We start from the raw sequence: 57,671 nt of genomic DNA on the forward strand, positions 1-57,671 counted from the left end.
CGGGCTCCGTGCGTCTGTTCTCCGTACGCCACGAGTTCCCGACGGAATGGGCGAAATTCCAGCGCCAAAGCCAAAGTCAGAGTCCGGAGGGGGGCAATCCGCTTTACAATCTTTCGCTCGATTTTCGCGCGGAGCACTTTCCGTTTTGGAGCCGGGGGAAAGTAACCATGCAGCGATTCGATTTGATTGTCCGCACCCCGCATTCGTCTCCCGCCAGCTTGGAAGTCTACGAAACGGCCGATCGAACGAAGAAATCGACGCTTGTGCAGGACAAGCGAATGGGCAATTTGCTCATCGGCAAGTTCAGCGGCGGCGTGCATGAGATTGCCGTGCCGGAAAGTGCGGAAAGCAAGCTGGACCTGTTTTTTGAAAGCAAAGAGTTGGCGGATGTGTGGATCGCGGTGACATGGAGCAGCGAATAGCTGCAAAGTGAAAGGAAAAGTCCAATGGAAGGTTATTCACCTTTCGGTGGACTTTTTTTATAGCCGAGCAATCATTTTTGCAAAAGAGAGTTGCATGGTAGAATGATGTCATAAGACGCTTCTAAAGGAGTGTGCGCTAGTGCTCATGATGTCTGTTCAATCCATTTTGCAAAAAATAAATGAAATTAGGAAGAAAAAAATAACGCTTCCTCCTCAGCAGGAAACAATATCCTTTAATCCCACGCTCAACGCTGATGAAATCTCTTTATTTGAGAAAAAATTGAATATTAAAATTCCCGATGACTTCAAGTGTTTTTTGTCCGAAATAGGGAATGGAGGGTTTGGTCCCGGCCGTGGAATCGTTCCGCTTAGCGCGGAAACGATCATAGACCCGCGGATACCCGCAGGAAATCATGATACCATTCATACTGGAAAAGATTTCGCGTATGTATCGGCTTGGAACTATGAGCCGCTAAGACGCGCAATGGAGGAGGGTTCCCCAAATAAAGACGATTTGATGGAATATTACTTTTCGGTCGACCGGATAGCCGGTGCTATCCGTGTATGCGATTGGGGCGGCGGTGGCCTGGGCCTACTTGTTGTAAAAGGTAGCGAATATGGAAAAGTGTGGAGCGACTACCGGGGAGATTTTGGCGGAGTATTCCCTGAAACACTCTCAGGCGAAGATCTTGGCCATATGTCCTTTTTGCAGTGGTACGAGGCATGGCTCGACGAAATCGTTTGGGAGGTACCGCTGGAAGAGCGCCGATTCTGGTAGGTCATACATATAAACAGGAGTGTAGCGATGATTCCAAACACAGAAAAGCTTATTCAACTGTTGAGATCCGGTCAAAAGATAGATGCAGGCGTTCTTGCATCCTATTGCCGCATAACCTCTAAGTATGGAGCCCGGGAGGATGCAGCGGCTTTATTTCAAATGTTCGCAGAGCAGCCTTCCGATTACAGGTACACGCTGCTGCTTGACCCTGTTATGAGATGCGGAGACTTGGCCATGGCGGAGGAGATCGATCGTTTTTGCTTTGAGCAGGGGCGGCTTAAGGAAGGAATGCCCAGCGAGGTTCTTCATGTGATGGGGTATTTGGGGTATGAGAAATATATCGATTATATGGTGGATTGCATCGGTGTTAACGAATGGCATCTTTGTACAGATGCTTGTCTCGGGCTGCTGCACCTTCCTTGTGAATCGCATCGGGAACGGTTGGAGAGCGAGTTGGAAAAGGTATACGGGCAGCCGCTTTTCCCTGAACTTTTACCCGCTCTGAGCTTTAAATTCGCTAATGAACAAATCGTTCCCAGGCTGCTTGCGTGGGGAGAACAGGCATCAACGGATTGCAATGCGGGGCTGATCCTTGGCATCTCCATGTTTGGCAGTACGCAGAAAAAGCAAATTAAATCTATATTAATGGAGCCGTTTTGGGAAATGTACGGCAATGGAACGGGGAGCCATTGGTGGGGCTACATGTCCATGCAAATGGTCGAGCTAACGTTCAGTGAACTCATCTCGGATCTCAAAGCCCACACCCCTGATAAACGAACGATGGAACACTGGCTTCATGTTTTGCACGATCTGTTGGAATTCAAATTGGCTGATGTTCCGCACCCTGTAAGGTTTTCTCCGCTCAATCAAGAGTCTGTAATCGACCTCTACCAGGAGTTGTTTCAGTGGGGTAATGAGCATGAGGATGACACGTTGACAGGCAGAATCAGCACTTTCTTTGGATACGATCATCCGATGATGGAAAAGTATGTGCAATTAAGAACGAGAATGGAAATGGGCATAAAGCAAGAATTAGAATTGCAGGTCTGGGCAAGCGGCGGCAAAAATCATATCTGAGGTGATAAGCCATGGATTTGCATAAATTTAGTCATGCGAAAGAGTTGATGCGCGTCGCGGAGCTGATGTCCATAAAAGCGGCCTTGCTTCCGAAGGAGCAGGGCTGCGAATATATTTTCGCGGTACTCGAAAAATATAAGCCTTGGAAGACGGAAGGGCACCTTTCCATCGGTGAAAGTGCAAATAAAGTGTCCGCAGACGCGAACGAATTTTCCTTTTCCTTATTCATGAAAAGCGCCCCTGCATTCCTATTTTTCGAGCAAAACTTTATAAATAAGTGCGATGTTGTGATAGTTGATGACGCAAAAAATATTTCCCTATTGATGGAAAATAGTCATGGTATGGAGTATTTCATTTCTGACGAGAGTCTTACCTTCCTAATTTCCGTTAATTGGTATACGATAGAATATACTGGAGATATTGATTTATCAACATAAATGGTGCAAGACAAAGGAGAAAAGATGAATATTCAAGTGCTTTCCAGCCAAACGATTGAGCTTAAGCGGGATCAGGTAACTATTTTGGGCCCGAACATGGAGCTGCATGATTGCGCCGTAATTTCGGAGGCTGATACGCGAGGGATGACTTTTGCCGGAGTGAGGATGTATGGAGGAGTTTTCGATCAAAAGAAAGCCTTGAAGGACTTTCATTTTCAGGGCGTACATTTCTTGCGCGTCAAGTTCTTGGGCAATTATTCCGGCTGTGATTTTGGCGATTGGGAAGATATGGACAGATCATCCGTGTCAGAGTGCGATTTTTCATCCGCCCGCATGCACGAATGCCGAATGTTGAACTGTGACATGAGCGGGATTCTTATTCCCAAATGGCCATGCTTTTGCCTGTTGAATCCGGCGGAAGCGCGGGATTTTGTAATCTCGCAACAATGGCCGAACAAGATCGGCTTGATTTTGGATATTTATACGGATCAGGATCGGGAATGTGTCGCTGTAATTGGCGATGCCAGTGTGTTGGCTAAGAAGAGCGGTTTGCCTTTGAGCGAAATACGCGCGCTTTTGCAGAGAATTCCTGGGTTTACTATTGTTGACTAAATAGGTGGTGATTTCTGTCTTGATTTACAAAAAAAGAACCCTACTCCTCATTTAATCTTTGTATCGATAACTCGATCTCCAAAGATAAATGGTTCGCGGGGTTCTTTCTGTTTAACAGCGTCAAGAGGTGAGGGTCTCTCGATCCTGTTATGCTTTACTAGTTGCCGTAGTAAGCAGTAATGTAAAACGTATGATCTGAGCTAGCACATAATTCTGACCGTACACTTGTACAACCAGTTTGTAGCTTGTATTAGCATCTAATAATGCGTACCCTTGTACACCTTGAATGACAGAGCCGGATGCTGTGGAACCGTTTGTTTTGTAAACAGAAACTTTATAAATCTGGTCAGAAGGTCCATCTATTTTGTAATAAAAATGCTTTTTGGATCCAGTAGGCGTTGTAAATGTATAGTTTTGCGAATCACTTACGGAACCAAGTGTTCCAGTTACATTATTAGCAGGAATTGCAATAGAGGTAGTAGCTGCAAATGCGCTTACCGAAATCGAGAAAAATAATACCAACGCGCTCATAAATGCGAATACATTTTTAAATTTCATAAAATGTCCTCCTTGAGATTGGATTGGGTGAAAACATAAGAAACAACGTTTTACGCAACTGTACTGGTTGCAACCCTCACATCTATGGAAAAAAATGCAACAAACTAAATTCGGTTTTTCAGGGGGAAGGACTTCGCTTGAAGTTTGGAGAATCGGTAAAGTGTACTATGCAAACTAAACAAGAACAAAGGAGAGAAACATGGATTTTCAAGTGCTGCAATCAAAAATCGAGGCGGCCGCCAAGGAGGCGTTCGAACGGGTCAGAAACAAATATCCAGGACAGCGTTTTTGCGGTTACGCCTTGTATTCCGACTCAGACGCAATCACCGTTTGTCCGGCGGTAAACTCAACCGATCACTTGAACAAAATGATTGCCGGCGACCCTGATGATGCCGTTTACTATCGCTGGAGTCCGGGGGAATGGGATCATGAATTTGAAGGAGCCGAATGTTTTTCGGAAATATCCAATCTATTGTATAACGAAGTGAAGGGCATGAAATCGGCGGAACGCCACGAGCAATTTAAAGAGAAAGTATACGAGTGCTGTGTGGCAGCGCTTGATTCGCTGAATAAGGAAGGTTTTTTCCTTGATATGAACGAATCGGGGGTATTGGTATTTGCCGTATCGGACACCACACATGCACTGGAACCCGAATGGATTGCCCGATTGAGCAGAGCTGAACTTGCTCTGGAATTCCGGAATTGGTACACCCAAATTGGATGATGCAATCGGTAACTATTTGACGCTGAACAAGAAAAATATGTTGATCACTTCTTGCCTGTTCACTGTAACGGAGACAAATACTAATCTTCGCCGATCAGCTTTTTCTTACTGAACAAACGGGAGAATACGTAAAATGGAAATCGTGATGTTGCGTGACGTAATCGATGATGACCTGTCGATTTTTTTTGAACAGCAGATGGATAAGACCGCCAATTTCATGGCCGCCTTTACTGCTAAGGACCTGTCGGATAACGACAGTTCCTGCTGGGCATCGGTAGTTGCAAGTTTTGAATAGACTTCCAACGACTGTCGAGTTCTTCTCAACGTGTCAAAAAATCATAACGCCGCGGCCGCGGTACCGGATATGCCATTCCGTCATAAGATTTTGATCCCATGCGCCGAATTTTTTAGAATCCGATGCACAGGATGTCGTGGCATTGCCCCAAATCTCTTGCATCCGAACGCGAAAATCGCATTCACCACTTCGGATATCGGCAAATAATGATGACCGGTATCCGAATCAATGTCATCATCTTCTCCTGTGTCATATCTTTAAGGTGACACGATGAGGTAACATCGTCAACAGCACAACGACACATCTGAAACTTCTCATTGACAAAACTAAAAACTGAATATATAGTGTAGACATCTACACGAATCCAAGGGGAAACCTATGCAAAGTGTGTTCGACATGAACGGTCTGGGGAAATCCGGATTTATCACGCGCAATAGTAACCCTGCCGACGGGCGTGAGGAGTGGTGCCTTATCGAAATCTGAAGAATTGGTCACCCAAGGTATGTCAGATGACGAAAAAGCCATGTTTGTTTCTCTGTTGACCCATGCTTTTGAAAACGTTGAAAAGCAGCTGTCAAAGCTATGAATTTGCTATGTATTCGTTTATTTTTTTAAATTATTGTGTAGATGGCTACTTATTTTACAAAATATAATTTAGGAGGTTATCATGATGAATTATCAAAAAAACGGACTGGATCTATCCAGAATCGGACTCGGTTGCGGTCACATGTCAAATGCCGATGAAGCCGTTAAAGGCACCGGCATTGCCGCCATTCATACCGCAATGGAGAGTGGAATCAATCATCTTAATACGGGGGATTTCTATGGTGCAGGCCGAAGCGAGATGGTCATTGGCGAAGCGTTGAAGGGGTATAAAAGGGATCAATATTTTATCTCGCTGAAGTTTGGGGTATTGAATGCGCCTGACGGTTCCCTGTACGGACTGGATGTCTCCCCCCATCATGTTAAGAACTATCTTACCTATTCGCTCAAACGACTCCATCTTGACTATATCGATCTCTATCAGCCTGCAAGGATCGATCTGGGTATCCCTGTTGAAGAAACGATCGGTGCCATTTCCGAACTGGTTCAGGCCGGCTATGTCAAGCATATCGGGGTCAGCCAGATCGATGCAGAGACATTGAGAAGAGCGCATGCAACGCATCCGATCAGCTTGGTGGAAGTCGAATACTCGCTTTTTAACCGAAGAATAGAAAAAGATATTTTGCCAATAGCAAGGGAATTGGGGGTCGGTGTTGTCGCTTTTGGGGCGGTGGCTCATGGGCTCCTTGCCGGCAATTGGACAGAGGAGCGAATCCAAAAGAGCAAAGGCGGCTACGTCCCGTTATTTTTTGAAGAAAATATAGAAAAAAATGTTGCTCTGACCAAGAATCTGGGTGAGATCGCCGCAAATAAACAAATGACGGTATCCCAACTGGCGCTTGCATGGATATTATCCAAGGGTGAAGACATCATACCGCTCATTGGAACCGTATCACCGGCTCATATTCAAGAGGCTTTGCAGTCGCTTGATATTCGTCTGACTGAAGACGATATTAAGAAAATTGAAGAAGCGATACCCGAAAATGAGATAGCCGGCGCTTCTTTCCCTAATATGCAATTTAGAAACGGTAAGACTGTTCGTGGATAAACACTATATACAAAATGAAAGGATGTTGTTGTCATGATTATCGTTACCGGAGCCAACGGGAAATTGGGTCGGGCTGTGGTAGAGCAGTTACTTAAGCGTGTACCTGCCGAGCAGATCGGTGTCAGCGTCCGCGATCCGAATCAGGCACAAGAGCTTCAGGAACGTGGAGTTCGTGTCCGTCGGGGCGATTTCGACGATGCCGAAAGTCTGCACCACGCCTTTGAGGGGGCGTCGCAGGTTTTCATCGTTTCGTCCGGCATCCTGGGTGAGGCTGATATCCCGCATGGTATCCGGCAGCATCAAACAGCGATTGACACGGCAAAGAAAGCAAGGGCTAGTCGGGTGCTGTACACAAGTCACATGGGTTCTTCCCCGACATCACACTTCGCTCCTATGATTCACCATGCAGCTACCGAAAAACTGCTGAAAGCTTCAGGTATTGCCTTCACGTCGCTCCGCAATGGCTACTACGCCGCATCGGCGCTAATGTTGATCAGCGGAGCAATAAAAACTGGGGAATTGATCGCTCCTGAGGACGGTCCGGTTGCCTGGACAACCCACTCCGACTTGGCCGAAGCTACGGCGGCGATCATAAGCGAGCAGAAATTAGATGGCATGACTCCCAATCTTACGGCATCCGAAGCAATTGACATGGAAGGGATTGCGGCAATTGTTTCCGAGGTCTTGGGGCGGACCATCCGTCGAATCGTTGTGTCGGACGAAGAGTTTCGGGACCGCATGATGTCTCAAGGTGTGCCGGAAGCGAGTGTAAATATGCGGATGGGGATGTTTCTAGCGAGCCGTCAGGGCGATTTCGCGCAAGTCGATCCTGCTCTAGCTAATTTGATCGGTCGACCCCCAATGAGTTTTAAAGAGGTCCTGAAAAAGTCGATTTCTCATCAACAAGGCTGGATGTGAGCTGGTACCACCCCGTTTATAAAGCAAAGCAGGGTACAGGGGTTTCCCCGGTACCCTTTTTGTTTTAATGCAGATGCCGTTTATTCTGAATCCTTATCGTCATTATCTCCTGCGCCTTCACCGGCTTTGTTGCCCAATGCCGCCCCTGCGATGCCGCCTGCAACAGTGCCGACAGGTCCCAAAAGAGAACCCACGACGGCGCCAGCGACACCGCCGCTCACGGTTCCTACAGCTTCTCCGGCGTCAACGCCGGCCACATCGTTCGTGCTGCGCTCAGCATCGCGATCGTTTTTTTCAGCCATTCTGTCTCACTCCTCGTTAATGTGATGGGACATGCTTCTTTTTGCCAGCGTAGTCCCGAAACATATCTTGCCCTAACCGATTGGAAAAAATTCCGAAAAATATACAAAGCCAGCAACGATAATACGGACAACAAATCCTGTATATATATGAGATATGGAGAACTTGGAAAAGGAGGGGGCTGAGATCGTTCAATCGGTTGGGAAAAGCATTCCCAGAAAGGAAACTTGGGAGAAAGTTACAGGAACAACGAGATATGTGAACGATAATCCGAGACCGGGACTTTTACATGCCAAAATAGCGATCAGCGCCCATGCTCACGCGAAAATAAAATCGATTGATTCGTCCGAAGCCATGAAAATCCCGGGTGTAAAAGCGGTTATCACGGGAAACGATTACCCGATTTTGACCGGATCGCCACTGGCCGACCGGCCGCCGATCGCGATTGACAAAGTGAGGTATTACGGTGAACCCGTCGCCCTTGTTGTCGCGGAACAAGAATATATGGCAGAGATGGCGGCACTCAAAATCAAAGTGGATTATGAGCTTTTACCGGCCGTACTTTCTCCAACCGAAGCTTATAAGAAAGATGCTCCGCTCATACATGAGCACCTTGCCGCGTACAAGCGGCGCGAAGAGGTTTACCCGGAACCGGGAACCAACATTGCGAACCGAACCAAAATACGCAAGGGGAATATGGAAGCAGGATGGCAAAAAAGCGATCATATTATTGAAGTCCGGGTCAGTTTACCGCAATCGGATCACGCTGCATTGGAAATGCGGTGCAGTACGGCAGAGATTTTCCCCGACGGAAAAGTGATCATTCATTCCGCTTCGCAATCGCCCTATATTATCCAAAGAGCAATCAGCCAGTCGTTTCAAATTCCGCTTCACAAAGTCGTCGTCCACACGCCTCTGGTCGGAGGCAGTTTTGGGGGCAAAGCGGCGATTCAGATGGAATTTCTTGCTTTTTTGGCATCCCGTGCAGTCGGTGGAAAAGCTGTTAAATTGGTTAACTCCAGAGAGCAGGACATGATCTCTTCTCCGGTCCATATCGGATTGGATGCCATCATCAAACTTGGCTGTACCCGTGAGGGAAAATTAATGGCCGCGGAAATTTTGCATCTGTATGACGGCGGCGCTTATTCGGATCGAGGTGCGGTCATGAGCAGGGCGGGAGCTGCCGACAGCACCGGGCCTTATCGCATCGATAACGTATATTGCGATTCCTTATGCATGTACACCAATCGCCCCTATTCCACCTCGTTCCGCGGATTCGGCCATCCGGAAATGACGTTCGCCATGGAACGCGCGATGGATGTATTGGCGGGTCGTTTGGGAATGGATCCTTTGGAATTCCGGTTTTATAATGCGATAGGACCGGGGGATACATCCCCGACACAAACCTTGCTGAATAGAAGCAATGTCGGCAATTTGCCCATGTGCATTGCAAAACTGAAATCATTAATCCGCTGGGACGACCGGTCCCTGCCCGAAACCGACGGCCATCTCATCAAGGCGAAGGGGGTATGTTGTTTCTGGAAAAATTCGAGTACCCCGACGGACGCCGGTGCGGGAGCTATTGTTGTGTTTAATCCCGACGGAAGCGTTAATTTGCTGTGCGGTGCAGTAGAGATCGGGCAGGGCACGAGGACGGCGCTTACGCAATTGTTGGCCGAACGGCTGCGTATGGATGACCGGATGATCCATATTTCGACGGATGTAAATACCGAATCCGATCCTCACCATTGGAAAACGGTGGCAAGCCGCAGCACTTTTCTAGTCGGCAATGCAGCTCTGAAGGCGGCCGACGACGCGATCGCCGGGTTAAAAAACATTGCCTCGGTCGTACTGCAATGCTTGCCGACAGACCTGGATGTCGGAGGAGGTAAAGTTTACCGCAAAGATCGCCCCCAAATCGGGATCGAAATCGAAAAAATCGCGAACGGATACAAATTCCCAAACGGGAATACGATCGGCGGTCAAGTCATCGGCCGCGGGAGCTATGCGATGCGAAATTTGACCATGTTGGACCCGGAGACGGGCAAAGGAAATCCAGGCCCGGAGTGGACGGTAGGCGCCCAAGCGGTAGAAGTGGAATGGAATACAAGAGATTACACGTACAAAATCGTTAAGGCGGCGACGGTCATCGATGCCGGCAGGGTGATCAATCCGGAATTAGCCCGCGGCCAAATTACGGGCGCTATGAGTATTGGCTTAAGCCTTGCCAGCCGGGAGGCTTTTCTATTCAATGATCAAGGGGCCATCCTCAATCCGCAATTTCGAACCTACAAATTGATACGTTATGGCGAGCAGCCGGCGTACTTCGTTGAATTCGTCGAGACGCCTCATTTGGAAGCGCCTTACGGATTGCGGGGGATTGGAGAGCATGGGTTGATCGGCATGCCCGCAGCATTAGCGAATAGCCTGGCCGCCGCCGCCGGAGTAGAGCTTAATCATTTGCCTCTGACGCCCGAGACGATCTGGAGGACAATCCATGATTCCGTTTGATTTCGAATACTACAGACCTTCCTCCATGCAGAAGGCAGTTGAGCGGTTTCAGCTGCTGCACAAACAAGGGAAGAAGCCGCTATATTACGCCGGAGGGACGGAAATTATCACATGGTCTCGAACTGACTCCATTCATCCGGGAGCTGTGATCGATTTGAAATCCATTCCGGAGTGCAGCGTTATGGAAATGCATAAGGATAAGCTAGTAATCGGAGCTTGCGTCACGTTATCGGCTTTGTCCGCGGCGAATCCGTTCCCGCTGCTCAGTCAAACGGCGCAAGGAATCGCCGACCAAACAGCCCGGAATCAAATCACGCTCGGGGGAAACATTTGCGGCAACATTCATTATCGGGAGTCCGTGCTCCCGCTTCTGTTGGCAAACAGCCGCATGATCATAGCAGGAATACAAGGAATAAGAGAGGTTCCGATTCACCACGTTTTTTTAGGGAAGTTGAGATTGCAGCAAGGAGAGTTTCTTGTACAAACTTTAACAGACCGAGACTATGTGTCGCTGCCGTTCGTTCATTTCAAAAAAAGGCAGATCGGCAATGTCGGCTATCCTCTCGTAACCGCGGCTGCTCTTAAGAAAAACAGGCAGATTCGGATCGCATTCAGCGGCGTTTGCGCATTCCCGTTTCGCTCCGTCGAAATCGAGCGGTCGTTGAACGACTCCTCGATGCCGCCGGCAGCCAGAATTGAACAGGCGATCGGCGAACTTCCCGCTCCATTGCTGGATAATGCGGAAGGATCCGCTCCTTACCGGAAATTTGTGCTTCGGCAAACGATAGCCGACGCGGTACATTTATTGGAAAGAAGGTGAAGCATGTCAGCCAGCGATCCTATGATGTATCCGGTAGAATTTACAGTTAACGGCGAAAAGCGTACAGTTCGAGTAAGAGCCGCGGATATACTCTTATACACGCTTCGGGACAACCTCGGCCTCACGGGAAGTAAGTCCGGCTGCGACAACGGAGACTGCGGTACGTGTACGATTTTGGTAAACGGTACGCCTATAAAATCGTGCATGATGCTCACCGTGGAAGCCGGCGGAAAAGAAGTGATAACGATCGAGGGCTTGACGAACTCGCCGGTACTGCAAGCTTTTGTTCAAAATCAGGCATTCCAATGCGGTTATTGCACTCCCGGCTTTATCGTAAACTGCGAGGGCTTGCGGAATGCCGATCCCCATGCGAACGAAGAAACAATCAGGGTATGGCTGGAATCCAACATATGCAGGTGTACGTCCTATGAAGAAATTCATAAGGCTGTACAGGCCATTTTTACCACATAAGAATGTTTAAGTTCTTTACAGCGCTAAAGCGCGTAGAACCGCATTCTTATTGGCGAATAAACCTACCTCTGAACGCGGTCGCTCATCTTCGAAAAGACCTCGATAGAGGTTTATCTCACACTGAAACATGAATCCTCTGGGAGCTGAGGAGGGGGAAGTTTGGAAGAAATTCACCGTATTTTGGAGACCCTTCACCATACCGGTCAAAGAAGCGTGCTTGCGACGATTACCCGAGTGGAAGGGAGCGCATACCGCAAAGAAGGGACATCGATGCTGTTTCTTGAAGACAGCTCGCAGATCGGGGTATTAAGCGCCGGTTGTTTGGAGGCGAATCTTTCGGCTTGTGTGCCGGATATGTTGGAAACAGGCGTTTCCCGCAGCTTCGCCTTCGACATGCAATCAGCAGACCCGCTGTCCTGGGGGGAATCGCCGGGCTGCGGCGGTGTTGTCCATGTCACGATGGAACCGGTACAAGGTGTGTTCGCCGATCATCTACGTGTCTTGAAAAATTACCTGGATCAGCGAATCGAGGTCATACTCATGAAAAAGTTCGGCCCAGACGGTTCTGTCATTGATTATAGTTTCGTTACCGGAGATCGTCACCTATTCGGGGAGTGGCGGGGCGATATTCCGCCGGAATTGTTGGATTTGGCATCCGGGTCCGAGGCTTCGCGGAAGAGCGGAATGAAGTTCGTCTCATCCATGCAGTCGGAAGTTTTCGTTCATACGTATTATCCCAAACCCCGCCTGCTCATCTTTGGTGCGGGACCGGACGCCAGGCCGCTTGCCGCTTTTGCGGCAGCCGTCGGTTTTGCCGTCATCGTCTCCGATTGGAGGCCCGATTATTGTGAGCGGCGTTATTTTCCGAATGCTGAATACATGTTGTTGGGGTTTCCGGAGGAAACGGTAGGGATGATTCATGTTACGCCTTATGATTACGCCGTTGTAATGACTCATAATTTTAGGAGGGATCAGCAGCTGGTTCGGCTTCTTTCCGACCGTGGGCTTTGCTATCTAGGCATCCTGGGATCGAAAAATAGAACAAAACGGCTGCTCATCGATGTGCCGGTTCAGATGGAAATTCATTCTCCCGTCGGACTCGCGATCGGGGCAGAGGGGCCGGAGGAAATCGCCGTGAGCATTGTCGCAGAAATCATACGTACGTTCAGGAAAAAAAGAGCCTATGAAGTTGTTTTCCAATGAAGCGAAATCGTATCATCGGCATCTATTTGGCGGCGGGTCAAAGCACCCGAATGGGTGCGGATAAGCTTCGGCTTCCGGCAGGTCCTATGACTTTGGGAAATTACGCGCTGGCTGCGGCTTTGGGCTCCGGTTTGGATCATGTTGCGGTCATCTCCAACAGCCCTAAGGCGGAATGGGTGGATCACACCTTTTACCGGGAGCCGATCAGTCGGAAATGGTCCGTTATTTACTGCCCTGAAGCGCATTTGGGGCAAGCGCACTCCCTGCGGTGCGGCGTACAGGCTGCGGTTGCGATGGAAGCGGCAGCCGTCATGGTATTACTGGCGGATCAACCTTTAGTTGCACAAGAGATGATCGATGAACTGCTTGCATGCTTTCAAACGCATCGGGCGGCCAGCAGCACCGGTTTCGTGGCCTCAAGCTATGGCGGTTTGGCCAGGCCGCCGGTCATTTTTGCGCAGCGGATGTTTCCGGATCTCCTGCAATTGCAGAACGATCAGGGAGCCAGACAGCTTATCCGCAAGGAAAAATCGGGAATTTGCATCGATTTCGCAGCTCCGGATCTGTTCATGGATGTGGATACGGCTGACGATTACAGGATTTTGTTGGAAAAAATCATCGGCGGAAATCTTGAATGACTTGTTCAGCGTTCGTATATAACGCAAGCGGGTACTGGTAATTTGCCATATGGGCCGGCGCTTTTATTGGCAGGGCTAATTCATTGGATGCCGAGCCGGATGCCGCCGGATCTTCCAACACATGTTTCCATTGCTGTACAAGATCCGCCAACGTGTTCAAATAATCGGCCCACATTCGATGATCCGCATTCGTAAAATTGCCGCTTTCGGACCATATCACAAGAACCCGTATCATGTCTGCAAGATTGGCATAGCCGGATCGAAGACGGTTCATTTGCCGGTTTAATTGTTTCAAAATATTGCGTTTTTGTTGACCTAAAGGATTGTAGCGTAAACTTTGCTCCGCTTTATCCAGCTCGGTTGTCGCTTGATGCAGCTCCTGAAATAAAGTTTGCAAGCGAGTTTGCAAATGTTGCGCTTCATTAGCGGAACAGCCCTCTTGTACCCAAAGTGCGGTGTTAATAAAATGATTGGATAGATGGTCCGCGAAATGGAGCATCTTTTTTTTGGCTATGTTCAACGTATCGGGAGGAAATACCGCAATAAGGATCAAGATGGCAACGATCGCGCCGATAACGGTATCGCGTATCCGATCCAGGGAGTAGGCGGGCATCTTGCTCTGAAAATACAACACCAATAAAATGCTGAGAGCAACCTGAATCAGGATCGCATGATCCAATTTCAGCCAATTTACGATGAAAGCCCCGATAAGAAGCAGGAGCCCGATGCTCCAGCCGTTCAAACCGACATAAGGTGTTAACGATACGGTGAAAAGGACGCCGGCAATCGTTCCCGCGATGCGCTGCCATGCGAATTGGATCGACTTGTCAACGGTTAATTGAATGGACAATATGGCCGTCAGAGGAGCGAGATAAGGATGTTTGGATCCGGCCCACTCCGCGAGCTCCCATGACAGCCCGGCGGCTAAAGGGATTTTCCATACAACCCCTTTGTACTTGATAAAATCCATGATTTTATTCGTCATTTCGTTAAACTCCAATCTTGGGCATCGAAATACTCACCGAATGATCTGATTCATTTCCTTAGTATGTCAATCGCGATTTTCATTTATCACGAATTACGTGTCGGTCTCCCACAATACGAAGATGGGCGCCGGAAAAGGAGCCGTCCTGCTCGCCGAATCGATGCTGGCACGGGGGTACTGAGCTAAGCAATAAGGAGAACGCAACCCAGGCGAAAGCGCGGGGGCGTTCTTTTTTTACGTCTCGATTTTCTTTCCCAATGAATGTTTCATTATATTTTGTGCTACTATAGTTTATAAGATTAAACCATTAAACTGAGAGGCTGAACATGGATAGACAAGAACGCTTGAAACGGTTGACCAAAGAGTTCAGTGAATGTCAAAAAGCATTAATTGCGATTGGGGATGAAACGCGTCAATCCATTATTATTGCACTAATCGAAAGCGAAAGTGACAGCGGACGAGGCATTCGGGTCGGCGAGATTACAAAAAAGACTCATTTGTCCCGTCCGGCAGTATCCCATCACCTTAAAATGCTGAAAGATGCAAAATTAATTGGCGTTAGACGAGAAGGTACAATGAATTATTATTATTTGGATATTAGAAATAGCGATTTTTTTAAACTAAAAAAACTTTTCGACGATGTTGAATCATTTATTACCGAATTTAAGGATCGACCTTTCAAGCGCGATTAACATTCATGTATGGCATTGCGGCCAAGTTGGAAAATATAAAGTGAAATATGGAAAGGGGTTTTCTCTATGGAAAAATGGATGCCGATCCCCCAGCCGAAAAGATATGGCGCACTCGGGAATGTACCCTTGATCGATAAGGATTTGCCGGTATTATCTTTATGTAAAATCGCCGACGAGTTCGGTCCTATTTTTAAATTCGAGGGATTTACAAAATATGTGTATGTCCTCTCCGGGCCCGACTTAGTGGCCGAAGTATGTGACGAGTCGCGTTTTGACAAAGGCATCGATCACCTGCGTAAAGTACGTGAATTTTCCGGAGACGGACTGTTCACAAGTCTGTCGGAGGAACCCAATTGGAGGAAAGCGCATCAAATTCTGATGCCTTCATTCAGCCAGCAAGCGATGAAAGGGTATCACGGCATGATGCTCGACATCGCTTCGCAGCTTGTTCAAAAATGGGCGCGATTGAACCTGGACGAAAGCATCGACGTTCCTGAAGATATGACACGGCTTACGCTGGACACCATCGGCTTATGCGGATTTAGCTATCGTTTCAATAGTTTTTACAGAGAAACGCCAAACCCTTTTATCGTTAGTATGGTTCGATCTCTAGATGAAGCCATGCATTACGGTACCAGGCTGCCGATACAAAACAAACTGATGTTAAAAACAAAACACCAGTTCGAGCGCGATATTCAATCGATGTTCTCCTTGGTAGATAAAATCATTGCAGATCGTAAAGCAAGCGGAGATTACGGGGAAACCGATTTGCTCGCCCGAATGTTGAATGTTAAAGATCCCGAAACCGGGGAGCTGCTGAGTGATGAAAATATTCGTTATCAAATTATTACATTTTTGATAGCCGGTCATGAAACGACGAGTGGATTGTTGTCTTTTACGACCTACTACTTATTGAAACACCCTGAAGTTTTAAAAAAAGCTTACGCAGAAGTGGATGAAGTACTAACAGACTCAGTGCCGACTTATGAACAAGTGCTAAAGCTTAAATATATTCGGATGATTTTAAGCGAATCTTTGCGTTTATGGCCGACAGCCCCTGTATTTAGACTCAAAGCCAGGGAAGATACGACGATTGGGGGAAAATACCTCATTAAAAAAGGGGAGTCAGTGTCCGTTCTTTTGCCCCAACTTCACCGGGATAAGGGAGCCTGGGGGAACGATGCGGAACAATTCCGCCCCGAACGGTTTGAAGACCCGGCCAAAGTTCCAAACCATGCGTATAAACCTTTTGGGAACGGTCAACGGGCTTGTATCGGCATGCAGTTCGCGCTGCACGAAGCGGCTTTAGTACTCGGCATGATCCTTCAACAATTTCAATTGATTGATCATATGAACTATCAGTTGAAAATAAAGCAAACGCTGACGCTGAAACCGGGAGATTTTAAGATACGCGTTCAATTGCGAGATAAGAAAGTCACTAATACGCATGCAATCAAGCCTGATGATGCCGTTGCCGATGCTCCAAAACTTGACAACCAAGTGAAGAAAGCTTCCATCATCGGAGTGAATAACAGGCCGCTGCTCGTTCTTTACGGTTCGAATATGGGAACGGCAGAGCGTATTGCAAAAGAACTGGCGGACATTGCCCGATTGCACGGCATTCGAAGCGAAACCGCCCCCCTTAATGAGCGGTTAGGCAATTTGCCGAAGGAAGGCGCCTTATTAATCATCACCTCTTCTTATAACGGTAAACCGCCGGGCAATGCGCGACAATTCGTTCAATGGTTGGAACAGGTTGAAGCGGGGGAGCTTAAAGGAGTTCATTATTCCGTATTTGGCTGCGGGGATCGCAACTGGGCTTCTACGTATCAAGAGGTACCCAGATTCATCGACCGGAAGCTCGCCGAAGCAGGAGCGTCCAGGTTCTCTCTTCGCGGAGAGGCCGATGCAAGCGGAGACTTCGAAAAGCAGTTTGAAACATGGAAAAAACAAATGTGGACCGATGCGATGAAGACGTTCGATTTAAAGTTGAACGAAAACGCGGAAAAAGAACGGAGTACGCTGAACATTCAGTTTGTCAGCGGCTTGGCAGAAACTCCTCTCGCTCAATCGTACGAAGCGGTTCGCGGGACAGTCGCGGAAAATCGCGAGCTTCAGCAGTCCGGCAGCGAACGAAGCACACGGCACATCGAGATCGAATTGCCGGACGGGGTTACGTATCAGGAGGGCGATCACCTCGGAGTTTTCCCAAGCAACAGTAAAGAGAATGTCAACCGTATTCTACGGCGATTTCGTTTGAGCGAAAACGATCAAGTGATTTTGACGGCAAGCGGAGTTAGCAGCTCCCATCTGCCTTTAGATCGGCCTGTATCTCTTTGTGACCTGCTCAGCCATAGTGTAGAGGTGCAGGAAGCCGCTTCCCGCGCCCAAATACGCGAAGTTGCCGCTTTTACGGCTTGCCCTCCGCATAAGCGTGAGCTTGAAGCTTTGTTAGAGGAGGGAACATACGAGGAGCAGATATTGAAGAAGCGGATTACGATGCTTGATCTTGTTGAAAAATACGAAGCGTGCGAAATTCCGTTTGAGAAGTTTTTGGAGCTGCTTCCTCCATTAAAACCGCGATATTATTCGATATCAAGTTCCCCGCGGATGAACGCTGAACGTGCCGGTATTACAGTAGGGGTGGTGCGCAGCGCTGCTTGGAGCGGACAAGGCGAATATCGCGGGGTTGCCTCGAATTACTTGGCTGAACGCAAGCCCGGGGAAAACATGGTCATGTTCGTCCGTACACCGGAATCCGGATTCCAGCTCCCTGAAGATCCGCAGACACCTATGATTATGGTGGGCCCCGGGACCGGAGTAGCGCCTTTCCGCGGTTTTCTGCAAGGTCGTGCTATGATGAAGCAGGCAGGAAAATCGCTGGGCGAGGCTCATCTTTACTTTGGATGCAGGAACGAAGCCGATTATATTTACCGCGAAGAACTTGAACAATTTGAAAAAGACGGATTAGTAACGATTCATACTGCTTTCTCCCGCAAGGAAGGCGTACCTAAAACTTACGTTCAACATTTGATGGTGGAAAATGCAGCGGAAATAATCCGCATTCTTGATGGCGGAGGGCGAATTTACGTATGCGGAGATGGCAGCAAAATGACTCCAGATGTCGAGAACGCATTGCAGAAAGCTTATCAGCTTGTCCATGGGGCTGAAAAACAAGAAGCGGAAAAATGGTTGGCAAATCTTCAGACGAATGGAAGCTATGCGAAAGATGTCTGGGCGGGTTTATAAAAAAAGCAGGCCAAAACTGGAACCTTACAGTCTTGGCCTGCTTTTTTTCTGTTTTTCAACTATCGTTACCGATGAAAACCAACATTGGGATCACTTCGTATTCCGGCTTTCAGACCGGATAGGGAGTAAAGAGCAGCACAAAGCACAGAGTAGAACGGAGGGAGTCAGGTGTGGGGTGGAGGAGCGGAGGCTCCGCCTTTGAAACACAACTGATGATGGAGCGGGAGCCGGTGGCGGCGCTCCGCGAATGGCTGCTGCTATTCGTGGATTTTCTTGGCCTTCTTTTACTTTTCCACATTCATCCAAGCAAATTTTTTCAGGTCAACATCCTATGTATTCGAGAGCTGGGAAGGGATGTGAAAAGGTTGAATGTGAAAAAGCCAGCCCGTAAAGTGAAGGTATGTAATACTGTGCTGCGAAACTTGAAAAAGAAGTGGGCCAAAAACAAGTTGCCGGGATTACTGATCGACAAACGATACGCTCCTCGAATATTAAGACGCGGCAAGGAACCTGAACTGACCGGACGTATCGTTGTACCGGGGAATCGCGAGTACAACTCGGCTCGTCGGGAATTCAACACCTTCTTTAACAAATTCCCGCGAGTCATCGTATTTGCTCAGAAAACTCAGGATGTAGTCAACGCCATACGTTGGGCCCGCTATCATAACGTACCGATCCGCATGCGTTCCGGCCGCCACAGTTACGAGGGCTTGTCGGTCGTTAACGGAGGAATCGTGATTGACGTGAGCGACATGCATCAGGTGGATGTGAACCGCAGGCACGGCATCGCCGCAGTACAGACAGGCATTAGGGGAGGCGCCTTGAACTCGGCACTCTGGAAAGAAAGGTTGGTGGTGCCGGTCGGGCTTTGCCCAACCACAGGCATTGCCGGAGTCTCTCTTGGAGGCGGTCACAGTATTCTATCTCGACCCTACGGTCTCACGATCGACCATTTAGTCGATGTCGAAATGGTCAACGCCGACGGACGCACGATTCACGCCAATGCCAGCCAAAACGCCGATCTGTTCTGGGCATTGCGGGGAGGGGGAGGAGGCAACTTCGGAATCTGCACGAACTTCCGCTTTCGGACTCACCCGATTGAAACGGTCGGCTTTGCTGAAATCGGTTGGGACCTGCGTGATCTTGAACCAGTGCTTCGGACTTGGCAGGATTATACTGTTCCAGGCGCGAATGAGCAGCTCACCGTTACCCTTGGGATAGCTAACGGACGGCAGTCTTCGGAGAGTTACCCTATATTGATGCAAGGAGTCTTCCTCGGATCGGCCCAAAAGCTCCGCCAATTGCTGCAGCCATTGCTTCGGTCCGGGTCGCCGCGGAAGGTTGTTATTGAGGAAATACCGTGGATTGAGTCTGTTGAACTGGTAGCGAAGACGACGCCAACAGCTCCTTATCCTTTTAAAAGCGTCGGACCCTACGTCTATCATCGGCTGCCCGAGGCTGCCATCTGCACTATACGGCGTTTCATTGAATCGCCGCCTACCTCTGCGGTCTCCATCTTATTTCACGGTTTAGGCGGCGCGATGGCCAAGGTGCCGAATCGGGCTACAGCCTATTTCTACCGCCGGGCTTTGTATAATGTAACTCCTACTGCCACCTGGAACAAACAAGCGGAGGCGAGGCGGGGAATTAGCTGGGTAGAGAGCTTTCGCAGGGCGATGCTCCCCTTTACCCGCGGTGTTTACGTCAATACGCCGGACCTCCAAATCAAACACTGGCAGCAGGCCTACTACGGTAGTAATTTCGACAGGCTGACACGAGTTAAAGCCCGTTACGACCCGAATAATATGTTCAATTTTCCACAGAGCATCCCGCCGGCCCGGCGATAACACCTATAATCATAAAACAGATTTTAACGGAATTTGCTCATACCGGAAGGCAGTCCCTGAAAAGCTGCCATAGGCTGTTGAAAAACCCCCACGTTAAAGGGGATAACCCCAACCTGCCTGCTGCACGAAGAAAACCTGCAAATATACATGAATTTGCGTCCTTGATCGCTGGCTACGACAAATTCCTGCAATTGTGCAGGCTTTTCAGCGGGAACATGGGCTCAGGTTCACTTTCAGCGAAAAATCCTGCACTTTTGCAGGATTTTCGCCAAAACAAGCCGATTTCATAGAAAAAACCTGCGCTTTCGCAGGCTTTTTCCCTAACACGATGTTTCCTACCCATTTTGTTCAGTACCGCGACCTCACAAGGAGAGGTGCGCACCCGGAAAAAACGGCTGTCCTTCAAATTAAGGGCTCACTGTTTCCCATAGCCCTAACCCTAACTGAGTGTCGCGGCTTTCTCGGGCGGCCTGAGGCGGCTCCTGAAAAGCTGCCTCTATTTGTTTGTCAGTCCATTCGCATCGGATTACCCGTCATTCCGAAGCTTCACTGAAGCTCCCTTAATGAGAGAGACATATATCCGCTCATGTTCCACTTCCTCGCCTGCGATGAGGCGGAGGAGCTGCTCGGAGGCCATAGCGCCCCAACGGTACTTGGAATACTCGATGGTGGAGAGGCGCGGCTGAAGATAGTGGGTCAGATCAATGTTGTCAAACCCGATGAGCGAGAAGTCCTCGCCTACCCGAAAGCCTCGGCGGGCCGCATAGTTATGCAGGCCGATCGCCATCTCGTCGTTCATGCAGAACACGCCGACCGGGCCGTCATATGAATCCAGAATGATGCGGCCGGCCTCTTCGCCTGAGCCTTTATTGAAGTCGCCTTCGATTATGACCGCCTCGATATCGGGATGGCGGTCCAGCGTCTGGCGGACGGCAATCATCCGCTGCCGGGAGTCGAACGAGTCCGACGGACCGGTCACGACATACAGCTTGCGGTGCCCGGTTTCGATCAAATAGTCCATCGCCAGATTGGCGCCGGCCTTATTGTCCAGCAGCACCTGATTCACGGCCGGATGATTAAGCTCCCGGTCCAGAACGACGAGCTTGTGGCCGCGGTCCGCGTAATCCAGCAGCTCCTCGTCGGAGAAGGTGGAGTCCAGAATGATGGCCCCGTCAATCATGCGCTCCGGGAGCAGCCTGTGAGACTGCATGCCGCTGCAGACGATCAGGTCGTAGCCCTTGCGGTTCAGCACTCCCTTCATGCCCTGAAGCAGGTCGCCGTAGAAGGCGCCGGTGAAATCGGTCAGGAACGCCCCGATAATGCGGGATTCCTGCTTTTTGAGCTGGCGGGCCGCAGCATTGGGAATGTAATTCAATTCCTTGGCGATGGCAAGAATTTTTGTGCTTGTTTCGGGTGTAACCTTAGGACTGCCGTTCAGCGCGTAGGAGACGGTCGAGATCGAGACTCCAGCCTGTTTGGCAATATCCTTGATGCTGACCATCGGGTTCCCTCCTAAAGACTGCTTGTTTTTCAAATATACCACAACTTTCTCTTTCGTAAGCGTTATCCGGAAGACGATTTTTTCAAAATCAGGCTTCAATCGCAATTTCATTCAGCTGTTCGGCTTCCGGCAGCCAGAGGAGCTCCAGCTCCTCCAGGGACAATTCCGCGCCGGTGCTGCGGTAAGGACCGATGAGCCTGCTGAAGGCGACCTCGCGTCCGTTGACGGTAATCCGGCGGATAGCGCTCCCGCTGCCGGAGAGCGTGTAGGTGATGCGCACCGGCCGGCCGGCTGCCGCAAAGCGCACGCTCAGTCCGTCCAGCTCGGCCGGAAGCACCGGATCCAGCTGAAGACGGCCTGCGGCTAGGCGAATGCCGAGCACGTTCGAGATCAGCTGGTTCATGTAGATGCCGGGGCCGCTGGAATAGATGCGCCAGCCGCCCTTGACGGGAGCCGAGCCGCTGCGCAGCTCGCCGAAGCGCTCCGCAGCTTCATAGCGGCTTGCGAACTTGCCGTCGGAGCTGCTGAAATACGCATTGCTCTGCCGCAGTTCCGCGTTCGGCACAGCTTTGCGAATGCCGATCGGGTTAATGACCTGCAGGGCCAGCCACGCTTCCTCGGGCTTGCCAAGCCCGGCCATCGCTTCGATGAAGCGGATATGGGCATGCACGTACTGCAGCCCGATTTCGCGGCCGAAGTTGGCCGCCTGCTCCGCGCGCTTAAAGCGGGTGCTGACGCCGCCTTCATAAGAAGCCGTCCGGTTCATCAGCCGCACGCCGTCCGGGAAGCTCAGCTCGCGCTTGATCAGCCGGTAATGCTGTTCGGCCTGTTCCGGCGTGAGCAGCCCGGCAATCATGCTGCGCGTCATCGGCAGCAGCCGGTATTGGATGCCGGTGCGCGTGTCGGTCGGATGGAGCCATTTGTCCGGCTGCTCCGGGTCCTTCATATACAGGAAGCCGGGAATGACTTCGTCCGGATTCATGTAGCGGCGGAAATCCGCAGAGATGCCGTCCGCCAACTGCAGCAGTTCCGCGCCGAATGCCCGGTGCTCTTCGGAGGCGCCGCCCGCAGCGGGAACGGAAGCCAGCAGGGTGCCGAGCTGCCGCACGGCTTGGTACGTCAGCGCCACGGTCCAACTGCTGATCATATAGGTGCGCAGCTCCGCGCTGGCCGGCTGCAGCGTGTCGTCCCAGTCGCCGTCGCCGTAAGCGGAAAGACGGGTGCCGTGCAGGAAGCGGGCGCGGATGTAGTCCATCTGCTTCAGCACATGATGAAACAGCGGCTGTTTTTTCTCTGTCAGCTCGAAGGTGTGCGGATCCGTATAGGATAGCTCAGATTCCAAAATGGAGGTATCGCCCGTTGCGGCGATGTAGTCGCCAAGCAGCTTGAGCGGCCACACGATAATATCTCCGTGGCTCTCTTCCTGCTGGACGCGGCGATAGCGGTCGAACATGAACCATTGCGGCCAGCCGCCGCCGGAATCGTATTGATGTTCATATACCGTCAAAATAATATCGCGGACCGCCTCGTAATGCTGAACCGCAAGAAAGTACTCCGCAGGCCCTTGGCATACGTCGCGTGTACCCCAAGCGGCTCCGCCGTATTGCTCCAGCCCGTGAGGAACCGCAAAATGAACCCGCATGTTATGCGTGTACCACCACGCCAGCATGTTCAGTCGCTGCACGGCTTCGCTGCCCTGCGGGTGCTCCATGGCGAAGCCGTTCATCAACTTGGCCATATCCTCGCGGTATTTCAGCTTCTCGCTTTCAAAAGCGGGAGAGGGCGCTGCGGGCGCATCGGCGCCGAAGCCGGCAAGGCGGCCGCCGATGAGGAGGCGCCAGGACGCCGCGGCATCCGTCTCCAGCACAAGCAGCGGGGCCGGCCCTGGGACAAGCGACGGCATCAGCCTGCGCTCATCGGTTCTGCGCAGCCCGGTGCCTTCGGCACAGATCCGGTAGCGGAGCCCGGGATACGCCTCGCGGATCGGCGAGCCTTCGGCCGCGGCAATGAGCAGGCAGCCTTCGCGCTCTGTCAGCTCATAGAGAGCCTCGTACTCGCGGTCGCCCATAGTGATCTGTGCGGTGATCAAATATTCGCGGGGCCGGCCGCTTTCGGACCTCACTTCCAGCACCGCGTCAGGGGAGTCTGCGCTCGTATAGCTCGTAATTTCGAGCGTATCCCCGTCCAGCCGATAGATCCAGCGGCAATAGTTGAAGCCGATCTCGAACAGGCTCGGCATGGCGAGCAGCCGGAAGCTGCCGCCGACCCGGGCGTATAATCGAAGCCCGGAGGCATTGGTGGCGCCTAGCGCATTTCGCGTATTGCTCAGCAGCTTGTTGAAAGAAGTATTGCCGACGACGAGATGGGAGTGAAAAACCCCATACATATAAGCGGTCGAAGTCAGCATTTCGACGTCCGCCCGGTCGGGTGCGCCGCTCATCAAAATATGGCCGTGCGGCCGCTCGATGCGCATCTCCTTGCTTTTCAGCACGACGTGCTCGTAAGTCGCAGTGAAAAAGGAGAGCAGTTCGCCATCCGCCCATTCCTCCTCCAGACGGGAAGGATAGCGCGCTTGCAGCTCGGCGGCCGTCAGCGGTCGGACCTTGAGCGGGGCTCCGAGATCCGGCGACTTGAGCGGCACCGGATGGGCAGGTCCTTCGGCGGCAGGCAAGGACTCCGCCTCTTGCCAAGCTGCCGCAAGCTCATGGGCGAATTCGGCTGACGCGACCGCCTCGGGATGATCCTCGCGGAACATGCCGTAAAAGACGGCCCGGGCTCCTTCCGCCGCATCCATCGATTGGGACTGGAGCGCTGTATAGGCGAACTCGTACTGGTATACCTTGCTTGGCAGTTGATCTCGAGAAAGCGCCTCGGGCTGATGGGTATCTTTGAAGCTGAGGCCGAAAAATTGGAAGCCGTCGGTGGAAAAGGAAGCGGCGCCCGTCAGGCAGCCCTGCTGTAAATAAGGGAAGCGTCCAGCCTGCGGCTGATTTTGACGGGAGCAGACGACCCAGCCCAAATCTTCAGTACGGAATGCTGCATGATCGATATACTGCGAGCAGTAGGCTTCGTTGCTGCGCACGGCGGCGGGAGCGCCGAGGCCGATATCCTGGCCGTAGACGATATCCGCCCGGACGGAAGCGCCTTCCGAATGAAGGTTGACTTCCCAAAACCATATATTGCGCGATGATAGCAGAAAAGAGACCTCATAACGAATCTCGTCGGCGATGCCGCTCCAGGTGATGCGGTGTTCTCCGCGGCTGACGCGGCTTGCCGAGCGGACGCCGAGCAGCGGATGGACCGAGTAGCCCTCAGGCCGGGCGATCCTCAAATATAGGTTGTTCAGCGAGCCGTCCGGCGGGCTGCTCAGCAGCTGATTCAGCATAATTCCGCCGCCTAGCGCCTCATACAGGTCTCCCGACGGATGAAAGGTGAAGGCCAAAGCTCCGGCTTCCAGCCGCCAGACGGCCGGGTGCGGAGCGGGTTGTTGAGTCGACATCGTGCAGTACCTCCTCTGATGGGTAAAACCTTCTTACAACGGAAAATGGGTAATAGAAACGTTTCTATAACAGTTAAAAAGAGTATAAACAAAGTAGTGAAATGAAGTCAAACGTTAAATATTTTTGCGTGTTCGCGCATGCTGTACGGAAATTGTCCATTTCCGGCTATATATGAAGGGGAAATTGTTCAACAAAAAAACCTTGAATACGATTTCAATTTGATCTATAATTCATATCGAAACGTTTCTATAAAGTTTGGAGCAACTTAATCAGGGGAGGAAAAACAGATGAAAAAGAAAACTGCAAGCGCGGCCATCGCGACAGTTATGCTCGCAGGAACTGTACTCGCGGGCTGCTCGTCAAGCGGTAACAAATCCGGAGAAAGCGGCAAAGTCACGCTCTCCGTCTGGGCGATGGGCGACAGCAGCAAGCCGATGGAGCAGATGGCAGAGGCCTTCGCCAAAGAGAACCCGGATATTACGATAAAGGTACAAGCGATTCCGTGGGGGAGTGCCCATGACAAGCTGCTGACAGCAGTTGCTTCCAAAAAAGGACCGGATGTGCTGCAGATGGGTACCACCTGGATGCCGGAATTCGCATCGGCGGGCGCGCTGGCCGATCTGACAGGGGACCTGGCCAAATATCCGGAGCTCGCCGCCGGCAACTTTTTCAAAGGCACTGTAACCTCCAATCAGTTCGACGGCAAAACTTTCGGCGTGCCTTGGCTTGCCGAGACAAGAATATTATTTTATCGCACCGATGTGTTGAAATCGGTCGGGTACGATCATGCGCCAAAAACTTGGGATGAACTGCTCGACGCTTCCAAAAAACTGACCGAGCGCGGCAAGGACAAATACGGCATCGGCCTGGATCCGAAGGAACCTACGCTGAGCTTCATGTTCGCCCGTCAAAACGGCGCCAAGCTGATTACGGACAACAAGGCCCAGTTCGAAGAGCCGGCGTTCCGCGATACGGTGGCGTATCTCAAAGGCTTTTTCCAAAACGGCTACGCTCCGGTCGATCTCGGCCTGGACATTTCCCAAACGTTCGGCGGAGACGGCATGGTTCCGATGTTCATCAGCGGTCCTTGGATGATCAAAACTGTCAAGGATCAAGTTCAAAATGTCGACGGCAAATGGGCCACAGCCGTGCTGCCGTCGAAGCAAAACAATATGAGCTCCCTCGGCGGCTCCAACTTGGCCGTTTTCAACTTTACCGAGCATAAAGCCGAATCGATGAAGTTCATCTCGTTCCTGAGCAAGCCGGAAAACCAGCTGGCCTGGATGAAACAAACCGGCGAGCTGCCGGCGAATATGAAGGCGTGGGAAGATCCGCAGCTGAAAGGGGATGCCAATATGAGCGTTGTCGGCGAGCAGTTGAAAACCGCCGAGCCGATGCCGCTCGTCAAATCGTGGGATAATATTTCCCAGAACTACCTGAAAACCTTTGAACAGATTTACCGTGCCAAAGCGGACATCGATGCCCAGTTGAAAGACTTCAACGCGCAATCCCAGCAGCTGCTGAACAAGTAAAACTGGTTAATCGGCCAAGTGCAAAGGAAGTGAGATCATGAAAGGACCTTCAAAGGCTGCGCCATACGTCTTTATCGGGCCGACCCTTATTCTGCTTGCTGTGTTTTCCCTGCTGCCCATTCTCGTTGCGGTATACATCAGCCTGACCGACATGGGTCTCGCGGGTCTTGCCAATTATTCGACCATTCATTTTGTCGGGCTCAAAAACTACGCCGATGTGCTGGGCGATCCCGTCTTCCTGCTGGCGCTGCGAAACACGCTGTTCTATGTCATCGTCGGCGTGCCGCTGGTCATCGTGTGCTCGCTCGGCGTTGCGCTGCTGATCAACTTCGGCCGCTCGCGCGTGTTCAAAATATTCCGCGGCGTGTACTACCTGCCGTCGGTCACCAACGTAGTGGCCGTGGCCGTTGTCTGGAGCTATCTGTACAATCCCCGCATCGGCCTGTTCAACTACATCCTGACGTCGCTCGGCGCAGATCCGGTGCCATGGCTGACCGAGCCGACCGTTGCCAAGCTGTCGCTCATTATGCTGGCGCTCTGGCGAAGCATCGGGCTGAATATGATCATCTTCATCGCCGCGCTTCAGGGGATCGACCGGTCGTACTATGAGGCTGCGCAGCTCGACGGGGCAAGCAATTGGCAGCAGCTGACGCGGATTACGATTCCGATGATGCGTTTTGCGATCTTCTTTGTCAGCGTGACGACGATGATCGGCTGGCTGCAGTTTTTTGAAGAGCCCTTTGTCATGACTCAGGGCGGACCGCTGAACGGCACCGTATCCGCATCGCTGTTTATTTACCAGAACGGCTTCCAGTTCAGCCACTTCGGTTATGCGGCAGCGGGATCGTTCATACTCTTCTTTATTATTATTGCCGTCACCATGCTCCAGCTGAGACTCCAGCGGAAGCAAGCCGAGGAATAGGAGGCGAACATGTATGTCATCATCCGCGATTAAAACGTCTGGCCGGACCGAAAGCTCGCGCGGAAAGCTGCAGCAGTGGATCGCCGGCCTTGTTTTGACCGTATTTGGCGTGGCGATGATTTTGCCGTTCATCTGGATGCTGCTCTCCGCCTTCAAGACGGAAGGGGAGATCAAGCGCATGCCGCCGACGCTGTGGCCGGAAATGTTCACGTTTGACAACTTCAGCAAACTTTTCACGGAGATGGATTTCAGCACGTATTTGTTTAATACGCTGCTGATTACGCTGCTCTCCTTCGTCGGACTGCTGCTGAATGCGATGGCCGGCTTCGGCTTTGCCAAGTATAAATTCAAGGGCCGGGAAAAAATGTTCCTGCTCGTGCTCGCCACGATGATGATTCCCGGGCAGGTCACGATGATCCCGGTGTACCTCATCCTGAACAGCGTCAATTTGACGAACACGATGCTTGGCGTCGTGCTGCCGGGCTTCACGAGCGCCTTCGGCATTTTCCTGTTCCGCCAGTTCATGCTGGCGCTGCCGGATGAGATTATGGAGGCGACACGGTTGGACGGAGCAAGCGAGTACAGGCTTTTCGCACAAATCGTACTGCCGATGTCCAAACCGATTCTCGCCGTGCAGGCGATCCTGACGTTCATCGGCGGCTGGAACAGCTTCCTTTGGCCGCTCATCATCGCCAACGACGAGAAGCTGTACACGCTGTCGGTCGGCCTGCAGCTGCTGAAAGGCCAGCATGGCACCAACTTCGCGCTGCAGATGGCGGGCGCGGCGTTCATGGTCATTCCGATTATGATTATTTTCTTCTTCTTCCAGAAGCACATTATCGAGAATTACAATATTTCAGGCATGAAATAAAGTGAAACCTCCGCCCCGAAACTGGGAGCGGAGGTTTTTGTTGTATACGTAAACCCCCAGTTTGACTGGGGGTTCAACTCGAATGAATAAGAGAGGAGCCGGTCTGCCAACCGCTGCCACTTGCGAATCGTGGAAATCTATTCGAAATTTCACACAGAAATTGTACTGATTTCGTGAAAAACGAAAAATAAATATGAAAAACCGAACAGAATCGTGCCAAACAGCGATAAAGATGACTTTTGTATGCGAAAAATTAAACGGAAAAGGGCAAAAGGGACTGCAATAGGCCGTCCCCCGGCAACCAGTTACAACTTCCACCCGACGCAGCCCGATTGGAGATCGGGAACGCCGGCCCGTATGCGCCCGCCGAACATCGCCATGCCTGTCTGCCGCTAGACGGATGAATCAACCTGATTGGGCAACCTGTTTCACTTATTCCGTAATAACAACCGTTTGGTCGTCGCTGTTCCAAGTCACTTTTGCGCCCAGCGCTTCTGCGATGAATCGGGCCGGAACTACGGTGAAGCCGTTTGCGAGCCGCGCTTCCTGCTCCAGAGTCACGCTGCTGCCGTCGACCGTTGCGGTTTTGGAGTCGAGCGTCAGGACGATCGTTTTGCCGCCTTTTGTCACTGTAATCGCCTTTTGCTCCTCGTTCCAGGCTACCTTCGCACCCAAGGCTTCGAACACACCGCGGGCAGGGACGAGGATGCTGCCGTCGACGTTGAGCGGAGCTTGCTCGAACTGCTGTTGTTTGCCGTTAATTGTCACTTTAACCGTTACCGAGCCTTCGTTTTCCACCTCGGCTGCAAGCTTCTCGAATTCGGCAAGCGTCGATTCAAACACCTTGAGCGCTTCTTCGATCGGTTTGGCCGTCGACATGTCAACGCCGGCTGCTTTCAGAACGTCGATCGGCGATGCGGAATTGCCTGCCGCAAGGAAGTTGTCGCGAATGCGGTTCACGGCCGTCGGACCTTCGGTGAGCACCTGATCGGCCAGCGCCGCGGACGCCGCAAAAGAAGTCGCGTACTGATACACATAGTAGCCGTAATAGAAGTGCGGGATGCGCGCCCATTCCATGGCGATTTCATCATCGGACACGATCGCAGGGCCGTAGTATTTTTTGTTAATGTCGAGATACAGTTTTTTCAGCGTTTCCGCATTGAGGGACTCGCCTTTTTGCGCTTTTTCATGAATCGCGCGCTCGAATTCGGCAAACTGCGTTTGGCGGAATAGGGTGGTGCGGAAATTTTCAAGGTATTGATTCAGCAGATATAGCTTTTCCTGTTTGGATTTGGCTTTGGCGTAAAAAGATTTGAACATCAGCGTTTCGTTCATGGTGGAAGCGACTTCTGCCGTGAAGATCGGGTAGCTTGAGTTCAAGTAATTTTGCGTTTTGTTCGTGTAATAGGACTGCATGGCGTGACCCAGCTCATGCCCGAGCGTGCTCACGGAGTCATAAGTTCCCTCGTAGTTCAGCAGTATGTAAGGATGCGTGTCAAAGGTACCCCACTGGTAGCCGCCGCTCCGTTTGTCATCGGTCGGATAGACGTCGATCCAGCCTTGGTCAAAAGCTCCCTTGAGGACGTTCTCATACGCGTCGCCCATCGGTTTCAGCCCGTCGAGCACCATCTGCTTGCCTTCCTCATACGGTATGTAACGTTCCTCGTATTCGACGACAGGGGTGTAAATGTCGTACATGTGAAGCTGGTCGACGCCGAGCAGCTTTTTCTTCACTTCCATATAACGATGCAGGGGCGACAAGTTTTTGTTCACCGTATTGACCAACTCGTCATAGACCTGGACAGGGACGTTGTTCGGCGTCAACGCGCCTTCAAGTGCCGATCCGTATTTGTGCAATTCGGAGTTGATGTTGTTAGCCTGCACTTCGCCGCCGAGCGTTTTCGAAAAGGTGTCCTGAAACTTGGCCAGTGTGCCGTAGTAAGCTTCGAAAGCCGCTTTGCGGACGTCCCGGTTTTTGCTTTCCATGTAAGTGATAAAGTTGGAGCGCGTAAGCTGGACTTCCTTGCCGTTCTCGTCCTTGATCGTCGGAAATTTGATATCTTTGATGAGCATGGAGAAGGTGTCTTCCGGATTGCTGGAGAGGGGTGAGGTTTTGGCTAACGCTTCTTCCATTTCCTTGGAAAGAGTATGCGCTTTCGTGCGGACCTTATCTTCGACAAAATGTTTGAACGGCTTCAGTTCGGGGGCGCTCAGCAGCGCTGCGAGCTGGTCGTCCGGAATTTGGTTCAGCTCCACGGTGAACCAGGCCAGTTTCGAAGCCGTATCGGAGCTAAGCTTGTCAGCGCCGTCGGAGAGCGTCTGCATGTCCGGATTGCCGGAGTTAACATCCAGGCTCAGGTGTGCGAACACATACGTTTTGTCGAAGAGGCGGTTCAGTTCGGTGTAATCGTCCAGGGCCGATTTCAGCACGGAAGCGGAGGATCCCAGCTTGTTTTGATACTTGGCAGTGAAAGCCTCCGCCAAATCGCGGACTTTTTTCACATCGGCGTCCCAGGCTGCTTTGCCGGCATAAATGTCTTCCGTTTTCCACTTATAGGCCGACGGAATGTCGGCGCGCGTCGGATAGGACGGTTTGCTCTCCGATTGCTGCCCAGCCGCTGCGAGCACGTACCCCGTGTTCAATGGTATGAACGGGGCGGACAGGGCGGATACGGTCAGGGTGACGCCGGTCAGAGTGATCAGCCATTTCTTTTTCATGTGCGATAGCTCCTCTCATGTTTACAATTTTTTCAATCTAAATAAAACTATCATACAACAGTCTCACAAAAACGAATAGTATAAAAATACAAAATTCCCTTGTTAAACCAGAAATTTTTTTTACTATATACACGATGAATAGATAAAAGATTACATAACAATTATTATGTCGATAAATTGATATCAGAATATTCGCGATAGTATGGCTTGCGAAATACGGGAGTTTCATAGCAGTATCCCAATTGGCGGCATAAGACCAAACAACCGATCCTATATGAGGCTCGGTTGTTTGCGTTTGGAGCATATGAAGGGAAAGGCCGCATGAACGCTTTGAAGCACAGTGTATAAGGGAGGAATCCGTTCAGTTGCCGCGAATTTGACTCCACATAGTCACCATGTCGATCCAGCCGCGATGCTCGGCAATTTTGCCGTCCGCAACGCGATATCTGCGGTACAGAGTGACATCAATCGTATTGCCCGTAGGCGCAGTACCAAAGAATATGCCTTGATGCGTGCCTTTTACTGTCATTCTGACGAGCACCGTATCCCCTTGGCCGATGATCTCTTCGACAGTGTAGCTTTTATCGGGAAATGCCTCCAAGATTGTTGCGGCAAATTTTTTGAGGCCTTCTTTGGAATGGTAAGAAAGCTCTTGATAATCGGCTGACAGATAACGATCCACGCAATCCAATTCATTTTGGTTCCAAAATGCTTTTATAAATTCATTTACCGTTTCCACATTTCTCTGTTCCGTCGTTTTCATGTCCGCCATCTCCTTATAGGTTTATTTGCAATTATTGAGCCTGGATTTGAGGCAAAAGTGTGCCTGTATCGAACCAGCCGAGGTGTTCGGCGATTTTCCCATCGATGACGCGGAATTCGCGGAATTGAGTTGCCTTCACGGTTTTGCCTGTAGGTGCATTTCCCGCAAAATGACCTGAATGCACAGCCGTCATGAGGATTCTTGCGATGACTTTTTCTTCTTGGGCCAGAATTTCATCCACGGTATACTGACGATCCGTAAATGCCTCCAGGAATTGCTTAACAAAGAACTGATCCGTCCTTTCCAGAATGTTTTGATTCGCAATATCCTCGATAAATGCGGTCACTGCTTCTGCATTTTTTTGTTCTATCGGTTTCATAAAAAACATCTCCTTAAGTAAGGTTTAGTAAAGCCCGTTCTACTGAAGCAAATTTACCCACGAACAGGCATAATGGGATACTAGGATGAAGATGATCGCTATTCCAACGTCATTACGTTACCAAAAGGTAACATGTTGGCGAAAAAAAAGAGACTGTGTTGTTAGATTGATGCCGAGGCGGTTGTCACAAGCTTCCGGGTCAGCTCCACGAAAGTTTGGACTGCACCCTGAACTCTGTCTCTCATACCCTCGTCTAAAGGAGCGCCATCCGGACCAAATTCATTCGAACCATACCCGATAGAAATCCACTCTGAACAGTTAACCCCGTGCAAATTGCGTACAATAGTCTGCAGGTGGGTCAGCGAGCTTACTCCGAGCGGGCCGCCGGCGGAGCTCACCGAGAGCACAGGCTTGCCTGCAACTTGCTTGGCGTTTACATAGTCCAAAGCGTTTTTGAGTGCGCCGGATATGGAGCCGTGATATTCCGGAGTCGCTAGAATCAAACCGTCGCCGGCTGCGATTGCTTCCAGCATTCGCTGGACGTTCGGGTGGAAATCCCAGTTGTCCGGCGAAAAGAGCGGCAGCGGCAGCGCCGATAAATCAACGAAATGGACCGCAATATGCTGGGCTTTCAAAAGACTTTCCATGTACCGGAGAAGGTTGGTACTGCTTGCGTTTGCGCGGTTACTGCCTGCGATCAAAGTTACTTTCATCTTCAACATCACCTTTCATTTTCAAATGGTTGGTTGTGGTTAGAGGGAGGGATTTACATGCCGCCGGCTGACAAACAAATCCGTTTGTGATAATATGTGACTGTAAGGTCACTATTGATATTTTCATCATACGTTACTATATGGTAACATGTCAAGTGACTTCATTCCATTTTTTTCTGAATGTCAAAAAGGAGGTGCTCCGATTGGATAATGACATATTCAAAGCGCTTGCCGATCCCAGTCGCCGTACGCTTCTGGATATGCTTCACGCCTCGGATGGACGAACGCTAAACGATCTCTGCGCCCCGCTCGACATGTCCAGGTTTGGCGTCATGAAGCATTTGAATATATTGGAGGAAGCCGGGCTCATTACCACGAGAAAAGCAGGCCGGGAAAAGCTGCATTATTTGAATGCCGTACCCATACGCCAAATTTACGACCGGTGGGTAAGCAAATACGCCGAACCCTGGGCGATCGAATTAACATCTCTACAAAACGAATTGGAGCGTGAAACGAACATGAACAACAAACCCCGTCATGTCAACCGGATTGCGATAAAAGCGAAGCCTGAGCAGGTATGGAAAGCGATAACGGATCCGGACAAAACGTCGAAGTTTTGGTTCAACTGCGCCATCCGGTCCAACTGGGAAGTCGATTCTCCCTTCGAATTATGGAACGGGGATGAAAAGAAGGCGGAAGGGACCATTCTTGAGATGGATCCTCCGAACAAGCTCGTTATGGGTTGGCGGTTCATCTCGTTTCCGGGTACGGAAAACGATACTCCGTCGCGCATTACATGGGAGATCGGATCGCATGCCGAGCTCCAGGGCGTAACCCTCGTAACCGTCGTGCATGATGAATTCGAGCAGGCTGCAGCTACGGCGCGGATTCTTGAAAACGGTCTGCCGATTGTGCTTTCGGGTTTGAAAACGCTGCTTGAAACCGGGGGGATGCTCGTTACTTGAATAATTCGTTTCTGAATCTGACCATCGTCAGTTTGGAAAAATCCCCACAGAAAAAGCGCCGGCTCACGATGTTATCATGAAACCGGCGCTTATTCGATCGATTCCACATATACGATCAAATGGAGTCTCTGTTAGGAAGCCCCGTTGGGCACCGCGGGACTCCGGCTGGTTGCTACGCGTGTCAATTGCGACGAGCCGTTCGCTCTATGCCGTCAGCGGTTACTTTGTACAGTTGGTGCGGCAGGTCGTGTCCCATGCCGTCAACCAACATTAGCTCGGCGCCCGGGATGGCAGAAGCCGTGTCCTCGCCACACGCCGGGACGAACAGGGGATCGTCCACCCCATGAATGACAAGTGCTGGTACTTTTATGGTCGCCAGCCGCGGACGACGGTCACCGGAGACAGCGATCGCAGCAATTTGTCGTCCGACACTGCCTGGATCGTAGGCTCGCTGGACTTCCTCCAGAATGAGCGCCCGATAAGCGTCCTCTTCAAACGGATAGCCAGTTCCGGCGATGCGTTTGGCAAAAGAGAGGCTGTGCGCCAAAAATCCTGCTTCATCCTCAAAGGGGTTCGGCGCCGGTTTAGTCATCATCGCCATGACATCCGGGGAAGCTTGCGGAAGGGTGGGATTACCGGAACTGGACATAATGGAGATGAGTGATAAAACCCGTTCAGGGTACTCACTGGCTGCAATCTGGGCGATCATTCCGCCCATCGACCTGCCAACGACATGTGCCCGGTCAATTGAAAGGGCGTCGAGCAGTCCGATAGCGTCGTCTGCCATGTCATCGAGAGTGTAAGGGATGTCCGGTCGCTGTCCTGACATGAGAGCAGTCGCCAGTGCGTCAAAATCCAGCGCCCGATAATGGCTAAAGTGTGTCGAGCAACCTGCGTCGCGATTGTCAAAGCGGATTACGCGAAAGCCCCGCGCTGCTAATATCCGACAAAACGGAACCGTCCATCGAATCATCTGGGTTCCAAGCCCGGCGATTAGGATAATAGCCTCGTCATTTTCGTTACCGAAACTGTCATAGGCCAAATCAACGCCGTTGACTTTCAGAATGTTCATGATCATGTTCTCCTCCAATTCATTAATTCGGTATCGGAAGTTCTGCCATTGGCAGAAGGCGGGAATCTTCGATCGCTGCAGTCCGATGCCCGATACCGGCCAGGTAGTCTTGATGACTTGAAAAAGCAAGAAACGACTGCGCGCTGCTCTGGCGGACCAGCATGACAAGATCCCATCTTTCGTCTTCGGGTCCGATAAGAAACTCTCCGCCATCGCCAAGAAACATGATTTCACCTCCGCTTTCACGGAGAAATGGGAGGGTGTGCTCAATATAGCGGTTGAAAGCTTCGGCACCGCTGATTGGGTCCTCCGGTGTTAGTTCAGGATTGGCTGTGTAATCGGCAATATCACGAAAACGCAGCAGGTTCAACATGACGATGCTGCCCTCAATGCCTCGCTGCATGAACCTCATGCCAGCGCGTTGCGATGGTTCGATGTAACGAATAGATCCAAACTCCGTCATAGCGGCTCCTTTCGTAGTTCCTTTTTTCATTCAAATCTCCACATGCTTTCATTCATAGGTTCCCTTCAGGGAATGCATTAGCGGCTAATCTTTTGACATGGTTTCTGATATCAGGTGCCCAGTCATCGATGAAGTGGTAAAAACGATCCAAATCACCAGCATACAGTGCCCGCAGAGCTTCTTCGTATTGATGGAAGTTCCCGGCCATAGCTGTCATAAAGTGATATGTTGCTTCTTGTGACTCTCGGATATTGCTCTGTTTTTCTCCAGCACGGCGAGCCTCATCAATGAGTTTTCGTAATGTTACCGACGCACCTCCAGGTTGACTCTTGAGCCATTCCCATTGCCGTGGCAATAACGTAACCTCACCGGATACAACCCCCAGCTTGGGTCGACCGACCCGCCGTGTAGGCTGGTGATTCACTTCCGTACCGGGTAAGTCACCAAACTGTTCTCCTAATCGTTTGAGCACATCATCTGTCTTCCCACGAAAATCAACATCTACTGGCTTCCCCGTGGAATCGTCAAATATAAGCAGCTGTGTGAGGTCTCTGTCATCCAGAGCATCCTTCACTGTAGTAACAACATGCTGTAACGAACCACTGGCGACGACTCCCACACCCAAAAATGCCGTGCAGTAAAAGCGCGTTAGGGCATTACTCATGCTGACCTCCTCTCTGATTGCCTCACCAATTATACCCGGATAAAAATAAAAAATCAATATTACCCGGGTAAAATGTATTTTCTCGTTCGTTATGGAGGGAATACATGCAAAAAACGCGGCCTAAGAGGAACCGCGCTGTTGAGGGCTAGTGTTTGTTTTATGTTGTACATGCTGTGTTTTGTCGCAAAACTTCTCGTTCTGTATCGTCCCGATTCTGGTATGACGGACGCCTTCCCGAATCTTCAGCCTGTGCTTGCGAGACCGATTAACTGGGAACTGATCCGACAGCAGTACGATCAGATGATGAAGTACGCCACCGCACTACGGCTCGGTACCGCAGAGACAGAAGCCATCTTGAAACGGTTTACCCGGATTAATTTGAAGCATCCAACTTATCAAGCATTAGGAGAACTCGATCCTTATGGCACATTCCGCCTCAACATGAGCGAACGATTATCCTTGGAAGGGGAACTAGCGTGACGGAAAAACGTACATCGTCCAAAAAGAAGGCTCGGGAACCGGCAAAGTATTTGCGCGGCGAGCGGCCAGACTACGCGTACTTGAAAAGCTTATTCCAGCACTTGAGAGCGGAGCTTGAAATCGAGGTTCCCAAGGCATCCGCGTCAGCGAACTAATCAATATTAGACTGACAGATATTGATTGTGATTACTGTCAGGTTCGCATTAATAACGGATAAGGCGGAAAGGATCGTATCGTTCCGTTTCCTCAGTCATTTAAAGAATACTGATCGGGGGGGACGAAAGATTTTGGCCAAATATTCGGAAGAAGCCGGTCTTGTTTCAAAATCTGACGCCGCATAAGATGCGACATTTCCTGTTGGCCTGATCAGGTTAAATCCCTTCGTTAGTCTAATTTCGGTCACGGATTCCAAATTGCGACAAAAATAGTGTTTTTTAGAGAAAGGAATTTTGAATAAAATAATAGAATTTAATAATATTTGGAATATTTGTGCAAAACAGCCGAGGATCATGTTGAAAAGGAGGGGTGTGCAAAAATATGGGGCCAATGCATCACTGTCAATGAACAGAAAACCTGCAAATATACATCTTTTTGCTGCTTCATACGCTTGTTTCGGATTATTCCTGCAAATGTGCAGGCTTTTCTGCGGGTACATAGGGTTCGGCCTGCTCATGAGGGATAATTCCTGTACTTTTGCAGGTTTTTCCCCGAAACGAACCGATCCTATCGAAAAAGCCTGCACTTTCGCAGGTTTTGCGCGCTGCCGAGCCGTGTTACGAACGAATGAGCCGTCTTTGGCGGCAAAACAAAACGAAACATTTTGCTTCGTTCCCATATTGACCTTGTCAAAAATATGGGTTCCCGAAAGGAGTGTACGTACAAAGTGAGGGAGCAGATCGAACAGCTTGAAAATCAGGATCAAGATGCGGCGACTGCGTATTGGAAGGGCTATTTAGCCGGCTACGAAGAGCAAACGCTGGTGCCGTCCGGCAAGCCGCATGGCAAAGTCAACGGCTATGAAGCCAACACGCTTTATTACCGTGTGAACGAAACGCTTGGCAAAGGGATCGGACGGGTCGCAGAACAGCACCATGTAGCGGTCATTGCGCTGATGCAAACAGCGTGGGGCCTGCTGCTGCAGCGATACAACAATAGCAATGACGTTGTATTCGGCAGCATTGTGCGGGTGCGGCCAACAAACATCCCGTACACGGGACAAGTCAGCGGAATGTCCGACAATGGCAGCACGATACCGGTGCGGATTCAGTGTGAAGGGGAAACGAGCTTTGCCGATGTCATGCAGAGAAAGCACGAGCGGAGCCTCACTTCACACGCTTACAGTAATGACATTCAGCATGCAGCGGGGCAGAAGCAGCATTTGATCGGCCATCTGATGATCTTTGAAAACGATCCGATTGAACGGCCGGTCAGGCAAGCCAGCGAGGCAGAAGCAAAGGCAGAAGCAGAAACAGGCCGCTTGCTTAAGGAGCCGGCGCTCTATGACTTCATCATTCGCATACTGCCCGCTAAAGAGATTGAGGTCAGCTTCTGCTACAACACGCTCATGTACGACGCGGAGTGGATAGAGCGGATTTACGGGCACCTGGTGCATATGCTGGAGCAGGTGGTGACGGATCCGGGCATAAAAGTGTGCGATCTGGAAGTTGTGACGGAGATTGAGAAAGCGCAAATCTTCGGGCCGTTTAACGACACGGCGATGGATTCGCCGCATCGGCAAACGATTCACAGCCTGCTTGAGCAGCAGGCCGAGCGAACGCCGGACCGGCCGGCGCTGTATGTTGAAGGGCAGACGCTGACGTACCGGGAACTCAACGAGCGGGCGAACCGTCTGGCGCGGACGCTGCGTGAACTTGGCGTCGGCAAAGATACGCTTGTCGGCCTGATGGCGGAGCGTTCTCTGCCTGTGTACGCAGCCATATTTGCCATTTTAAAGGCAGGCGGAGCCTATGTGCCGATCGATCCGGAAGTTCCGGAAGGCAGGATCAAGTACATGCTGGAAGATTCCGGCGCGAAGCTGCTGCTAGCCCGGAAACGCTTGAACGCAGAGCTGCAGTCGAAAGCCGCAATCCTTGATCTGGATAACGAGACGGTTTACGACGTCGACGGCTCGAACTTGGACCCGGCGGCGGCAAATGCGGACGATCTGGCGTACATCATCTATACGTCAGGGACGACCGGCGAGCCGAAGGGAGTGATGGTGGAGCATCGCGGCCTCACGAACCTGATGGTATATTTCGACCGGGAGTTGAAGCTGACCCCGGCGGATCGTGTGCTGCAGTTTGCGAGCCTTTCGTTCGATGCGGCATATTGGGAAATTTATGCGGCGATTTTTTGCGGCGCGACGTTGTATGTTCCGGCTTCAGCGACAATATTGAACTACCAATTGCTCGAGTCCTATTTGGCGGACCACAGCATTACGATGGCGACGCTGCCGCCGGCGTATGCGATTTATTTGGAGCCGGATCATATGCCGAACCTGCGAATTTTGTTTACGGCCGGCTCGGCCGCTTCGCTGAAATTGGTGGAAAAGTGGAAGGACAAAGTGAAGTACTACAACGGGTACGGCCCGACGGAAAACTCGATCGCAACGGCAGTCTGGGCGGCCTCCGGCGACCTGCAAGAGGATCGGCCAGTGTCGATCGGCCGTCCCGTTTCGAACCATCGCGTCTATATAACCGACGCTTTTGGCCATCTGGCGCCGGTGGGCATGCCCGGCGAGCTGTGCGCGGCAGGCCTCGGGCTGGCGCGGGGCTACCTCAATCGTCCGGAGCTAACAGCGGCGAAATTTGTGACAAGCCGCTTCGGCGGAGAGCGGATTTACCGGACGGGAGATTTGGCAAGATGGCTGCCGGACGGCAAAATCGAGTATTTGGGCCGAATCGATCACCAGGTGAAAATTCGCAGCTACCGGATCGAGCCGGGCGAAGTGGAAGCGCAGCTGCTGCAAGTGGACGGTTTGAAGATAGCCGTGGTACTGGCCAATGCGGACGAATTCGGCCTGCATCAGCTGTGGGCGTACTTCGTGGCGGACCGGGAACTGCATGCGAACGAGCTGCGAATCTCCTTGTCCGAGACGCTGCCGAACTATATGATCCCGGCTCGATTCGTCCAGTTGGAGCAGATGCCGCTTACGCCAAACGGCAAAATTGACCGCAAAACGTTGTCGGAGTTGTACTCTCCCGTTTCGCTGCCGCAAGAAAACGGTCTGACCGAAACGGAACGGCGGATCGCGGATTTATGGAAAGAAGTGACCGGCAGACACGATATTTTGCCGGATGTCGGCTTTTTTGAAGCCGGCGGGGATTCGATAGGGATGTTCCGGCTTCATTATTTGATCCGCCAGCACGTTCATGAATCCGTGACCATGACGGATTTGTTCCGGTTTCCCACGATCAGGTCGCTGGCCCGCTACTTGAATGCAGAGCTTTTGGGAGAGGAGGCTAGCCAAAAATCATCCGTAAACATCCAACATCGAAGGGAAGAAATGATGCGGCAAAAGAACCTTAGAACGAAAGGAAGGTAAATGATCATGACAACCAATCAGGAGGATACGAATTACCGGGGCGTTGCGGTGATCGGGATGGCCGGAAGATTTCCCGGAGCGTCGGACCTCAAGAGTTATTGGAACAATTTGCGAAACGGAACGGAATCGATTACTTTTTTCAAGCAGCCGGAGCCGAATCGGATCAACGCCGCCGGGGTCGTCGCGGATTATGCCGATTTCGACGCGGACTTTTTCGGCATGACGCCCCGGGAAGGCGAGATTACCGACCCGCAGCAGCGCATTTTTTTGGAATGCGCATATGAAGCTCTGGAATCCGCAGGCTACCGGCCGACATCCGTCCCTGCCCGGGTAGGCGTCTATGCCGGATGCAGCCAATCGGAGTACATTCATCATGTTATGAGCGATGAAAATCTGGTCGAGCATCTTGGACAATTTCCGATCATGCTCGGGAATTCGACCGAATTTTTTGCCACTCGGGTTTCCTATAAATTGAATTTGAACGGCCCCAGCGTTACGGTGCAAACGGCTTGCTCCAGCTCCCTAGTAGCTGTGCACATGGCTTGTCAGGCGCTGCTTACTTATGAGTGCGATATGGCGCTTGCAGGAGGTTTGTCGATTCGGGCGGAGCAGACAGAGGGCACCTATTACCAGGAAGGCGGCATTCATTCTCCGGACGGTCATTGCCGGGCTTTCGACGCGGCTGCGGAAGGAACGGTCATCGGCAACGGCGGCGGTGTCGTGCTGCTAAAGCGGCTGGCGGATGCGGTGAAAGAGGGCGATCCTATCCTCGCTGTCATTCTGGGAAGTGCCGTCAACAATGACGGCGGCGATAAAATCGGTTTCACGGCACCGAGCGTGACAAGACAAGCCGAAGTGATCATGGATGCGCTTGCCGTCTCCGACATCGACCCGGAAACGATCGGTTATGTGGAAGCCCACGGCACGGGAACGCCGCTCGGAGACCCGATTGAAGTGGCCGCCTTGACCGATGCCTACCGCGCCTACACAAAGAAAAAACAATATTGTGCGCTCGGGTCCGTCAAAACGAATATCGGCCATCTCGACAGCGGCGCAGGAATTGCCGGATTGATCAAAGCCGTGCTGTCCGTCCAGCATGGACTAATCCCGCCAAATGTACATTATACGATGCCGAATCCGAAAATCGATTTCGACGATAGTCCGTTTTTCGTTAATAGCGAACTCTCCGCATGGCCTCTAAAAGAACACCCGCGCCGCGCCGGTGTAAGCTCTTTCGGCATCGGGGGAACGAACGCTCATGTCATTGTTGAAGAGGCGCCCCTTGCCGCGGCTTCAAGGCATGCGGAACTTCCCGGCGAGCGAACGGGTGCTCCGCAGCTTCTCGCCATCTCCGCCAAATCCGCAGTCTCATTGAAACGGAATACGGTAAACCTCATGGACTACCTTCAATCCGCTCCTGAAGCATCCTTATCCGATATCGCGTATACGCTTGCTCGCAAAGAGCCTTTTGCTCTCCGTTTGGCGGTGTCCGCCAATACGGCGGAAGAGGCGGTTCGTCATTTTGAAGAGGCGCTGCACGAGCCGCTCCCGGATCCCGCTTCTTCTCAGCCGCCGGCGGTTTTCTTCATGTTTTCGGGGCAAGGGTCGCAGTATGTAAATATGGGAAAAATGTTGTACGATCAGGAGGTTCCGAACGGAAAAGCGCAAGTTTTTCGGGAAACGGTCGATCGATGCGCCGAGCTCCTGGAGCCTCAGCTTGGCTTGGATCTCCGGCAGCTGCTCTATCCCGCGGACGGCGGCAAGCCGGAAGAAGCAAGCGCCAGCCTGAGCCGGACAGCGATGGCACAACCCGCATTGTTCGTCACCGAATATGCGATGGCGAAGCAGATGGAAGCTTGGGGCGTTCGTCCGCAGGCGATGATTGGCCACAGCGTCGGCGAGTATGTGGCGGCATGTCTGGCTGGAGTCCTGTCGCTTGAGGACGCTTTGCACCTTGTCGCAGTGCGGGGAATGCTCATGCAAGAGATGCCCCCCGGAGCCATGCTGGCAGTGAGTCTACCCGAAGCGGAACTGCGCGCGAGCTTGGCGGATCATGCATGGAATCTTGACGTTGCAGCCGTGAACAGTCCCGGTTCCTGCGTCGTTTCAGGCTCGTTTGAAGACATCGAGACGTTCGAAAAAGCATTAGCGATGAAATCCATATCCAGCAAAAAGTTGGTCACCTCCCACGCTTATCACTCTGCCATGATGGAGCCGATGCTGGCCCGCTTCGAGGCCGTTGTACGCCGCATCCGCCTGCGCGAGCCGCTGATTCCGTATGTATCCAATGTTAGCGGAACTTGGATTACGGCCGAGCAAGCAAAAGACCCGCTATACTGGGTGAATCATATTCGGAAAACCGTCCGTTTCAGCGACGGGATCGACCTGATGCTTCAACATAAAGGCGCCGCCGTTTTTGTGGAGGCAGGTCCGGGTCAAGCGCTGACTACGCTGGTCAGGCAGCATTTCGCCTCCGGGCGGCTGTCTCGAATGGCTGCGGTCAATACGCTGCCGACCGCGGGATCGGAGCCGTGCGCCTATGCCAGCGCACTGCGGGCAATGGGTGAGCTGTGGCGGCATGGAGCCCAGATCGATATGACTTTGCTGTATGGCGGGCTCTCTCATCGGGTTATCCCGCTTCCTACTTATGTCTTCGACCGCAAAACACTGCTGGCAAACGACATGCGGGATCATTCCTCATCCAGGACTTCCGTATCGCAGGAAGCCGGGACACATTCGGCGGGCTGGTTTTACGCTCCGATGTGGAAACAGTCCGTCATTCCTTCCTCGCCCGAACGGCCGCAAAATCATAATGGCAGCCTCCATACCTACCTATTGTTTCACGATCTTCAAGGCATTGCCGAGCAATTCCGGCTGCATCTTAAGGCAGAAGGGCATACGGTGATCACCGTGCTGCAGGGAGATACGTATAGGCGAATCGAAGATGACATGTTTGCCATAGATCCCAAGGACCGTCTTGCTTACGAGAAGCTCTTTGCGGAACTGTCATCCGAAGGGAAACTCCCGCGGAAGCTGATTCATTTTTGGAATCTGGATGTTCGGGAAGCCGGCAGCGGCGAGTGGGATGCGGAGCAATTTGAATCCGCCCAGCAGATGGGGCTCTACAGCTTGATGCATATCGCACAAGGAATCGGCATGGCGGCAGCCGCAGAACCGATCGAAATCATCGTTTTAACCGGCAACCTGTACAGCGTCGCCCATGAGCAAATACGGATGCCCGAACGGGCTGCGATGCTCGGCATTTTGAAAGTAATCCCGCTGGAATACGGACAGCTCAACACGCGGATCATCGATGTGGACCAGAGCGACCTCAGTCCTGCGCGCAGCAAACGGCTGATCGAGCGGCTGTCGCGTGAAATCGCGCACGAATCGTCCGAATTCAACGTGGTCTACCGCGGAAACAGCCGATTTGTTCAAGGGATTGAAAGCATAGCCCTTCCGCAAAGCGATGCATCACCGCAGATGTTCCATGAGGAAGGCGTCTATGTGATCGCAGGGGCAACGAGCGGCCTTGGCCTGAGCATGTGCGAGACATTGATGCAGTCGACGAATGCGACTTTTATCGTTATGGGGGAAATCGAAGCAGAGACACCGGCCGCGTTCAGGCGGATTCGCGAGATGGAACGGCAAGGCCGCTCCAAGCTGCGATACGTAAGCGTAGATTGGCGCAACGAAGCCGCCCTTAAAGAGCGGATTCGGCAGGAAGAAGAAACTTTTGGCGCAATTAGAGGCGTGTTGTTCATTCCCGACGTTCTTGAACCGGGTCTCGTTCAACTGCAAAACAGAGAAACGTCAGGCCGTCTTCTCCTTCCGCCGGCGATGAGCCTGTTTCGTTTGGCGTCCATCTTGCCGGAGCGGCGGAATCTCGATTGGGTGCTGCTGTTTTCAAGCGGAATGTCACTTACAGGCGGGGTCGGCCAGATGAATGGGTGTGCGGCGAATCAGTTGACGGATTTGTTCGCGACCTATTTGACCCAACAAGGGATACGTGCCGCTTCGATTAATTGGAACATGTGGCAGGAGGACGGCTGGCTCGAAAAACAGGGAAATTTGCCCGATGTATTCAAGGAACAGCTTCAACGGATGCTCCAGGAACAAGGCTTTTCCATCGCGGAAGGAATCGATGCCGTCAAACAAATCGCAGCGGGAGATTTCAATCAAGTGATTGTGTCCAAGCAAAATATGATTGACATCCGGCAGGAATGGTTTGCATCTCCGGCGGATATGCCTCAATCTGCCGGGACGGAGAGCAGCGCTGAATATGCAGCGCCCCGCACCGAAACGGAAAAGAAGATTGCGGACATTTGGGAAACATTGTTCGGTCTGACGAACATCGGCATCCGGCAAAGCTTCTTTGATTTGGGAGGCAACTCTCTTGTCTCCATTCAACTGGTCGCGCGTCTTCGTCAAACATTTCACGGTGACATTCCGATGGATGTCCTCTTCGAAGCGCCGACGATAGAACAGCTCGCACAATCCATTGAAGCCAGGCAGGTGAGTCAAGAGGAGCTGGATGAATTTGAACGGTTGCTGAGCGAAGTTGAGGAGCTGCACCCCGATGAGCTGATCCAACTTCTCGGCAGCGATGCATAACAGAGAGGAGAAATCCGGGATGAGCGAACTGCGGCAAAGGCTGGAAGCCTTGACCCCTCAGCAGCGAAAACTGCTGGAACAGCGGATGAAGATTCAGGGAAAAGAGCTTGAAACGTTTTTGGCAACGGACAATGCCAATGCCGATCAGGCAGGCGATTGGGTATCGCAATCGGCAGACCATGCGGTTCCTTTTGTGCCGAAGCGCCGCAGAGAAGGAGCAACGATGGATTTCAGCATTTTCTTTTTCTCCGGCGACGGCTCGACGGTAGAACCGGACAAATACGGCATGCTGATGGAATGCGCCAAGTTTGCGGACCGGCACGGCTTCCCGGCGGTGTGGACGCCTGAGCGGCATTTCGAGGATTTCGGGGGATTGTACCCGAATCCGTCCGTTCTTAGCGCCGCTCTGGCAGCAGTGACCGAACGGATCGAGTTGAGGGCGGGAAGCGTCGTGCTTCCGCTGCATCATCCGATCAGATTTGCGGAGGAGTGGTCGGTTGTCGACAATTTGTCCAACGGGCGTGCAGCAGTTTCCTTCGCATCCGGCTGGCACCCGGCCGATTTTTTGCTTGCCCCCGTACAATCGCCCGACTATTACGAGCAGCGTAAAGATGAAATGTTCCGATCGATACGAACGGTACAAGCTTTGTGGAGAGGAGACGCCGCTCCGTTTACGGACATGTTCGGAACCGTCCGGGAAATTCGAACCCTGCCTCGCCCGATTCAGAAGGAGCTGACGATATGGATTGCCACCAATGGAAGCGAGGAATCTTATCGGCACGCGGCTGAAATAGGAGCTAACATTTTAACGGGATTTATGGGCAACAACTTTGGGGAGCTGGAGGAAAAAATTGCGAAATACCGTGAGATGCTTGCAGCGAACGGATACGATCCCGGCTCCCGTAAAGTGGCGGTGATGCTGCATACTTGCCTCGATGAAAGCAACGAGGAAGTGCGGCGGCTGGTGGAACAACCGTTAAAGGAATATTTGAAGACGTTTTTGCGGCAGCAAAAGAACATCTCGGCATTGTACGATACGATGACTGCTGCGGATCTGGATGCCATCGTCAAGCAAGCGTTCGAATCTTATTTTCATTTCAGCGCGCTTCTTGGCACGAAGGAAAAATGCGAGAATCTTTTGCGAATTTACAGGGATATGGATGTGCAGGAGATTGCCTGTCTGATGGACTTTGGCGTTAGCCGGGAAATCGTGATGAGGACGATGCAGCATTTAACCGAGCTGCGGCAAACATTTGTTCAAACAAAGGAGCCGATGAGATGAAAAGCTTAACGGATCGCATTCATTTGTTAACGCCTGAACAGCGGGCTTTGCTCGAAAAGAAGCTGAAGGCGAGGCAGATGGATTCCATACTGAACAGTATGATAGGTTCTACCATTCCGAGAAGAAATCATACAGGGGCGAGTCCGTTGTCGTACGACCAGGAGCGGCTGTGGTTTATGAACCGGCTCCACCCGGATTCGTATACGTACAACGTTTACGGAGTAGGGCGAATAACCGGAACGATCCATTATGAATGGCTGGTGGAAGCGATCAATGCGGTTCTTGCCAGGCACGAAGGGTGGAGAACTATTTTCGATCCCGTGGAACCGCTGCAATATGTGATGCCTGAACTGCGTTTAACGGTGCCGATCGTGGACTTGCGGGAGACGCCGGAGCATTTGAAAGAATCCGTTGTGCAAAAGCTGATGAGAGAAGAAGTACAGCGCGTATTCGTTCTGGACGAAGGACCGCTGGTTCGTTTTAAGTTGTTCTACTTATCGGATACGGAAGCAAAGCTGGTATTGACGGTTCATCATATTGTGAACGATTTGATTACGCTTTCGATATTTTTCGAAGAAATGGCTGTTCATTATTCGGCTTATGTGAGAGGAGAACGCGTCAGCCTTCCAGAACCGCCGATTCAATATGCGGATTATGCGGAATGGCAGCGGAAAGATTTGCAAGGAACGAAGAGAGAAAAGCTGCTGCAGTTTTGGAAAGAACAGCTGAAGGACTGCTCGTACATTTTGGACATTCAAACGGACTATCCGAGACCTCCGGCCATGAACTATCAGGGGGAGCGGGTGTTCATTCACACGCCAAACGAAGTGTTCGATCGTCTGAAGGCGATTGCCAAGCAAGAACAGGCGACCAACTTTATGATCATTTTGACCGCATTTTACATCCTGTTATACCGTTATACGGGACAGTCCGATCTTTTGGTCGGAACCCCTATTGCGAACCGCAATCTTCCCGAGCTGGAAAGAGTGATGGGCTATTTTTTGACCATGGGAACGCTTCGCGCCAACATGTCCGACGACATGACGGTCATGGAATTGCTGCATCAGGTGAGGGAAACGCTGAAGGAAGTTTTCAATCATCAGGAGCTGCCTGTCGGATTGCTGCTTGACGAGCTGCGCATTCCCCATGACCCCAGCCGCAATCCGCTGGTGCAAGCCGTTTTCGTGTATGTCGATACGCCGAATGAAAAAACCGGCACATCCGCTATCGCGGGGATGGAGGTGGAGCAAGAGGATATCGATGGAGGAACCGCCAAGTACGATATTACGATTGGAGTTGCAGAAACTGCGAAAGGCTTGACCGGCTTTCTTGAATATCCGACAGAACTTTTTCGCCGTGATACGATGGAGCGTATGGCCGGCCATTGGTATCAATTGCTTGGCAGCATCGCGGAAAATCCCCATCAAACGCTGTCCGAGTTGACGATGTTGACCGATGAGGAGTACAGGCAAATCGCGGTCGAGTGGAACGCGGCAAGCGACCCTTGCGATTTGACAAACGCCTGCCTTCATCGCAAGTTTGAGGAACAAGCGGCACGGATGCCCGATCGGACGGCCATTCGCTTTGAAGGGGGCGAGCTGACGTACCGGGAATTAAACGAACGAGCCAATCGTCTTGCCCGAACGCTTCGGGCCAGAGGGACCGGCCCCGGGGAGAGGGTAGCGGTTATGGCGGAACGCTCCCTGGAAATGGTGATCGGCATTTACGCCATTCTGAAAGCCGGCGGCGCTTACGTGCCGATCGATCCGGAGTATCCGCAGGAGCGCATCCGTTTTATTTTGGAAGACTCCGGGGCGAAGCTGCTGCTGATCCAGGAGCGTTTGCAGGATCGCGCCGCCTTTGACGGTCAGTTGTTCAATCTGAACGATCCCGCATTGTTCGATCAGGAAGCGTCCGATCTGGAGCCGACAGCTGCGCCGAACGATGTTGCTTATTTGATTTACACATCGGGATCGACCGGGAAACCGAAAGGCGTTATAGTCGAGCACCGATCTGTCGTTCACCTGTTAACCCGGATGGAGCGGGAATACCCGCTTTTGGCGGAGGATGCTATCCTCTTCAAAACGACGTATACGTTCGATGTTTCGGTGTCGGAGCTGTTCGGATGGTTTTTTGGCAACGGCAAGCTTGTTATTTTGCCGCAAGGTCAGGAGAAGGACCCGGTTTCTTTGCTCAAGGTGCTTGAGGAGGAGAACATCACGCATGTGAACTTTGTCCCTTCTATGTATAGTCCGGTTTTGAAAGTGCTGCAAATGACCGATTGTTCCAGATTCCGGGCGTTAAAGTACATTTTCTCTTGCGGTGAAGCTTTGCCTCCTGCATTGGCGGACGAACATCACAAGCTGCCATGGAATGTTAAATTGGAAAATATATACGGGCCTACCGAAACGACGGTATATGCAACACGGTACACTACCGGAGCGGGACAAGGTACAGCGGCTTCCGTTCCGATCGGCAAACCGTTTGACGGCTTGCAGACATGGATCTTGGACCGTTCATTGCGATTGCAGCCGATCGGCGTGCCCGGCGAACTGTGCATCTCGGGAGAAGGGGTGGCCAGGGGCTATTTCAACCGGCCTGAGCTAACCGCCGAGAAGTTCGTTCTTTGTCCCTTTGCGCCAGGCAAGCGAATGTACCGAACGGGCGATCTGGCGCGATGGCTGCCGGACGGCAGTATCGAGTTTCTGGGACGGCTCGATCACCAGGTTAAAATTCGCGGGTACCGGATCGAGCTGGGCGAAGTGGAGGCGCAGCTTTTGAAGGTCGACGCTGTGCGGGAAGCGGCTGTGACGGCTTGCGAGGACGCCGCGGGACAAAAGCGGCTGTGCGCCTACTTCGTGGCGGATAAGGAGATCAGCGCAAGCGAGCTGAGAACCGCGTTGTCGCAGGCGCTGCCCAACTACATGGTGCCGGCCCACTTCATGCAGTTGGAGCGGATGCCGCTGGGTCCAAGCGGCAAAATCGACCGCAAAGCTTTGCCGGCGCCGGAAGCCAGCCACCGTCCCGAGACGCGGTATGCCGGTCCTCGTACGGTTTTGGAGCAGGCGCTTGTCTCCATCTGGCAAGAGGTTCTCGCCGCCCGAACGGTCGGGATTTACGACAGCTTTTTTGATTTGGGTGGAGACTCCATCAAAGCCATTCAGCTGTTCTCCAAGCTTTTCCATGCAGGATACAAGGTGGAGATGAAGGATCTGTTTCAAAACCCGACTATCGCTTCATTAAGCCCGTACGTTCAAACGGCCAGTCACATGGCGGAGCAGGGGGAAGTGACAGGGGAATGCGGGCTGACGCCCATCCAGCACTGGTTTTTGGAGCTTGGCCTGGCGGAGCCGCATCATTTCAATCAATCTGTCGTGCTATACAAACCGCACGGCTTTCATGAAACGGCGCTTCGGCAGACGCTTAGCAAGCTTGTCGAGCATCATGACGCTTTGCGATTGGTGCTGCGCCCCACCGGGAACGGATTGTCTTTATATAATCGCAGTATGAAAGAAACGGAAGAGCTGCTGAATCTGATTATTTATGATTTCACTTCGGTCAAGAACTTTCAGGCAGAGGTTGAGGCGAAGGCCGGCGAAATCCAAAAAAGCTTCCATCTGTCCGACGGCCCTTTCATAAAATCAGCTTTATTCCGCTGTCCGGATGGCGATCATCTGTTCATATGCATTCATCATCTGGCGGTAGATGGAACGTCTTGGCGCATTCTTTTGGCTCATTTTGCGATGGCCTACGAACAAGCGGCAAAAAATTCACCTATCCGCCTGCCCGCCAAAACAAATTCGTTTCTCCGATGGACCGAAGCATTGGCCCAATATGCCAACAGTCCCGCAATCGAAAAAGAATGGCCTTATTGGCGGCAAATCGAACAAGCGGAAGTGCAGGCGCTACCAAAGGATCAACCTGAAGAAACCGGGATGAAGGTTGCAGAAATCCGCACGGTGACGGCGACATTGCCGGAGCGGGAAACCGAGCTGCTGCTGAAACAGGCGCATCATGCTTACAATTCGGAAATGCAGGATTTGCTGCTCGCCGCGCTCGGTATGGCTATGGGCGAATGGACAGGCATGAAGCAGGTGCTCGTCGGCCTGGAAAGCCACGGCAGGAAACCGGTTCAACCGGATCTGGATGTTACGCTTACGGTAGGCTGGTTTACAAGTATGCATCCGTATTTGCTGCAAACCGGGTCGGATATGCTGATATCCCGGCAAATCATTAACGTGAAAGAAAGCAGGCGCCACATTCCGCATGAAGGAATCGGTTACGGGCTTTCCAGATATTTGGCAAAGGCAACGCAGACGGATGCAGGCCGTTTTCAGACCGATCCGGAAATCGTCTTTTCCTATTCGGGCCAAATGGAGCTGGAAAAAAACGAACTGTTGCAGCTATCGCCTCTATCCGGCGGCGAAAACATAAGTGGCAGTGCGAAGCTGAACCATCTGATCGGCATCCATTGTTTTGTCTCCGGCGATGTGCTGAAGATTGCCGTCGATTTTAACGGCAAGGCTTACCGCCGAAGCACGATGGAGCTGTTCGCCGAACGGATCAAATCGAGCTTGCAGCAAATTATTGCCCATTGCATCGCTCAGAAGCGGACAGTGCTTACGCCAAGCGATGTACTTGTTAAGGGCATGGAGCTGGAAGACCTGGAACAGCTTGCAGCGAGCACGTCAGACATCGGGGAGATTGAACATGTTTTCGGGCTGACCTCCATGCAAAAAGGGATATTGTTTCAATGTCTGCTGGTCCCCGAGTCCCGGGCGTATTTTCAACAAGCTACCTTTGATCTGCTTCAGGACCTTGATGTTCCACTTTTTCAAAAGAGCTTGAATTTGCTTATGCAGCGGCATCAGGCTCTGCGGACAAATCTGTATAAAGGTTGGAAGGACGAGCATCTGCAAGTCGTATTCAAGAAGAAATCCTGCGAGTTCCACTACGAGGATTTGCGGGATCGGAGCCGGGTGGAGCAAATTGCTTATATGGAGGCGTTCAGACAAAAAGATAAAGCGCGGGATTTTAACTTTTACCGGGATTCGTTCATGCGGGTTGCAATTTTGCAAATGGAGGACCAGGCTTACCTCTTTATCTGGAGCTTCCACCATATCGTCTTGGACGGCTGGTGTTTTCCCATGATGACGAACGAAGTGTTCGACAGCTATCGCGAGCTGGCGAGCGGCCGGCAGCCGGCCTTGCCTCCTGCGGCGCCCTACAGCGAATATATGGCCTGGCTGGAACGACAGGACGTTGAGGCGGCCGCGAATTATTGGACCGACTATTTGAAAGGGTTCCATTCCCGGACGATGCCGATGAAAGCGAACCCGCCGGGAATCGCGAAAGAGTATCAGGCCGAAAACCTGGTCTGCGCGCTGCAAACAGAGCTGAGCGATTCGCTTCACGACACAGCCAAGCAGCATCAAGTCACCGTTCATTCATTGATCCAAACCGCTTGGGGCGTTCTGCTGCAAAATCATAACTTTTGCCGGGATGTCGTATTCGGCTCCGTCGTATCCGGAAGATCGGCGGAAGTCAAAGGTATCGATTCCATGCTCGGCATGTTTATCAATACGATTCCCGTACGCTTCGCCTGCGATGGGGACGAGCGCTTTAGCGATGCGATGAAGCGTACCCAGCAGCTCGCGCTGGCATCCGGCGAATTCGAAACGTACCCGCTTTACGAAATTCAAGCGAGATGTGTTCCGAATCAACCGCTAATCACTCATATCATCAATTTCATCAATTTCCCTGCTTCGCAATGGGAAGGGATGAAGGGCGAGCAGCGTGAATGGAATTTCGACAACGCCCGTTTTAGCGAAGAGGTCAAATATGACTTTGTCCTGATCATTTCGCCTGCGCATTCATTGACCCTGGAGTATAACTACAATGCTGCGGTTTATGGTAAAGAAGCTGTGGAAACGTTGAACGATGCCTTCATTCAAATTTTGCAGCGAATTTCGGAAAATCCTCATATCCGCATCGATGATCTGCATCATCCGCATCGAAGCTCCTGGAGAAAGCAGGAGAAATTCTGGTTGGATAGATTGGCCGGCGAGTGGCCCGTATTGGATCTGCCGCTGGGTTATCCCCGGTCCGTCGCGCCTCTGGCAGAAAAGGGGAGGGATGCCGCCGAATTTATGATCGAGCCTTCATTGACAGAGGGACTCAGGATTTTGGCCGGACAAAGCGGCAACACCATGCACACGGTTCTTCTTGCTGCCTATACGATCTTGCTGTCTCAATATAGCGGACAATCGGATATTATTGTCGGCATGCCTGTCGAAGCCCCGTCGTTCCCGGACCGCAAGCCGGCGGTTCATCGGGAAAACACACGAGCGCTGCGCCATTTTCCGGAGGATCACAAACCGTTTTTTGCCTACTTGCAGGAGGTAAAAGAGTCGAATTTGAATGCTTCTTTGCATCAGGACATCCCTTTTGAAGTGCTTGCGGAAAAGCTTGGGGTCATTTCCGAAGAAAGCCTCATTCCGCTTATACAAGCCATGTTTGTGCGGCGGAAATATGAACAAATGAAGCCGCCATTTTCCTATGAAATCCATTCTGCAGCGCATAACCTCGCCGTGTGCGATCTTTGCCTGTATGCGGTTGAAAAAGAAGAATATCTGTGCTGCCACCTCGAGTACAACGCGAAATTGTATAAGCCAACGACGATTGACCGCATGATGAAGGACTTTACAGCGCTGCTGCACATGCTCGTTGAAAATCCGCATTCCAAACTGGAAGAGTTTGATCTGTCAGACAACGCCGTGAATATGAGCCAGACCATCGATTTCCATTTCTAGCATCCAAACGCACATCGAAAGCCGCGCATCAGCTGCGGCTTTCTTTTTTGTTTCCGGAACCAGCGAAAGGTTCATATTTTGATAAGGTTCAGATGTTGAGATTTACAAGGTGGGGACGAAAAAATAGAATGGTAATAGATTCCAACTGACCTATTCGTAACCATCTTCAGGTCGATAGAGTTGGATGGATTGCTGAGAGGAAGGTGGAAAGATCGCGAAGCAGTAACATCACATCGGACAGCTGTCAGTCGGTATCAGTTCCGGTACGCCCAAAATAAAGGAGGAAATTCATGATGAAGCATTCTGTCGTTGTGCCCGTTAACCAGGACTATAACATTTTGAACTTGTTTACCGATTCTTTGATGAGAACCGTTGTTCCGGAAACCCAAATTATTTTTATTAATGACGGCTCCGGGCAAAATGTCCAGCAGCATCTGGAAAAACTGCAAAACGAAGCGCCGACTTCCGTCAAGGTTGAAATTATTCGCCATGACCATCCGAAGGGATGCGCCTATTCGATCAATGAAGCTTTGAGGATCGTTGAAGGTTCCTACATTCATTTTCTGGATTCGGACATTATTTTGAACCGCAGCTGGCAGGACATGCTTGAGGAGACGTTGAACAGCAGCCCTTCGATCGGAATGGCCGGCGGTGTGCTGCTTTATCCTCAAACCGGCGGCATTCAACATTGCGGGATCACGTTTGCCGACACGATCGGACGTCACCTGTTCTTGAACGCCACTATAGAGGACATTCCGCGGGAAACTTTCCCGGTTCAGCTTGTCGTATTTGCGATGTTTTCGATGAAAAGGGAAGTCTATGAGAAAGTCGGGTTTCTGGACGAGAAGTTTTTCAACGGCTACGAGGATTTCGACTACCAAATGAGAGCGCGGGCAGCGGGCTACAGCACCGTCATTAATCCGGCCGTTCATGCCTATCATTGGGAGCGAAGCAGCGGCATTCACCGCAATTTCAACCGCAAAAACAACCTGGCCCGTTTCTGGAAAAAATGGGGCAATCACATTGAAACCGATCTGTGGGACTACACCTTTGCCAAATTGAAAGAACATTTTCTCGGAGCGGTCGGCCCCAGATCAAATATTGCTTATGTTGGCATCGATTTGGCTGAAGTGCGCAGCGATGCCGAGACGTTCTGGGAACAGCTGAGAGAAGCGAATCTGTTCGCCCTTTCCGAAGTTCACGACTATTCCAATCGGTTCAACTCTAACGGAGCGATCTGGCTGCCGCAGGTGCTGGGCAGGGATTTGGTTCATTCCCCGGCAAAATTCATGTATCTTGTCGACAATTTTACGAGACTGCTGGAAAACAGGTACTGGATTGAAATGCGCCATGCCAATCGCGGAGACGACCTGATCGTGGATTTGTACGGCAACGTAGTCTCGGTTGATCGGATCTATCAAAGCTGCTGGCCCGGAACGAAAGTTCGCTAGAAGCGGGTGGTGAAACATATGGAAACTCATGTTAAGCATGCAAAGTTTCACAAGAGCCTGCAGTGGCTTGAAGAGGTATCGGCGATCATTCCAGGCGGTACCAGCACGCTGGCCAAGACGCCGCAGCGGCTGTTTCCCGGCCATACCGCGATATGCTGCGCCGAAGCAAAGGGCTCCCGGTTCGTCGATATAGACGGCAACGAATGGCTTGATTGCGAAATGGCGATGGGAACAGCCTCGTGGGGGCATGCCCGGCAGGAAATTAACGTTGCCGTGATGCGCCAATTGAGCAAAGGGACAAGCTTTTCTACAGCGGCGGACCTGGAGCTGACGGCTGCGAAGCTCATTCTTCGGCGATTCGGCGGCCGATACGACGCGCTCCGGTTCGGCAAAAACGGCGCAGACGCGGTTAGCGGCGCCGCCCGCATCGCCAGAGCCCATACAGGCCGGGCGAAAGTGATGACGACTGCGTATCACGGTTGGCATGATTGGTCGGCCTACGGCTACTACGATCGGCAGGCCGGGAAGCTCGGCATTCCGGCTTCCGTCGAGGACACGACCGTGTGGGCCGGCGGCTGCAGCTCGGCGCAAATCGTCGAGCAATTGAAGGGGTATGAGGAGGACATGGCCTGCATCGTCCTTTGTCCTAACGAATGGGAGCCGGAGCCGCTGCGGGAAATTGTGCAGGTTAGCAAGGCGCGCGGAATCATCGTTATTTTCGACGAGGTGACGTCCGGCATTCGCATGGGCAAGCAGGCGACCGCAGGGGAATTTGATGTGTGGCCCGATCTGCTCTGCATATCCAAAGGGATGGCGAACGGACTGCCGCTCTCCGCTCTTTTGGGCAGTAGAGAACTTCTCGATCTCAGCACGCAAGTCAAGTTCAGTACGGCGCATGCCGGCGAGACGATTGCATTGGCTGCGGCTATAGCGTGCGAGCAATTAATGGAGCAGGTTCCGGTATGGCCGAGCTGGCGGGAACGTGCCGTGCAGATGATGGGGCGCATGCGGACGAGTCTGATCGAAGCCGGGCTTGAAGACCAGCTGGAATTGAAAGGAACTTACGCGAGTTTTTGCATACGTCATAAACGCTCGGACGATTTTTACCGCGATCCGTTCCGCGAATTTCTGGTCAAATCGCTTGCCGGAGCAGGCATCTTTACGAAAGGCTATTTTATCTTTTCCGACAGCCACACGGAAGAAGAGCTTTCCTATATTGAGCGGTCGGCAGTGGAAGCGCTTCATGCATGGAGCAAGAATGAAAGTCAGCTTATCTTATAATGGAGGTTTAATCCTAATGAAAGCGATCGTTTATGCGGATCATAAGAAGGTCAAATTGATGGAAATGGACGAGCCCGTCATTCAATCTCCTACGCAAGTAAAAATTAAAATTTTCGGTTCCGGCATATGCGGCACGGACTTAAACGTTGTAAAAGGTAAAATTTTTGCCAATACCGGTACGATTATCGGCCATGAAGGCGTAGGCACAGTCGTGGAAGTCGGCGACCGGGTCCGCAGCCTGCGTATCGGCGATCGGGTCCTCGTCGATCCGACCCAATCCTGCGGCATTTGCTCCTACTGCCGCCAAGGCCAGCACTGCTATTGCGAAAATTTTGAGGATCACCAGGTAGGGATGACGATTCACGGCACGTTCGCGGAGTACTATGTCGGTGATGAAAAATATGCATACAAAATTCCCGATTCCATGAGCTGGGAAACGGCCATGTTGATCGAACCGCTCGGATGCGTGCTCAATACGTTCCTCAAAGCCGGCATCAAGCCGGATGACGCCGTGCTGGTGCTCGGTTCGGGCGCGATCGGCTCGCTCTGCCAGCTTGTCAGCAAGCGGTTGGCGCGTCTGACAGTAGGGACGGAACCGAACGAATACCGCCGCCGGTTCGCGCGTACCATTGCGGACCATGTGTTCGCTCCCGATGAACTGACCGTCGAGAAGGTGCTGGCCATGAACAATAACCGCAAATTCGATATTGTCGTGGATGCGGTTGGCAATCAGCTGCACATGGCGCTGGAATATATAGGCAAGGGGGGACGTATTATACCTATGGGTTACGATGACGGGTATGAAGTCGCGATCAAGCCGACGGATTTCATTAATAACGGCATCAATGTGATCGGCAATGTGGCCAATCATCAAATTATCAGTATGGCCCTGCAGTTTGCCCGGAGTATGCCGGAGCTTGAACGGATGGTAACGGCCAAAGAGAAGCTTGACAATTACGAGCAGGCATTTAATGAAACGATCGGTTACGATCTGCATACGGGAGAGCCTCGCCCCATGAGCTCGGTCAAAACCGTTCTCCTGTGCTAGGCAGGGATCTATGAAATTTTCCCAATTCCGTCAGCTTCCCGATAACCCGCGAGTTTCGATCTGGCTGGAGCCTTTATGGGCGATTCCCGGTACGATTGTGCTGTTCTACGCCCCCCTTTATATGAAGGGGGCGGGCTTAAACGAGATCGAGATCGGCATCATTAACTCCATCAACTTGTATTTCGCTTTCATCTTCCAACTGCTGGCCGGAACGGTGACCAACAAGATGGGCAGGAAGCGCACGACGCTCGTATTCGATTTGCTGTCGTGGAGCGTTCCCATGTTTATTTGGGCTTTTTCCAACGATTTCTGGATGTTTATGATCGCTTATTTGCTTAATGCCACATCCAAGTTCGTTACGGTTTCCTTCAATTGTCTCATCATTGAAGATTTGGAGGAGAAGCAGCGTCCGCTCGTGTTTGGCATTATGAATATGATTATAACCGCAGCCGGGGTGCTGACTCCGATTGCGGGCGCCATCATAGCCAGCTACGGCATTATGCCGACGCTCAGAATCGTATATATCGCCGGTGGCATCAGCATGACCGTCCTGTTCTTCGTGCGAAACCGCCTGACCCACGAGACGGAAGCGGGCAGGGCGTTAATGGAGGCGCACAGCCGAATGTCCATCTGGGGCGGACTGAAAGACAGCTTGCATCTGTTCGGCAAATCGTTCCGCAGCCGGAGGCTGTTCCCGATTGTTGTGATTACGATCGTTTCCAACATTATTTTGCAGCTAAACTTTTTTCAGGTGATCTATCTGCAGGAACAGCTTGGTTTCGGCAACCGGCCGATATCGCTCATACCGTTTATTACGGCATTGACGATTATTGTCCTGTATGCGGTGCTGATCCCCAAAATGAAGGAACGCTCTCAAGAATCCCATCTTTCGTTTTCTATTGTGCTCT

The 57,671-nt window shown here is 51.6% G+C and carries 43 protein-coding genes and 2 pseudogenes (2 of these 45 only partly in view); 31 read left to right on the top strand and 14 right to left on the bottom strand.

Annotation, left to right across the window (positions count from 1 at the left end; genetic code table 11):
* The 5 genes from AC6RNO_RS01770 to AC6RNO_RS01790 form a co-directional block, all read left to right on the top strand.
* Positions 1-422, top strand: partial view of a Tc toxin subunit A-related protein gene (locus tag AC6RNO_RS01770; protein WP_497104335.1) — the 3' end only. 3,343 nt of this gene lie to the left of the window's left edge; the window shows 422 of its 3,765 coding nt (coding positions 3,344-3,765); its start codon lies off the left edge, out of view; the stop codon is at positions 420-422.
* A 145-nt stretch (positions 423-567) separates the two neighbouring features.
* Positions 568-1,200, top strand: a complete 633-nt coding sequence (locus AC6RNO_RS01775; protein WP_497104625.1) for an SMI1/KNR4 family protein — start codon at positions 568-570, stop codon at positions 1,198-1,200.
* Between the two features lie 27 nt (positions 1,201-1,227).
* The gene (locus tag AC6RNO_RS01780) at positions 1,228-2,277 is read left to right on the top strand and encodes a hypothetical protein (protein WP_474680939.1); all 1,050 of its coding nucleotides are present in this window, start codon (positions 1,228-1,230) and stop codon (positions 2,275-2,277) included.
* An 11-nt stretch (positions 2,278-2,288) separates the two neighbouring features.
* Complete coding sequence (locus AC6RNO_RS01785; protein WP_474680940.1) at positions 2,289-2,714, top strand: hypothetical protein; 426 nt, start codon at positions 2,289-2,291, stop codon at positions 2,712-2,714.
* Between the two features lie 96 nt (positions 2,715-2,810).
* On the top strand, positions 2,811-3,326 hold the full coding sequence (locus AC6RNO_RS01790) for a pentapeptide repeat-containing protein (RefSeq protein ID WP_474680941.1): 516 nt from the start codon (positions 2,811-2,813) through the stop codon (positions 3,324-3,326).
* A gap of 147 nt (positions 3,327-3,473) precedes the next feature.
* Here AC6RNO_RS01790 and AC6RNO_RS01795 read toward each other — a convergent pair whose 3' ends face one another.
* Positions 3,474-3,884 carry a hypothetical protein gene (locus AC6RNO_RS01795; protein ID WP_474680942.1) on the bottom strand — a complete coding sequence of 137 codons (411 nt, stop codon included), beginning with the start codon at positions 3,882-3,884 and terminating at the stop codon, positions 3,474-3,476.
* Between the two features lie 199 nt (positions 3,885-4,083).
* Between AC6RNO_RS01795 and AC6RNO_RS01800 the strand changes: the two genes are divergently transcribed.
* Positions 4,084-4,608, top strand: a complete 525-nt coding sequence (locus AC6RNO_RS01800) for a DUF4303 domain-containing protein (protein WP_474680943.1) — start codon at positions 4,084-4,086, stop codon at positions 4,606-4,608.
* 133 nt (positions 4,609-4,741) lie between these two features.
* The gene (locus AC6RNO_RS01805) at positions 4,742-4,903 is read left to right on the top strand and encodes a hypothetical protein (RefSeq protein ID WP_488437130.1); all 162 of its coding nucleotides are present in this window, start codon (positions 4,742-4,744) and stop codon (positions 4,901-4,903) included.
* 36 nt (positions 4,904-4,939) lie between these two features.
* On the opposite strand, the pseudogene AC6RNO_RS01810 reads toward AC6RNO_RS01805, so the two are convergent.
* Positions 4,940-5,077 (bottom strand): annotated as a pseudogene (locus AC6RNO_RS01810) (Tn3 family transposase); the annotation flags it as partial.
* A 493-nt stretch (positions 5,078-5,570) separates the two neighbouring features.
* Here AC6RNO_RS01810 and AC6RNO_RS01815 point away from each other — a divergent pair.
* A complete protein-coding gene (locus AC6RNO_RS01815) occupies positions 5,571-6,554 on the top strand; it encodes an aldo/keto reductase (RefSeq protein ID WP_497104336.1) in 984 nt (327 codons plus the stop codon).
* 33 nt (positions 6,555-6,587) lie between these two features.
* The gene (locus AC6RNO_RS01820) at positions 6,588-7,472 is read left to right on the top strand and encodes an SDR family oxidoreductase (protein WP_488437128.1); all 885 of its coding nucleotides are present in this window, start codon (positions 6,588-6,590) and stop codon (positions 7,470-7,472) included.
* Between the two features lie 80 nt (positions 7,473-7,552).
* Here AC6RNO_RS01820 and AC6RNO_RS01825 read toward each other — a convergent pair whose 3' ends face one another.
* Positions 7,553-7,774 (bottom strand): hypothetical protein, encoded by a 222-nt coding sequence (locus AC6RNO_RS01825; protein ID WP_474680947.1) that lies wholly within the window; start codon positions 7,772-7,774, stop codon positions 7,553-7,555.
* Between the two features lie 154 nt (positions 7,775-7,928).
* On the opposite strand from AC6RNO_RS01825, the gene AC6RNO_RS01830 reads away from it, so the two are divergent.
* The 5 genes from AC6RNO_RS01830 (at position 7,929) to AC6RNO_RS01850 (ending at position 13,415) form a co-directional block, all read left to right on the top strand.
* The gene (locus AC6RNO_RS01830) at positions 7,929-10,283 is read left to right on the top strand and encodes a molybdopterin cofactor-binding domain-containing protein (protein WP_497104337.1); all 2,355 of its coding nucleotides are present in this window, start codon (positions 7,929-7,931) and stop codon (positions 10,281-10,283) included.
* Complete coding sequence (locus tag AC6RNO_RS01835) at positions 10,270-11,103, top strand: FAD binding domain-containing protein (protein ID WP_497104338.1); 834 nt, start codon at positions 10,270-10,272, stop codon at positions 11,101-11,103. The genes AC6RNO_RS01830 and AC6RNO_RS01835 overlap by 14 nt, the downstream gene beginning before the upstream one ends.
* Before the next feature lie 21 nt (positions 11,104-11,124).
* Entirely contained in the window at positions 11,125-11,574 is a 450-nt protein-coding gene (locus tag AC6RNO_RS01840) for a 2Fe-2S iron-sulfur cluster-binding protein (protein ID WP_497104627.1), read from the top strand.
* Positions 11,575-11,733: 159 nt separating this feature from the next.
* Positions 11,734-12,777 carry an XdhC family protein gene (locus tag AC6RNO_RS01845; RefSeq protein ID WP_497104339.1) on the top strand — a complete coding sequence of 348 codons (1,044 nt, stop codon included), beginning with the start codon at positions 11,734-11,736 and terminating at the stop codon, positions 12,775-12,777.
* The gene (locus AC6RNO_RS01850; RefSeq protein ID WP_497104340.1) at positions 12,774-13,415 is read left to right on the top strand and encodes an NTP transferase domain-containing protein; all 642 of its coding nucleotides are present in this window, start codon (positions 12,774-12,776) and stop codon (positions 13,413-13,415) included. Before AC6RNO_RS01845 ends, AC6RNO_RS01850 begins: the two co-directional genes overlap by 4 nt.
* Here AC6RNO_RS01850 and AC6RNO_RS01855 read toward each other — a convergent pair.
* Positions 13,393-14,400 (bottom strand): aromatic acid exporter family protein, encoded by a 1,008-nt coding sequence (locus AC6RNO_RS01855; protein ID WP_497104341.1) that lies wholly within the window; start codon positions 14,398-14,400, stop codon positions 13,393-13,395. The two genes, AC6RNO_RS01850 and AC6RNO_RS01855, sit on opposite strands and share 23 nt — an antisense overlap.
* Positions 14,401-14,726: 326 nt before the next feature.
* Between AC6RNO_RS01855 and AC6RNO_RS01860 the strand changes: the two genes are divergently transcribed.
* The 3 genes from AC6RNO_RS01860 (at position 14,727) to AC6RNO_RS01870 (ending at position 20,188) form a co-directional block, all read left to right on the top strand.
* Positions 14,727-15,092, top strand: a complete 366-nt coding sequence (locus AC6RNO_RS01860) for a metalloregulator ArsR/SmtB family transcription factor (protein WP_497104342.1) — start codon at positions 14,727-14,729, stop codon at positions 15,090-15,092.
* A gap of 66 nt (positions 15,093-15,158) precedes the next feature.
* Positions 15,159-18,341 carry a cytochrome P450 gene (locus tag AC6RNO_RS01865; protein ID WP_497104343.1) on the top strand — a complete coding sequence of 1,061 codons (3,183 nt, stop codon included), beginning with the start codon at positions 15,159-15,161 and terminating at the stop codon, positions 18,339-18,341.
* 170 nt (positions 18,342-18,511) lie between these two features.
* Complete coding sequence (locus tag AC6RNO_RS01870) at positions 18,512-20,188, top strand: FAD-binding protein (RefSeq protein WP_497104344.1); 1,677 nt, start codon at positions 18,512-18,514, stop codon at positions 20,186-20,188.
* A gap of 526 nt (positions 20,189-20,714) precedes the next feature.
* Here the strand turns inward: AC6RNO_RS01870 and AC6RNO_RS01875 are convergent.
* Both AC6RNO_RS01875 and AC6RNO_RS01880 read right to left on the bottom strand, forming a co-directional pair.
* Positions 20,715-21,689: a substrate-binding domain-containing protein gene (locus tag AC6RNO_RS01875; RefSeq protein ID WP_497104629.1), complete on the bottom strand. Its 975-nt coding sequence runs from the start codon at positions 21,687-21,689 to the stop codon at positions 20,715-20,717.
* Positions 21,690-21,777: 88 nt separating this feature from the next.
* Positions 21,778-25,188 carry a GH36-type glycosyl hydrolase domain-containing protein gene (locus AC6RNO_RS01880; RefSeq protein WP_497104345.1) on the bottom strand — a complete coding sequence of 1,137 codons (3,411 nt, stop codon included), beginning with the start codon at positions 25,186-25,188 and terminating at the stop codon, positions 21,778-21,780.
* A 288-nt stretch (positions 25,189-25,476) separates the two neighbouring features.
* Between AC6RNO_RS01880 and AC6RNO_RS01885 the strand changes: the two genes are divergently transcribed.
* Genes AC6RNO_RS01885 through AC6RNO_RS01895 form a run of 3 tightly spaced genes read left to right on the top strand, consistent with a single transcriptional unit; the run spans position 25,477 to position 28,514 of the window.
* Positions 25,477-26,721, top strand: coding sequence for an extracellular solute-binding protein (locus AC6RNO_RS01885; protein ID WP_497104346.1), 1,245 nt, complete (start codon positions 25,477-25,479; stop codon positions 26,719-26,721).
* 37 nt (positions 26,722-26,758) lie between these two features.
* Positions 26,759-27,643, top strand: a complete 885-nt coding sequence (locus AC6RNO_RS01890) for a carbohydrate ABC transporter permease (protein ID WP_488437118.1) — start codon at positions 26,759-26,761, stop codon at positions 27,641-27,643.
* Between the two features lie 13 nt (positions 27,644-27,656).
* Positions 27,657-28,514, top strand: a complete 858-nt coding sequence (locus AC6RNO_RS01895) for an ABC transporter permease subunit (protein ID WP_497104347.1) — start codon at positions 27,657-27,659, stop codon at positions 28,512-28,514.
* A gap of 432 nt (positions 28,515-28,946) precedes the next feature.
* On the opposite strand, the gene pepF is transcribed toward AC6RNO_RS01895, so the two are convergent.
* The 4 genes from pepF to AC6RNO_RS01915 all read right to left on the bottom strand — a co-directional run bounded on the left by pepF (position 28,947) and on the right by AC6RNO_RS01915 (position 33,087).
* A complete protein-coding gene (gene pepF, locus AC6RNO_RS01900; protein WP_474680960.1) occupies positions 28,947-31,232 on the bottom strand; it encodes an oligoendopeptidase F in 2,286 nt (761 codons plus the stop codon).
* Positions 31,233-31,593: 361 nt separating this feature from the next.
* Complete coding sequence (locus tag AC6RNO_RS01905; protein WP_474680961.1) at positions 31,594-31,995, bottom strand: ester cyclase; 402 nt, start codon at positions 31,993-31,995, stop codon at positions 31,594-31,596.
* Positions 31,996-32,026: 31 nt separating this feature from the next.
* The gene (locus tag AC6RNO_RS01910; RefSeq protein ID WP_474680962.1) at positions 32,027-32,374 is read right to left on the bottom strand and encodes an ester cyclase; all 348 of its coding nucleotides are present in this window, start codon (positions 32,372-32,374) and stop codon (positions 32,027-32,029) included.
* A 161-nt stretch (positions 32,375-32,535) separates the two neighbouring features.
* Positions 32,536-33,087 (bottom strand): NAD(P)H-dependent oxidoreductase, encoded by a 552-nt coding sequence (locus AC6RNO_RS01915; protein WP_497104348.1) that lies wholly within the window; start codon positions 33,085-33,087, stop codon positions 32,536-32,538.
* A 203-nt stretch (positions 33,088-33,290) separates the two neighbouring features.
* Here AC6RNO_RS01915 and AC6RNO_RS01920 point away from each other — a divergent pair, with 203 nt between their 5' ends.
* Positions 33,291-34,052 (top strand): ArsR/SmtB family transcription factor, encoded by a 762-nt coding sequence (locus tag AC6RNO_RS01920; RefSeq protein ID WP_474680964.1) that lies wholly within the window; start codon positions 33,291-33,293, stop codon positions 34,050-34,052.
* 181 nt (positions 34,053-34,233) lie between these two features.
* On the opposite strand, the gene AC6RNO_RS01925 is transcribed toward AC6RNO_RS01920, so the two are convergent.
* The 3 genes from AC6RNO_RS01925 to AC6RNO_RS01935 are packed head-to-tail and all read right to left on the bottom strand — an operon-like array spanning position 34,234 to position 36,251.
* Positions 34,234-35,124 carry an alpha/beta fold hydrolase gene (locus AC6RNO_RS01925; protein WP_497104349.1) on the bottom strand — a complete coding sequence of 297 codons (891 nt, stop codon included), beginning with the start codon at positions 35,122-35,124 and terminating at the stop codon, positions 34,234-34,236.
* Between the two features lie 22 nt (positions 35,125-35,146).
* Complete coding sequence (locus tag AC6RNO_RS01930) at positions 35,147-35,617, bottom strand: DUF1330 domain-containing protein (RefSeq protein ID WP_474680966.1); 471 nt, start codon at positions 35,615-35,617, stop codon at positions 35,147-35,149.
* Positions 35,618-35,639: 22 nt separating this feature from the next.
* Positions 35,640-36,251, bottom strand: a complete 612-nt coding sequence (locus AC6RNO_RS01935; protein ID WP_474680967.1) for a DUF2239 family protein — start codon at positions 36,249-36,251, stop codon at positions 35,640-35,642.
* Between the two features lie 198 nt (positions 36,252-36,449).
* Between AC6RNO_RS01935 and AC6RNO_RS01940 the strand changes: the two are divergent.
* A pseudogene (locus tag AC6RNO_RS01940) lies at positions 36,450-36,665 on the top strand (Tn3 family transposase); the annotation flags it as partial.
* Positions 36,666-36,727: 62 nt separating this feature from the next.
* Positions 36,728-36,886, top strand: coding sequence for a hypothetical protein (locus AC6RNO_RS01945; RefSeq protein ID WP_474680968.1), 159 nt, complete (start codon positions 36,728-36,730; stop codon positions 36,884-36,886).
* A 95-nt stretch (positions 36,887-36,981) separates the two neighbouring features.
* Here the strand turns inward: AC6RNO_RS01945 and AC6RNO_RS01950 are convergent, their stop codons facing one another.
* Complete coding sequence (locus AC6RNO_RS01950; protein WP_497104350.1) at positions 36,982-37,566, bottom strand: hypothetical protein; 585 nt, start codon at positions 37,564-37,566, stop codon at positions 36,982-36,984.
* Between the two features lie 48 nt (positions 37,567-37,614).
* On the opposite strand from AC6RNO_RS01950, the gene AC6RNO_RS01955 reads away from it, so the two are divergent.
* The 8 genes from AC6RNO_RS01955 to AC6RNO_RS01990 form a co-directional block, all read left to right on the top strand.
* Positions 37,615-40,275 (top strand): amino acid adenylation domain-containing protein, encoded by a 2,661-nt coding sequence (locus tag AC6RNO_RS01955; protein ID WP_497104351.1) that lies wholly within the window; start codon positions 37,615-37,617, stop codon positions 40,273-40,275.
* 6 nt (positions 40,276-40,281) lie between these two features.
* On the top strand, positions 40,282-44,889 hold the full coding sequence (locus tag AC6RNO_RS01960; protein WP_497104352.1) for a beta-ketoacyl synthase N-terminal-like domain-containing protein: 4,608 nt from the start codon (positions 40,282-40,284) through the stop codon (positions 44,887-44,889).
* A gap of 19 nt (positions 44,890-44,908) precedes the next feature.
* Positions 44,909-46,171 carry a MupA/Atu3671 family FMN-dependent luciferase-like monooxygenase gene (locus AC6RNO_RS01965; protein ID WP_497104353.1) on the top strand — a complete coding sequence of 421 codons (1,263 nt, stop codon included), beginning with the start codon at positions 44,909-44,911 and terminating at the stop codon, positions 46,169-46,171.
* A complete protein-coding gene (locus AC6RNO_RS01970) occupies positions 46,168-52,983 on the top strand; it encodes an amino acid adenylation domain-containing protein (RefSeq protein WP_497104354.1) in 6,816 nt (2,271 codons plus the stop codon). Before AC6RNO_RS01965 ends, AC6RNO_RS01970 begins: the two co-directional genes overlap by 4 nt.
* A gap of 290 nt (positions 52,984-53,273) precedes the next feature.
* Complete coding sequence (locus AC6RNO_RS01975) at positions 53,274-54,434, top strand: glycosyltransferase (protein ID WP_497104355.1); 1,161 nt, start codon at positions 53,274-53,276, stop codon at positions 54,432-54,434.
* An 18-nt stretch (positions 54,435-54,452) separates the two neighbouring features.
* Positions 54,453-55,715: an aminotransferase class III-fold pyridoxal phosphate-dependent enzyme gene (locus tag AC6RNO_RS01980; RefSeq protein ID WP_474680974.1), complete on the top strand. Its 1,263-nt coding sequence runs from the start codon at positions 54,453-54,455 to the stop codon at positions 55,713-55,715.
* 16 nt (positions 55,716-55,731) lie between these two features.
* Positions 55,732-56,763 (top strand): alcohol dehydrogenase catalytic domain-containing protein, encoded by a 1,032-nt coding sequence (locus tag AC6RNO_RS01985; RefSeq protein ID WP_497104356.1) that lies wholly within the window; start codon positions 55,732-55,734, stop codon positions 56,761-56,763.
* A gap of 10 nt (positions 56,764-56,773) precedes the next feature.
* Positions 56,774-57,671 carry the 5' portion of an MFS transporter gene (locus AC6RNO_RS01990; RefSeq protein ID WP_497104357.1) on the top strand. 368 nt of this gene lie beyond the right edge of the window, so 898 of the gene's 1,266 nt are visible here — the first part of the coding sequence; its start codon is at positions 56,774-56,776; its stop codon lies off the right edge, out of view.

It is taken from the genome of Paenibacillus sp. sgz302190, assembly GCF_059820445.1.

Bases quoted from the DNA above. Each gene is read 5' to 3' on its own strand.
- AC6RNO_RS01785 (WP_474680940.1), top strand. From the start codon at position 2,289: ATGGATTTGCATAAATTTAGTCATGCGAAAGAGTTGATGCGCGTCGCG.
- AC6RNO_RS01795 (WP_474680942.1), bottom strand. From the start codon at position 3,884: ATGAAATTTAAAAATGTATTCGCATTTATGAGCGCGTTGGTATTATTT.
- AC6RNO_RS01855 (WP_497104341.1), bottom strand. From the start codon at position 14,400: ATGACGAATAAAATCATGGATTTTATCAAGTACAAAGGGGTTGTATGG.
- pepF (WP_474680960.1), bottom strand. From the start codon at position 31,232: ATGAAAAAGAAATGGCTGATCACTCTGACCGGCGTCACCCTGACCGTA.
- AC6RNO_RS01950 (WP_497104350.1), bottom strand. From the start codon at position 37,566: ATGGGAACGAAGCAAAATGTTTCGTTTTGTTTTGCCGCCAAAGACGGC.
- AC6RNO_RS01965 (WP_497104353.1), top strand. From the start codon at position 44,909: ATGAGCGAACTGCGGCAAAGGCTGGAAGCCTTGACCCCTCAGCAGCGA.
- AC6RNO_RS01840 (WP_497104627.1), top strand. From the start codon at position 11,125: ATGATGTATCCGGTAGAATTTACAGTTAACGGCGAAAAGCGTACAGTT.
- AC6RNO_RS01930 (WP_474680966.1), bottom strand. From the start codon at position 35,617: ATGAAAAAAGGAACTACGAAAGGAGCCGCTATGACGGAGTTTGGATCT.
- AC6RNO_RS01865 (WP_497104343.1), top strand. From the start codon at position 15,159: ATGGAAAAATGGATGCCGATCCCCCAGCCGAAAAGATATGGCGCACTC.
- AC6RNO_RS01885 (WP_497104346.1), top strand. From the start codon at position 25,477: ATGAAAAAGAAAACTGCAAGCGCGGCCATCGCGACAGTTATGCTCGCA.
- AC6RNO_RS01895 (WP_497104347.1), top strand. From the start codon at position 27,657: ATGTCATCATCCGCGATTAAAACGTCTGGCCGGACCGAAAGCTCGCGC.
- AC6RNO_RS01975 (WP_497104355.1), top strand. From the start codon at position 53,274: ATGATGAAGCATTCTGTCGTTGTGCCCGTTAACCAGGACTATAACATT.
- AC6RNO_RS01790 (WP_474680941.1), top strand. From the start codon at position 2,811: ATGGAGCTGCATGATTGCGCCGTAATTTCGGAGGCTGATACGCGAGGG.
- AC6RNO_RS01910 (WP_474680962.1), bottom strand. From the start codon at position 32,374: ATGAAACCGATAGAACAAAAAAATGCAGAAGCAGTGACCGCATTTATC.
- AC6RNO_RS01775 (WP_497104625.1), top strand. From the start codon at position 568: ATGATGTCTGTTCAATCCATTTTGCAAAAAATAAATGAAATTAGGAAG.
- AC6RNO_RS01825 (WP_474680947.1), bottom strand. From the start codon at position 7,774: ATGGCTGAAAAAAACGATCGCGATGCTGAGCGCAGCACGAACGATGTG.
- AC6RNO_RS01970 (WP_497104354.1), top strand. From the start codon at position 46,168: ATGAAAAGCTTAACGGATCGCATTCATTTGTTAACGCCTGAACAGCGG.
- AC6RNO_RS01850 (WP_497104340.1), top strand. From the start codon at position 12,774: ATGAAGCGAAATCGTATCATCGGCATCTATTTGGCGGCGGGTCAAAGC.
- AC6RNO_RS01875 (WP_497104629.1), bottom strand. From the start codon at position 21,689: ATGGTCAGCATCAAGGATATTGCCAAACAGGCTGGAGTCTCGATCTCG.
- AC6RNO_RS01935 (WP_474680967.1), bottom strand. From the start codon at position 36,251: ATGAGTAATGCCCTAACGCGCTTTTACTGCACGGCATTTTTGGGTGTG.
- AC6RNO_RS01980 (WP_474680974.1), top strand. From the start codon at position 54,453: ATGGAAACTCATGTTAAGCATGCAAAGTTTCACAAGAGCCTGCAGTGG.
- AC6RNO_RS01925 (WP_497104349.1), bottom strand. From the start codon at position 35,124: ATGAACATTCTGAAAGTCAACGGCGTTGATTTGGCCTATGACAGTTTC.
- AC6RNO_RS01880 (WP_497104345.1), bottom strand. From the start codon at position 25,188: ATGTCGACTCAACAACCCGCTCCGCACCCGGCCGTCTGGCGGCTGGAA.
- AC6RNO_RS01985 (WP_497104356.1), top strand. From the start codon at position 55,732: ATGAAAGCGATCGTTTATGCGGATCATAAGAAGGTCAAATTGATGGAA.
- AC6RNO_RS01960 (WP_497104352.1), top strand. From the start codon at position 40,282: ATGACAACCAATCAGGAGGATACGAATTACCGGGGCGTTGCGGTGATC.
- AC6RNO_RS01905 (WP_474680961.1), bottom strand. From the start codon at position 31,995: ATGAAAACGACGGAACAGAGAAATGTGGAAACGGTAAATGAATTTATA.
- AC6RNO_RS01860 (WP_497104342.1), top strand. From the start codon at position 14,727: ATGGATAGACAAGAACGCTTGAAACGGTTGACCAAAGAGTTCAGTGAA.
- AC6RNO_RS01820 (WP_488437128.1), top strand. From the start codon at position 6,588: ATGATTATCGTTACCGGAGCCAACGGGAAATTGGGTCGGGCTGTGGTA.
- AC6RNO_RS01835 (WP_497104338.1), top strand. From the start codon at position 10,270: ATGATTCCGTTTGATTTCGAATACTACAGACCTTCCTCCATGCAGAAG.
- AC6RNO_RS01800 (WP_474680943.1), top strand. From the start codon at position 4,084: ATGGATTTTCAAGTGCTGCAATCAAAAATCGAGGCGGCCGCCAAGGAG.
- AC6RNO_RS01815 (WP_497104336.1), top strand. From the start codon at position 5,571: ATGATGAATTATCAAAAAAACGGACTGGATCTATCCAGAATCGGACTC.
- AC6RNO_RS01890 (WP_488437118.1), top strand. From the start codon at position 26,759: ATGAAAGGACCTTCAAAGGCTGCGCCATACGTCTTTATCGGGCCGACC.
- AC6RNO_RS01830 (WP_497104337.1), top strand. From the start codon at position 7,929: ATGGAGAACTTGGAAAAGGAGGGGGCTGAGATCGTTCAATCGGTTGGG.
- AC6RNO_RS01780 (WP_474680939.1), top strand. From the start codon at position 1,228: ATGATTCCAAACACAGAAAAGCTTATTCAACTGTTGAGATCCGGTCAA.
- AC6RNO_RS01805 (WP_488437130.1), top strand. From the start codon at position 4,742: ATGGAAATCGTGATGTTGCGTGACGTAATCGATGATGACCTGTCGATT.
- AC6RNO_RS01915 (WP_497104348.1), bottom strand. From the start codon at position 33,087: ATGAAAGTAACTTTGATCGCAGGCAGTAACCGCGCAAACGCAAGCAGT.